We start from the raw sequence: 57,671 nt of genomic DNA, 5'->3' as shown, positions 1-57,671 counted from the left end.
CCTGTTTTGCTTTTTTCAGGAGGAAAAGATTCGATTACACTAGTGCGTTTGGCACAAAAAGCATTTTTTCCTGCAAAAATTCCGTTTCCACTATTGCATGTTGATACGGGACATAATTTTCCAGAAACCATCGAGTTTAGAGATAAATTGGTAGCAGAATTAGGATTAGAATTAATCGTTCGCAATGTACAAGATGCCATTGACGAAGGTAAAGTTGTGGAAGAAACAGGAAAGTATTCTAGTAGAAATACATTGCAAACCACCACACTTTTGGATGCTATCGAAGAATTTAAATTCGATGCTTGTATCGGTGGGGCCCGTAGAGACGAGGAAAAAGCCAGAGCTAAAGAGCGTATTTTCTCGGTTCGTGATGATTTTGGTCAATGGGATGAAAAAAACCAACGTCCTGAATTGTTTGATTTGTTGAATGGTAAAATTGAAAATGGTCAAAACGTTCGTGTTTTTCCAATTTCAAACTGGACCGAATTGGATGTTTGGAGTTATATCGAACAAGAGCAAATCGAGATTCCTTCGATTTATTTTTCACACAAAAGAAAAGTTTTTTTGAGAGACGGTTTAATTTGGTCACACTCTCCTTATGTGTACCAAGAAGAAGACGAACAAATCGAAGAACGAATTGTTCGCTTCAGAACCGTTGGTGATATGAGTTGTACCGCCGCAGTAGAGTCGTATGCAGCCACTATTGCTGAAGTAGTTGGAGAAATTCGTTCTTCTACCATTTCTGAAAGAGGCGCCAGAATCGATGACAAACGTTCGGAAGCCGCTATGGAAAAAAGAAAACAACAAGGGTACTTTTAGAATAGCAATTGAAAGATTTAAGGATTTAAAAATTAAAAGATGTAAGGAGGAAGTTAAACAACTTTAAACCTTAAGCTTTAAACAAAAAATAAATGGAAGTTTTAAAAATAGCAACAGCAGGAAGTGTAGACGACGGGAAAAGTACGTTAATCGGAAGATTATTATACGATACACAATCCTTGACTACCGATAAAATTGAAGCAATAGAAAAAAGCAGCAAGCAAAAAGGATACGATTACCTAGATTTTTCTTTGGCGACGGATGGTTTGGTGGCCGAGAGAGAGCAAGGAATTACAATAGATGTAGCACATATTTATTTTTCGACTGCCAAAAAAAGTTACATCATTGCCGATACACCAGGCCACGTAGAATATACTCGTAATATGGTAACTGGTGCTTCGACTTCGCAAGTGTCGATTATTTTGATTGATGCTCGAAAAGGAGTAATTGAGCAAACCTACCGTCACTTTTTCATCAATAATTTATTGCGTGTAAAAGATGTTATTGTTGCAATTAACAAAATGGATTTGGTGGATTATTCGGAAGAAGTTTTCAATAAAATTAAAGCCGATTTTCAAGCCTTGAACGCGAAAAGCGCTTTTAAAGAACAAAATGTAAGTTATATTCCGCTAAGTGCCATCAATGGTGGGAATGTGGCTCAAAAATCAGAAAATATGCCTTGGTATTCTGGTCAAACCGTTTTGGAACATTTGGAGTCTTTGGAACCGAATGATATTTATGAAAATGGCATTACTCGTTTTCCAGTACAAACTGTTATTCGTCCAAAAACGGAGGACTACCATGACTTTAGAGGATATGCAGGAAAATTATATGGAAATTCAATTAGAGTAGGCGATGCGGTAACCGTTTTACCTTCTTTAACAGAATCTAAAGTAACCAACATTCACTTTTTCGATAAGCAATACGATGAAGCTATTGCTGGTTCCTCTATTACAATCGAATTGGAAAATGACATCAATGTAACAAGAGGCGATATGATTGTAAAATCAAGCGAGCTTACTAGAATTGAAAAAGACATCACAACAACTGTTTGTTGGATGGATAGCAAAAAATTAGTGGCAGGAGCAAAGTATTTTGTGCAACACAACACCAATAGAGTTTTGGCTAAAATTGATAGTGTGAAAAACGTAATCGCAACCGATTATTCTGGAGTGACACCAGCAACTCAATTGGCTATAAACGAAATAGGAGAAGTAACCATTAAATTGAGCAAAGCCATTTATTTTGACGCTTACAACGATAACAAATCAAATGGAGCTTTTATTTTAATTGATGCTGCAACCAACACCACGGCAGGCGTTGGATTTATAAAATAGTTGTTAGCTATTGGCTTATAGCCTTTGGCAAAGAATAGAAACAGATATACAAATCAGCTAAAAGCTAAAAGCCAATAGCTAACAGCCTAAATAAAAATGGAAAGTTTTAGAACCGAAATAGAGAATCCGATTGTCCAAAAGGATATTATCGATTTAGAAAGAAAAATTGCTTTATTCCGCGATGGAAAAATCGATGATGAACGTTTTCGTTCTCTTCGTTTAGCAAGAGGTGTATACGGTCAGCGTCAAGAAGGCGTGCAAATGATTCGTATCAAATTACCTTTTGGTAAAGTAACGAGTGAGCAATTGCAACGTATCTGTAAAGTTTCTGAAGAATATTCCACAGGACGTTTGCACATCACTACGCGTCAGGATATTCAAATTCATTACGTGAGTTTGGATAGAACACCACAACTTTGGGCCGAGTTAGAGAAAGATGATGTTACCTTAAGAGAAGCTTGCGGGAATACCGTTAGAAATATTACTGCTAGCGAAACTGCTGGAATTGATCCAGATGAGCCTTTTGATGTGTCTCCATATGCACACGCACTATTCCAATTTTTCTTGAGAAATCCGGTGTGTCAAGAAATGGGGCGTAAATTCAAAATGTCTTTTTCTTCTTCTGATAAAGATACGGCTTTGAGTTATTTGCACGATTTAGGATTTATTCCAAAGGTGGTTAATGGGGAAAAAGGATTCAAAGTAATGCTTGGTGGTGGACTAGGATCTCAACCTCATCACGCCGAATTATTATCTGAATTTATTCCTGTCAATCAAATCATTCCAACCACGGAGGGGATTTTGAGAATTTTTGACCGTTACGGCGAAAGAGCCAAACGATTGAAAGCGAGATTGAAATTCTTGATCAAGGAAATCGGAAAAGAGGAATTTTTGCGTTTGGTTGATGAAGAGAAAAAAGCCCTTTCGCATCAAGTAGTTGAAATTGATACTACAGCTTTCGAAAATGCCATTCCAACTCCAGTATTGGATGCTCCACAAGTTGTGATTGATGATGTCGCAGCCTTCGAAGCTTGGAAAAAAGCCAATGTTATTCCGCAGAAACAAGCGGGTTATGTGGCTATCGGAATCAAAGTAGCTCTTGGTGATTTTTATATTGATAAAGCCCGACAATTGGCTGATTTAATTAAGAATTATGCAACCAACGAATTGCGTTTTACGTTGCGTCAAGATATTTTAATTCGTCATATAAAAGAAGAAGCTTTGCCTTTCTTCTATCAAGAATTAGCCAAATTAGATTTTGTTGCCTTAGGATACAATAGCACTGCAGATATTACCGCTTGTCCAGGAACAGATACTTGTAATTTAGGAATCGCAAGTAGTACGGGAATTGCAGATGAGTTGGAAAGAGTTTTAGTGACAGAATATCCAAGTTATACTAATTCTAACGAAATCACAATCAAAATTAGTGGTTGTATGAACGCTTGTGGGCAACACAATATGGCTGAGATAGGATTTCAAGGAATGTCTATCAATGCAGGTAAACTGGTTGCGCCAGCGTTACAAGTATTATTAGGTGGAGGAAATTTAGGAAATGGCGAAGGACGTTTTTCTGACAAAGTAATCAAAATTCCGAGCCGTCGTGGTCCAGAAGCCTTACGATTGATCTTGAATGATTTTGAAGCCAATGCCAACGGACAATCATTCTTGAACTATTATGATGCTCAAGGCGAGAAATATTTCTATGAATTTTTGAAACCTTTGGCTGATGTGACCAATTTAACCGAAGCTGATTTTGTAGATTGGGGCAATGCCGATAATTATGTGAAAGCAGTAGGAGTGGGTGAATGTGCTGGTGTTGTGATTGATTTAGTAGCGACTTTATTATACGAAGCCAAAGATAAATTGACGTTTGCACAAGAAGCGTTCGAGGATCAAAAATGGGCGGATGCTATTTATTTGGCCTACGCTGGATTTGTAAATGGAGCCAAAGCTTTGTTATTAGCCGAAAACCAAAAAACAAACCATCACGCAGGAATCATAGATTTGTTTGATACTGTTTTTGTGGAAACGAATAAAATACAATTAGCCACTTCCTTTAAAGAATTGGTCTATCAAATAAAAGAAAACGAACCATCTGAAACTTTTGCTAAAGATTATATTGCGACAGCAACTGCTTTTTTTGAAACAATCGAAACATACAGAGCAGCGGATTTGTCTAAAAATTAAAGAAAAACAAGATGAGTTATAAAATAACAGGAAATAGTTCCTCCTCCCTCCCTTTTGGGCAGGGCCGAGGTGGGGCTCCTAAAGTTACCTTAGTGGGTGCAGGTCCTGGTGATCCAGACTTGTTAACTATCAAAGGAGTAAAAGCTTTGGCCGAAGCCGATGTCGTTTTGTATGATGCTTTGGCTAACGAAGAGTTAATGGAGTTTGCGCCAAAATCTTCCATAAAAATATTTGTAGGTAAACGCAAAGGAAGTCACGCCTATTCGCAGGAGCAAATCAATCAATTAATTGTTGATAATGCCTTGACTTATGGTCACGTTGTTCGATTAAAAGGAGGTGACCCATTTATTTTTGGACGTGGAAGTGAAGAAATTGAGCACGCTGAAAGCTTTGGAATTCCTACCTTTGTCGTTCCAGGTATTTCATCATCAATTGCGGTTCCCGCTTATCAGGGGATTTCGTTGACAAAACGTGGTGTATCTGAAAGCTTTTGGGTAATTACTGGTACAACATCGGCAAGAAAATTATCAGATGATGTTCAGCTAGCAGCCAAATCAACGGCAACGGTGGTGATTTTAATGGGAATGAGTAAATTGGCGCAAATTGTTGCCCTGTTTCAAAAGGAAAGCAAAGGTGAAACGCCAATTGCCATCATTCAAAACGGAACGACTCCAGAAGAAAGAATTGGAGTAGGAACTATTGATACGATAGAAGCTGTTGTAGCAACGCATAATTTGAGCAATCCCGCCATCATTGTAATTGGCGAAGTGGTAAAAGAAAGCAACAAATTAAAGGGTTTTTACGAGGAATTCATCGTAGGGTCAGGTCGTGACCTGACCTAAAACAAAACCGTCAGGTCGTGGTGACCTGACCCCAAAAAAAATAAACAATGGAAAGAAACGAATTATATCCCGTATTTTTAAAACTACATCAATTAAATGTATTGATTGTTGGTGGCGGAAATGTGGGTTTAGAAAAGTTATCTTTTATGTTGAAATCAAGCCCAAATGCGAATGTCGAAGTAGTCGCACCGCGATTTCTTCCCGAGTTGGAAGCTTTGGCCCTAAAACATCCTTCAGTAAAACTGACACCAAAAAAATTCAATCGTTGGATGCTTCGCAAGCGTAATTTAGTAATAGCTTGCACGGATGATTTGAAGGTGAACAAACGCGTGTATGATTTGTCCAGAAAGCGTTATTTGATTTGTAATATTGCAGACACACCCGATTTATGCGATTATTATTTGGGTGGAATTGTGACCAAAGGCAATGTGAAAATCGCCATTTCAACGAACGGAAAATCACCGACAACCGCCAAGCGATTACGAGAATTTTTTGAAGAGGTCATTCCTGAAGATGTGAATAAAATGGTCGAAAACCTGAATGAATATCGCAAAACGTTGAAAGGTAATTTTGAAGAAAAGGTGCAACGTATGAATGAAATCACCGAGGCATTAAAAAATAGTAAATAATACGTGTACGGACAGGTCGCGACCTGTCCTCCATCACAATAAAAAAATACCTAAGTGATATTTATCACGAATCCTCAAATGAATTAATCGTTTATTTGAACACCGTAGGGACAGGTCGCGACCTGCCCGTACAAAATGAAAAAAAAGAAGTAATAAGTATAAATAAAAAAAAATGGTTAAAACAGATATATTAATAATAGGAGCAGGACCAACAGGGCTTTTCGCCGTTTTCGAAGCAGGATTATTAAAATTAAAATGTCATATTTTGGATGCCTTGCCACAGCCTGGCGGACAGTTATCAGAATTGTATCCTAAGAAACCTATTTATGATATTCCAGGATTTCCAGAAGTATTAGCTGGAGATTTGGTGGATAATTTAATGGAACAAATCAAGCAATTCGAACCAGGATTTACCCTAGGAGAACGCGCAGAAACCATCGAAAAACAAGAAGATGGTAGCTTTATTGTAACCTCTAACAAAGGGAAAAAATTCCACGCTCCAGTTATTGCTATTGCAGGAGGCTTAGGAAGTTTTGAACCTAGAAAACCTTTAATCGAAGACATTGAGTTTTACGAAGACAAGGGAATTAAATACTTTATCAAGAATCCAGAAAAATTCCGTGATAAGAGAGTTGTGATTGCTGGAGGAGGAGATTCTGCTTTAGACTGGAGTATTTTCTTGTCGAATGTAGCATCAGAGGTAACTTTGATTCACCGTCGTAACGAATTCCGTGGCGCATTAGATTCTGTAGAGAAAGTACAAGAATTAAAATCTGCTGGAAAAATCAGATTGATAACTCCAGGAGAAGTAGTAGGCTTAAATGGTGCCGAACATATCGAATCTGTAGTGGTAGAAGACGACAAAGGCGCTAAGCAAACCATCGCTACCGATTATTTTATTCCACTTTTCGGATTGACTCCAAAATTAGGACCTATCGGCGATTGGGGATTAGAAATCGAAAAAAACGCCATCAAAGTAAACAATGCTTTAGATTATCAAACCAATATTCCTGGGATTTTCGCCATTGGAGACGTAAACACTTATCCAGGCAAATTAAAATTGATTCTTTGCGGATTCCACGAAGCCACTTTAATGTGCCAAGCGGCTTACCAAATTATCAATCCAGGTAAAAAATATGTGATGAAATACACCACCGTTTCAGGTGTTGACGGATTCGACGGTACTCGTAAAGAAGCGCCAAAAGCAGTAGTGAAAGCTATTGTGTAAAAAAAAGTTACTGAGTCACAAAGGTTCTGAGTTGCTAAGTTCAATAAAAAGCTTAGTAATTCAGAACCTTTTTTAGCTTAGAAACTTAGCAACTTAGTCACTCAGAATCTTTAAAAAAAACACTTGCAATTGTTAGCGTTATGTCGTTACTTTGCACCGTTCCTATTTTTATTGAAAGTTATCACGAAAGGCGGAGGGAAAAGACCCGATGAAACCTTAGCAACCCTTTACTTTTTTAAAGAAGGTGCTACATTCTACCAAGCATAGCGCGGATAGATAACAACAAAATACAGTCTCGTATTTTTTCAAACCCCTTTCCCGATACATTTTTAAATAATTGAATGAGCGCATCATTGCCGCTTTTTTGGCATCAACGTTCCCGCTATCCACTATATCTTTTATGCTGAACCCCAGCATAAAAGGATGTCGTTGCTATCGGGGCTAAAGAGTTGGCAATAGGCTTATTTAGAAACAAAAAAGCAATGTATTCCCTCAAGCAGAGGCGTAACAGAAAATATAAATAAAAAAAGCTTTGCGCCTTAGCGCCTTAGCGGTAAATAAAAGTATGTCAACAATACAAGAAGAAATTAAAAAAAGAATTCTCGTACTCGATGGAGCGATGGGAACAATGTTGCAACGCTACAATTTCTCCGAAGAAGATTTTCGTGGCGAACGATTCAAAGATTTTCCGCATCCATTAAAAGGAAACAATGATTTATTGTCCCTCACGCAACCACAGGCCATCAAAGCCGTGCACGCTGCCTATTTTGAGGCAGGAGCCGATATCGTAGAAACCAACACTTTCTCAGGAACCACTATCGGAATGGCCGATTATCACTTAGAGGATTTGGTATACGAACTCAACTACGAATCCGCTAAATTAGCCCGAGAAGTAGCCGATGAATTCACCGCTAAAAATCCTGACCAACCGCGTTTCGTAGCGGGTTCCATTGGACCCACTAACAGAACAGCAAGTATGTCGCCCGATGTGAATGACCCAGGATACCGCGCCGTAACTTTTGATGATTTACGCATCGCTTACAAGCAACAAGTCGAAGCCTTGTTGGATGGAGGTTCTGACATTCTTTTGGTAGAAACTATTTTCGATACGCTGAATGCCAAAGCCGCACTTTTTGCCATCGAAGAAGTCAAAGAAGAACGCAACATCGATGTACCGATTATGGTTTCTGGAACCATCACCGATGCTTCAGGAAGAACCCTTTCTGGACAAACCGTTGAGGCTTTCTTGATTTCGGTTTCGCACATTCCGTTGTTGAGTGTAGGATTCAATTGCGCTTTGGGTGCCGATTTACTCAAGCCGTATTTGCAAACCTTGTCGCATAACACCTCCTTCAATATTTCGGCGCATCCTAATGCAGGTTTGCCGAATGCCTTTGGAGAATACGACGAAACACCTGAGGAAATGCAAGCGCAAATTCGTTCTTATTTAGAAGATAATTTAATTAACATCATAGGAGGCTGCTGCGGCACCACCCCAGAACACATTAAATTAATTGCCGATATCGCCAAGGAATACAAGCCTAGGGTTTCGACTGCGGTGATGTAATTTCTTCAAAATTTTTGAAAACAATGCAGTTGATTTAGATTTATTCTGAAAGATTTCAATTGTTTTATAAGTAATAAATTCAACTATTAGAAAATGAGAAAATATTTTACAATTATATTGTTAATCTTCCTAGTGGATTTTAGTTATTCTCAATTTGGCGCAACCAAATATGTAGAAGCTGAAATAATTTTTAAAAATGGAGATGTTCTAAATGGATTTGCCCGTGCTTTTAATTTTGATTTAGAATTTAAAGATTCGGATAAGAAAAATCGTAGAACAATTAATTTTATGGATATAAAATCCGTTAATTTCACTGTTTATGACAATAAAAAAAAGAATGATAAACATAATATATTTGTAGAAAGTCTTTGTTTAGAAGGTGATACAGGTGATAAAACAAATTATGTTTTGGCAGAATTGATTGTCAAAAATGATAAAGTTAAAATTTATGGAGTTTATTTTCCTTCTGGTGGTGGTTTCTCGATGGGGCCAGGTGTAGGAGGTCAAATTAGTATGGTTAATTTTAAAGGAAATTTAAATTTAAATCGATATTCTGATTATTACTGTTTTTTTAATAATGAAACAACTCCTAAATTAATTTATGAATATTCATCATTTAAAACATTCAGAATAATGGCTTCCGAATGCTTTAAAGATTGTAAAGAATTGAGTGATAAAATTAAAAGTAAAGAGTTTACTAAGGACCATATTTTTGAAATAGCTGGTTTTTATAATGATAACTGCAGATAAAGCATTTGCAATGCAACCCAACTAGTAAAATAAAAGTTCCGTAGGAACGACTCATTTTGTAGCAACGGATTTTAATCCGTTGGATGTAAGAGGAAAATTCATTCCGTTGTGAATTATAAAAACGGAACCGTTTCATTGAAACAAAAATGGTGTTGTATGCAGAATTGCGTGAGGGATAGTAGTGGAAAGCCCACAGACCGATGGAGTGATAACGGAATTGGTCGAGGACTTGGAACGGATAGCCCGGCCCTTGGGACACGCCCAAAATAAAAAAGAAAACCCAGTTTAGTTTTGAAGACGAGCTGGAGATAAAATATAGAATAGAAAATCACTTAGTAGCTAAGCAACTGAGTAACTCAAAATAAAGAAATGGCAGAAAAAAGAAGAAACCTAGTATTATCAGGATTGGAACCCTTAATCATCACGCCGGAAAGCGTATTTGTGAATGTGGGGGAACGAACCAATGTGACGGGTTCGCGAAAATTTCTTCGATTGATAAAGGAAGAGAAATACGATGAGGCGCTGGATATTGCGCGCCAACAAGTAGAAGGTGGCGCACAGATTATCGATATCAATATGGACGAAGGAATGTTGGATGGCGAATATGCTATGACCAAATTCCTGAATTTGATTGCGGCCGAACCAGATATTTCGCGTGTGCCGATTATGATTGACAGCTCGAAATGGGAAATCATTGAGGCGGGTTTGAAAGTGGTGCAAGGAAAATGTGTCGTGAATTCGATTTCTTTGAAAGAAGGCGAGGAGCGATTCATTCATCACGCGAACTTAATCAAACGCTATGGTGCGGCGGTGATTGTGATGGCTTTTGACGAAGTAGGTCAGGCCGATAATTACGAAAGACGTATCGAAATTTGCCAGCGTTCGTATGATATTTTGTTGGGAATTGGATTTCCACCACAAGATATCATCTTCGATTTGAATATTTTTCCTGTGGCTACAGGAATGGAAGAACACCGCTTGAATGCCTTGGATTTCTTTAGAGGGACTAAATGGGTTCGCGAAAATTTACCGCACGCACATATTAGTGGTGGGGTGAGTAATGTGTCGTTTTCGTTTAGAGGAAATGATGTGGTGAGAGAGGCGATGCACTCGGTTTTCTTGTACCACGCGATTCAAAACGGAATGACTATGGGAATTGTAAACCCAGAAATGTTGTCGATTTACGATGAGATTCCAAAAGATTTATTAGAATACGTTGAAGATGTGATTTTGGACCGACGCGATGATGCTACAGAGCGTTTGTTGGATTTTGCTGAAAATGTAAAAGGAGACGGTTCCAAAACAAATGAAGCGGTAATACAAGAATGGCGTAATGGAACGGTGCAAGAAAGAATCACGCACTCTTTGGTAAAAGGAGTGGATGCTTTTATAGAAATTGATGTAGAAGAAGCACGCTTGGCCGCCGAAAAACCAATCGAAGTAATCGAAATCAATTTGATGGCAGGGATGAATGTCGTGGGCGATTTGTTTGGTTCGGGTAAAATGTTTTTGCCACAAGTGGTAAAATCGGCACGTGTGATGAAAAAAGCAGTGGCTTATCTTTTACCTTTCATTGAAGCCGCCAAGCAAGTTGGAGACAAATCTGGGAACGGAAAAATCCTAATGGCTACTGTAAAAGGCGACGTTCACGATATTGGAAAAAATATTGTTTCAGTCGTATTGGCTTGTAATAATTATGAGATTGTCGATTTGGGTGTTATGGTGCCTCCAGAAAAAATTATTGCTGCAGCTATTGAGCACGAAGTGGATATTATTGGTTTGAGCGGTTTGATTACGCCGTCTTTGGACGAAATGGTGTATTTGGCGAAAGAGCTGGACAAACGCAATATGAAAATTCCTGTAATGATTGGTGGAGCCACTACTTCGCGCGCGCATACCGCGGTGAAAATCGCGCCTCAATACAGAGAAACAGTAATTCACGTAAACGATGCTTCGAGAGCGGTGACCGTGGCGGGTAATTTATTGGACCATAACCGAAAAGTTTATGCTAGCGATATTCGTGCAGAATACGATGCGTTTAGAGAAACATTCTTGAATCGTTCGCGAGATAAAAATTTCTTGTCTATCGAGGAAGCTAGAAAAAATAAATTGCAATTGGATTGGGATACTTTTACCCCTGTACAACCCAAAGTCATTGGCAAACAAATCGTAGAAGTGGATTTAGAAACTTTGGTGCCTTATATCGATTGGACGCCATTTTTCAGAACTTGGGAATTATTCGGGAAGTATCCTGCAATTTTAACCGATGAGGTAGTGGGAGAACAAGCTACTTCGGTTTTTGCGGATGCACAAGCGATGTTGAAAGTTATTTTGGAGGAGAAAAAGTTAACCGCAAAAGGTGTTTACGGGATTTTCCCTGCGAATCAAATCAACGACGACGATATCGAATTGAAAGATGAAAACGGAAATCCATTGCAAACATTCTTGACTTTGCGTCAGCAAGCTCAAAAAACCAAAGGAGCGCCCAACATCGCTTTGTCTGATTTTATTGCGCCAAAAGAAAGTGGAAAAGTGGATTATATGGGAGCCTTTTGTGTAACTACTGGTTTTGGAGTAGACGAATGGGCTGCCGAATTTGAGGCAGCATTAGACGATTATAATTCGATTATGGTGAAGGCCTTGGCCGATCGTTTCGCAGAAGCTTTTGCTGAATATTTACACGAAAAAGTACGTAAAGAAATTTGGGGCTATGCTGCTGATGAGGTGTTGAGTAAAGAAGACTTGATTGAAGAATCGTATAAAGGAATCCGTCCTGCACCAGGTTATCCAGCTTGTCCAGACCATTTAGAGAAACCGACTATTTGGAAATTATTGAACGTTGAAGAAGAAATCGGTGTGACTTTGACGGAAAGTATGGCGATGTGGCCCGCATCCTCTGTTTCTGGGTACTATTTTGGAAATCCAGAGAGCAAGTATTTCGGACTCGGCAAAATCAAAGAAGACCAAGTAATTGATTACGCCAAACGAAGAAATGTTTCGACAGATGTTGCCATGAAATGGTTGAATCCGAATATAGCTGATTAATAATAGTTTAAAGTTGAAAATTTGTTTAAAGTTTAAAGTTTAAAGTTGTTCGTGAGAACCTTAAACCTTAAACCTTAAACTTCAAACTAAAGGAAATGAAAGTAACACAACATATAGAAAACGCCAAAGGAGCAACCTTGTTCTCTTTTGAAATTATTCCGCCACAAAAAGGCAAGAGCATTCAGGAATTGTACGATAACATCGACCCGTTGATGGAGTTCAAGCCACCATTTATTGATGTGACCACTTCTCGTGAAGAGTTTATTTATGTTAATAAGGGGAATGGATTATTAGAAAAGAAGTTGACAAGAATGCGCCCAGGTACTTTGGGGATTTGCGCATCTATAAAGCATAAATACAATGTCGACACGGTACCGCACGTACTTTGTGGAGGTTTTACGAAAGAAGAAACAGAATATTTGTTGGTCGATTGTCATTACTTAGGTATTGATAATGTGATGGCTTTGCGTGGTGATGCAATGAAAGACGAGCAATCGTTTGTGCCAACCAATGGAGGCAATAAATATGCTTCCGATTTAGTAAGTCAAATTTATCAATTGAACCAAGGGAAGTATTTGCACGAGGTAATGGACATTGATAATAAAGCCGATTTTTGTATTGGTGTAGCGGGTTATCCTGAGAAGCATTTGGAATCCCCTTCTTTGCAAACCGATTTGAAACGTCTTAAAGAAAAAGTAGATGCAGGAGCGGATTATGTCGTTACTCAAATGTTTTTTGATAATGCTAAATATTTCGAATTCGTAGCCAAAGCCAGAGAAATGGGCATTACCGTTCCGATTATTCCTGGGATAAAACCTATTGCGGTAGAAAGACATTTGCAAGTGTTGCCACAAATTTTCCGTATCGATTTGCCAGAAGATTTAATTGCTGCCGTAGAAAAATGTAAAAACAACGCCGAAATCAGACAAGTTGGAATCGAATGGGCGATTCAACAATCGATAGAATTAAAAGCCGCTGGTGTTCCTGTTTTGCACTATTATTCTATGGGAAAATCAGAAAACATCAGACAAATCGCGAGTCAGATTTTTTAATAAAAGGGTTATATTATTTCAATTGGAAGTACTCGATGCGCTTTTGGCTTGTCGGGTATTTTTTTTGGTTTGTTGCGAAAGTAATTATCTAACGGTTAAATTTTTATTTTCTTCTGATAATATTACCCAAGAGTTCTACATTTGCAGTTCCAAAAAGAGGTGTTCTTTTTGGCTAAAACTTACTTTTCAATGAGTCTAAAAATAAAAATCAATAGGATAAGAAGAAGCGTTATGCAAAGCCTAACAAGTGGTTTAGGCAATTCTTCGAATGTTAATAAAGGAACAATTGATCCCTTACAAGTTAAAAGAGTCTTGATTTCGAGACCCAATCACCGTTTAGGGAATTTATTATTAATTACGCCTTTGGTTCAAGAAGTACAAATACTTTTTCCGAATGCAACTATTGATGTTTTTATAAAAGGAAATCTTGGTCCCATTGTTTTTGAAAATTTTACGGCTTTAAATCAGATTATTCGTTTGCCTAAAAAACATTTTGATGAATTGGGAAACTATATGAAGGGCTGGTTGAAACTGAAGAAAGACAAGTACGATTTAGCCATCAATGCAGATAAAAATTCTTCGTCAGGTCGTTTGTCTATTCAACTTGTAGATGCAAAATTTAAATGTTTTGGGGAACAAGCAACGGATCTTTCAAGTCAATTTTCTGACTATACTCATATTGCAAAGTATCCTGTGTATGATCTGCGTTATTTTCTTGCTTCGGTAGGGATGAAAGTGCCTAGTACTCCAATTCCTAATTTGCTTTTGCAACTAAGTCCTGAAGAAATAGCCAAAGGTAAAGCACTTTTGGACGCTATTGTTCCTTCATCCAAAAAAATAATCTGTCTTTTCACTTTTGCCACGGGTGCTAAATGTTATTCGGTGGAATGGTGGGCCGTTTTTTATGAAAGAATCTTAAAAGAATTTCCAGACTACAATATTTTGGAAGTGTTGCCTGTAGAAAATGTGTCGCAAATAAATTTTGATGCGCCAACCTATTACAGTAAAGACATTAGAGAAATCACAGCATTTTTTAAAAACACAGCTGTTTTTGTGGGCGCTGATAGCGGAATGATGCACTTGGCTAGCGCCGCTCAATTACCAGTAGTAGGTTTGTTTTCGGTTACCAAAACAGATAAATATGCACCTTATGGGACAAAAAGTGTTGCAATCAATACTAACGAAACTACTATTGACGATTGGATTCAAGCGATAAAAGATAGTTTGGAGTAACTAGTGAATAGTAATTAGTGATTAGTTCTTAGCTTTGATAATTAATCACTAAGTACAGATAACGTCAGTATGTGAAAAAACTTCCGTTTGGTTCTTAACAAATGCCAAAAACATTGTTGTCAAAACAGGATTTTTTGCATATTTGATAAGCAACACATCCAAGGAATTTACCGCCAGCAATTACAATTAAGTAGTTTAGAAGACAAAATTACTCTTGATAATCTTGTTCGTTTTATAGAAGCTTCTCTAGAGTCCTCTCGCTTGAAGCGCTTGGTTTTACGACTCGAATTCTTGAAAGCGAAGGTCGTCCTAGCTTCTAATCAAAAGTTTTATGGTTATCTCAACGGATTTAGAAGCTCGAGAAAGCTAGAAAAAGAATGCATTCGCAATATAGAATACAATGGTGGATTATTCGTTTTATTTTTCGTTTGCGAGTTTTAGTGCATTTTCAATGAAACCATCACTCAACCATATGTTTTTTGTTCTTAGTTCAAAAAGCAAAGGTTTTAGTTCATTAATATGCCCAAGTTGTTTAGCTTTTAAAAGTATTCCAATTGTTCCAGTAACTTTTAGTCCTGTATGTTTAGCATGAAATCTTCCTAAAGATTCATCAAGAATTATTAAATCAGCTTCTTTTTCTGTTGCTAAAACAATTGCTTCGGCTTCTCCCTTATCTAAATCTAAAAAATAAGACAAAGATTTTTCATTGTTTATTTTTTCTATTTTTATCCAATCGATTTTAGATAAATCAGTATAAAATTCTTTATTCTTCCCTGCTTCGATTTCATTAAATACTTCTTGAGGAATAAAAATTTCGCCATACAAATCTTTAAAGATTTTGAGTTTACCAATCTTTAAAAGTGAAATAATAGGAGTGGTGTTTGATACAACTTTAAGCATTTTGTAAATCTTCATTTAAGTCTTCAACATTCAAAAAACCAACGTTGTATTTGGATAATAATTCTAAAAACTCAATTCTAGACAATTGCAAAACTTTCGAGGCAGTTCCAGATGAAATTTTACCCAATTCGAAAAGTTTTACAAGACCAGAAATTTTAATTTCTTTTCCAAATTCGCTTTTATTCATTCGCATTGAGTTTGCTAAATAGTCTGGAAATTCTATAGATATGTTTTGTGACATTTTATCAGATTTAATATCCCAAATTTACTAAATTTTTCTGTAGATTTAGCGTTATGGTCTCGAATTCTCCATTTTCGTGAATGCTGTCGCCTAACTAATCACTACTTCGTAATCTCCCTAAATACCGCTTCTAGATTTTTGTTTTTCTGGTTAAGTTGCAAGGTTTTTAAACCGTTGTCGTGAGCGAAATCGAATACGGTTGGACGCATATCTTGACTCGATAAAAAAGTCAATTCCCATAGGTAATCACTGTTTTTGATGAATGATTTTAAATGTGGAATGGAGTTGATTTGGTCTTCGGTTACTTTTAAATCAAATTCTACTTCGATGACTTGTTCTTTGTCGGCGGCAATCAAAACTTCTAATTTTTTATCAGCTACAATTTTGCCTTTATCAATAATAATGACACGGTCACAAATCGCTTCTACTTCTTGCATAATATGAGTAGACAGAAAAACGGTTTTGTCTTTCCCCACATTTTTAATCACATTTCGAATCTCAACCAATTGATTCGGATCTAGACCAGTAGTAGGCTCATCAAGAATGAGTACTTCTGGATTATGCAATAAGGCATTGGCTAATCCCACACGTTGACGATAACCTTTAGAGAGTTGCCCTATTTTTTTATGACTTTCGGGTGTTAGTCCCGTCAATTCTATTACTTCTTGAATACGAGAGGATGGTACTTTGTACACATCGGCGTTGAAAGCCAGATATTCTCTAACATACAAATCCAAATACAACGGATTGTGCTCGGGTAAATAGCCAATGATTTTTTGTACTTCTTTGGTGTCTGAAATGACATTTTTATCATTTACTAGGGCTACGCCTTCATCAGCCGCTAGATAAGTGGTCAATATTTTCATCAAAGTAGATTTTCCAGCACCATTTGGACCCAAAAAACCAACGATTTCTCCTTTCGATATCGAAAATGAAATCGAGTCTAATGCTTTTTGGGAGCCGTAACTCTTAGATAAATTTGTAACTTTTATTGACATGATATTGGTTTTGTTGCAAAAGTAATTAGAAAAAAAATTTTTTGGGTTTGAATATTCTATTTTTTAATGATCTAAAAAAAAACAGGATAAAGATTTGAAATTGATGAGAATTTTTATATTTACACAAAAAGTATTTAAGACAATGGAAGACAATCACCCAGGAAGTTTTTTAGAGAATTATAGTAGCATATTAAAGTTGATAGCAGGTATTATAATTGGGAGTATCGCCGGATTAGTTTTTGGTAAAGATGTAGAATTCATTAAACCTTTGGGGGATATCTTCTTAAACTTGTTATTCACAGCAATTATACCTTTGGTAATTTTTACGATAGCTAGTTCAATTGCTAATTTGCAAAAATCGGATAAGTTAGGAAAATTATTTCGGGTGGTGTTTCTTATTTTTATGTTCACTGTGATTGTGTCGGCCATCATTATCGTTCTTGCTATGATGGCTTTTCCAATAGATACCTCTGCGTTTGCCTCTCAATTAAAACCAGATACTGCGTTGTATTCTAGTAGCGAATCACCTATTGCCTTGTTGTTTACTGTAAATGATTTTTTTGAAATTTTGTCCAGAAAAAATATGTTGGCTTTAATATTGTTCTCACTGTTAATTGGTTTTGCTACACTAAGAGCTGGTGAAAAAGGGAAAGAATTTGCGCGTTTTTTGGATGCTTCAAACGAGGTGATGAAAGAAGTATTGAATTTAATCATGAAAACGGCTCCTGTTGGTTTAGGTGCTTACTTTGCGTATCAAGTGGGGATTTTCGGGCCACAACTTTTTGGGGCTTATGCAAAGCCTTTAGCGGTATATTATGGAGTTTGTATCTTGTATTTTGTCATCTTTTTTTCAATTTATGCTTACATGTCAGGTGGTAAATTAGCTGTAAATACGTTTTGGAAAAACAATATTACAGCTTCGGTTACAGCTTTAGGTACATGTAGTAGTATTGCTACTATGCCAGCTAATTTAAAAGCAGCTGAGCAAATGAAAATCCCTGCCTATATTCGCAATTTGGTAATTCCTTTGGGAGCTCCAATTCATAAAGATGGGTCGAGTATGTCCTCGATTGTTAAAATTGTGGTGATGTTTGCTATTTTTGGAAAAGATTTTATGGACCCATTCACTATTCTTTCTATGATTGGTATTACCATAATAGTTTCGGTAGTGGAAGGTGGAATTCCAAATGGAGGCTATATAGGAGAGATTTTGGCTATTACCGTTTATGGTTTTCCAATGGAACAAGCTTTACCTGCCGCAATGATTATTGGAACATTGGTAGACCCTATAGCTACACTATTAAATGCTAATGGTGATATTGTAGCTTCAATGATGGTAACCAGAATTGTTGAAGGAAAAAATTGGATCTTAAGACAAAATGAAAATGTTTAACCGTAATCAAAAAATAATGAAAAAGATTAGTTTGTTTTTCGCATTAATGTTGAGTTTTTTAGCTCAGGCGCAATACCAAATTTCAGAAAATGAAGTCACTCGAATAGAAACGGAATTAGCTTCGGATGCCATGGAAGGTCGTGGCATGTTTACCCCTGGTATCGAAAGGGCATCAACGTTTATAGAAAATGAATTCAAACGAATTGGATTGACTTACTATAAAGAATTACCCACTTATCGTCAAGATTTTTTGATTAAAGGGAAAAAGGCCAATAATGTAATTGGGATTATTCCAGGGAAATCAAAACCGAATGAGTATGTTATTTTTTCAGGACATTATGATCATTTAGGGATGAAAACTTCTGGAAAGGATACAATTTTCAATGGAGCTAATGATGATGCCTCGGGAATTACAGCGGTAATTACTTTGGCAGAATATTTTAAAAAGAAAAATGACAATGAACGAACGCTTATTTTTGTTGCATTTACCGGGGAAGAAACGGGAGGTTATGGCTCTTCTTTTTTCTCAAATGCGATCAATGCGGATCAGGTAGTGGCCATGTTCAATATAGAAATGATAGGAACGGAGAGTAAATGGGGGCGCAACTCAGCCTATATCACAGGATTCGAGCGCTCTGACTTTGGAACTATTTTGCAGAAGAATTTAGTAGGTTCTGGATTTAACTTTTATCAAGATCCATATCCTCAAGAACAATTGTTTTACCGTTCAGACAATGCAAGGTTAGCGGCTTTAGGGGTGCCTGCTCACACCATTTCTACCTCAAAAATGGATGTAGAACCCAATTATCATAAAGTGAGCGATGAAGTAAATACCTTGGATATGAATAACATGACCGAGATCATTAAGTCAATTGCCATCAGTTCTCAGTCAATCATAAGTGGTGATGCTACTCCTTCGCGAGTTCCAAAAATGAAAAATTAATGTTTTGTGAGCGTTTAATGGCAAGAGAATTGTTAAAAAACCTGCGAATAATGTGACTTTTTTTTAATTATTGTTAATTGAAAGTTAATTTAACAAAGAAATTCGTTTTTGTTAGTGATTAGTGTAAAATTTATTTAAGATTTTGAATTAAGTTGCTATCTTTGCCAAGAATTTATTCAGAAAAACAAATAACATCATGTTGAACAACCGTTTTTATTTTAGCTATACTTTTTATTTCTTCTTTGAGAAGTAAGGATTGTGCTATGGTTATTTGAAAGTAAAAAAGAAACAAATAAAACTACGATACAATCCTGATGAAAATCAGGATTTTTTTTTGACTATATGGGAACTAAAATTGGAATTCAGGGAATTAAAGGGTCATTTCACCACCAAGTGGCTCAAGATTATTTTTATCAAAATGTGGAGGTAGAAGAGTGTTTGTCTTTTGAAGAATTAGTAGATAGTTTATTGAATGGTAAAAGCGATCAAGCTGTTATGGCTATCGAAAATTCAATTGCGGGACCAATTATTCCTAATTACGCCTTGATTGACAAGCATAATTTGCACATTATTGGTGAACATTATTTGGATATTTTTCAAAATTTGATGGCTTTGCCGGGACAAAAAATGGAGGATATCAAGGAGGTACATTCGCATCCGATGGCGTTGTTGCAGTGTATGGATTTTTTGAAAAAATACCCCGCTATTAAATTGGTTGAAGATAAAGATACCGCCGAAACTGCCCGAAGAATTCATCAAAATCAGCTGAAAGGAATTGCAGCAATAGCCAGTGTTGTGGCAGCAGATATGTATCATTTAGACATTATTGCTCCTTCCATTCAAACCATAAAGAATAACATGACCCGATTTGTCATTCTCAAAAAAGAGAATTCGTTTGTGTCTGAAGATAAAATAAATAGAGCGTCGATCAAGTTTGAATTAGACCATAAACGAGGAAGTTTAGCAGCAGTATTGAATGTGATGAGTGATTGTAAACTCAATTTAACCAAAATACAATCCTTGCCGAAAATAGAAACTCCTTGGAAATATTCTTTTTTTGTAGATGTGACTTTTGAAAAGTATGAAGATTACGCCAAGGCGAAAGCATTAGTTTCGATTATGGCACATTATTTTAAAGTGTTAGGAGAATATCCAAATACAAAGCCACTACTTGAATCTTCAAAAGAGAAAATAAAAAATTCCAATTTAGTATAAAGGAAAAAATGATAACAACAGCCCAACGTTTAGCGATAGTTGAAGAATATTACTTCTCCTCAAAATTAAGAGAAGTGCGCCAATTGGCTGCCGAAGGAAAACCTGTAATCAATATGGGAATTGGTAGTCCTGATTTAAAACCTGCTCCTGCTGTGATTGCCGCAATGACAGCTGCGATGCAAGACGAAAATGCACATCAGTATCAAAGCTATCAAGGTTTGCCAGAATTAAGACAAGCTATGGCTGAATTTTATGAGCGTAATTACCAAGTGACCCTAAATACCACCACTGAAATTTTGCCTTTGATGGGTTCCAAAGAAGGAATTATGCACATTTCGTTAGCGTTTTTGAATGAAGGGGATGGTGTTTTGATTCCAAATCCTGGATATCCGACCTATACTTCGGTGACTAATTTAGTAGGTGCAGTGCCACTATATTATGATTTGAAAGAAAGTACCAATTGGGAACCCGATTTTGAGGCTTTGGAAAAAATGGATTTGGCTAAAGTAAAATTGATGTGGATTGGCTATCCACATATGCCAACAGGAGCCAGAGGAAATTTGGCTTTGTTTGAAAAACTGGTGGCTTTTGCACAAAAACACAACATTTTATTGGTCAACGATAATCCGTATAGTTTTGTTTTGAATGACCAACCTATGAGTTTGTTGCAAGTGGAAGGGGCAAAAGAAGTAGTGCTGGAGTTGAATTCGTTGTCCAAAACCTTTAATATGGCGGGATGGCGTGTAGGAATGGTATCTGGAAATGCTGCTTGTATTGATGCCGTATTGAAAGTGAAAAGTAATATGGATAGCGGAATGTTTTACGGCATTCAAAAAGGGGCTATTGCAGCTTTGCAGAGTGATGCTTCTTGGTTCGACGAAATGAATGCGATTTACGCAAAACGTAGGATTTTAACCGAAGCATTGGCTGAGAAATTAGGTTGTGAAGTGTACAAAGAAGGAGTTGGGTTGTTTGTTTGGGCGAAGCTCCCAGCAGGAATCACATCGGCGGAGGATTTTATTGATAAGATATTGTATGAGAAATACCTCTTTATTACACCAGGAACTATTTTTGGTTCGAATGGCGAAGGGTACATCCGATTTGCTTTGTGTGTAAAAGAAGAAAAAATTGAAGAAGCGATTCGTCGTTTTTAGCAGATAATACCTAGCCCTGATAGTAGCGGTATCCTATTGTGGCGGGGTTCGCCACAATAGATATAGCGGATAGCAGGATTAGCTAATAATAAAAATAATAATGAATATACACGTAATAGGAATAGGTTTGATTGGAGGTTCGATGGTGTTGGATATAAAGGCCTTACACCCAGAAGCGACTATTTACGGAATGGACAAAAATGAAGCCCATTTGCAAGAGGCGATGGCGCTTGGGGTTGTGGAGAAAGTGGCTACGATGCAGGATTTGGCCGATGCTGATTATGTTATTGTTTCGGTTCCTGTGGATGTGGCGTTGCAAGTGTTGCCCGAAGTTTTGGACCATATTGGTGAAAACACCATTGTTTTTGAAGTGGGTTCTACGAAAATGCCTATTTGTGAAGCGGTAGCGAATCATCCAAGAAGAAGAAATTATATTGCCACGCATCCTATTGCTGGAACGGAATTTTCGGGACCATCAGCGGCTATAAAAGGATTGTTTCAAGGGAAAACGAATATTATTTGTGAGGTGGAGAAAACGACTTTTAAGTTGCAAGAAAAAGCCATCGAATTGTTCAAAGAGTTAGGAATGCGCATTCGCTATATGGACCCGAAGTCGCACGATAAACACATTGCTTACGTATCGCATTTGTCGCACATTAGTTCGTTTATGTTAGGGAAAACTGTCATCAATAAAGAGAAAGACGAACAAGATATTTTTGATATGGCGGGTTCGGGTTTTGAAAGTACGGTGCGTTTAGCTAAAAGTTCGCCAGCAATGTGGACTCCTATTTTTAAACAAAACAAAAAGCATGTAGTGAAAAGTTTAGAGGAATACATTGCGAATTTGACAAATTTTAAAGATTTATTGCAAAGTGAACAGTATGAAGCAATTTTTGACGAAATGCAGAGTGTGAATAAAATAAAAGAAATTTTGAATGGGATGAACCCCCAAGGTAATAGTACAAACAATAAATAGTAAACAACGAACGATAAACATAAAATAAGATGGAAAATAAAAAAGAAATGAGAAATTGGTTGGAAGCGTTCAATTTGACGCATCCATTGGTGATAGCAGGACCTTGTAGCGCCGAAACAGAAGAGCAAGTATTGAAAATTGCACACGAATTGAAAGATTCTGATGTAAGTGTGTTTAGAGCTGGAATTTGGAAACCAAGAACACGTCCAGGTGGATTTGAAGGCGTGGGAGAAATAGGATTGAAATGGTTGAAAAAAGCCAAAGCAGAAACAGGTTTGTTAATGGGAACCGAAGTAGCTACTGCTGCTCATTGTAAATTGGCTTTAGAAAATGATATTGATGTTTTATGGGTTGGGGCACGTACAACTGCCAATCCGTTTGCTGTTCAAGAAATTGCTGATACCTTGAAAGGGACAGATAAAATCGTTTTGATTAAGAATCCAGTGAACCCAGATCTAGCTTTGTGGTTGGGTGGTGTTGAGCGTTTGCATATGGCTGGCATTGAAAAATTAGGAGTGATTCACCGTGGTTTTTCTACTTACGAAAAAACAAAATACAGAAACATTCCAGAATGGCAAATTGCGATTGAATTGCAAAACAAATTTCCAGATTTGCCTTTGATTATTGACCCTTCTCATATTACAGGAAATCGTGATATGATCCTTGAAGTGACGCAAGAAGCTTTGGACTTGAATTATGACGGAATGATTATTGAAACTCACACAGACCCTGATAACGCCTGGAGTGATGCTGCGCAACAAGTAACGCCAGACGCTTTAAAACAAATTTTCAAAGATTTGAGAGTAAGAAAACAGGTTGATGTTTCGGATGAATTTATGGCTAAAATGAGTAAATTAAGAGCGAATATCGATGTGTTAGATGCTAATTTATTGGAGCTTTTGAGCAAAAGAATGAAAGTTGCCGTAGAAATTGGTCAGGTGAAGAAAGAAGCGAACGTAGCGGTTTTACAAAACAATCGTTGGAATGAAATTTTAGGGAAAATGATTTTGGAAGGAGAAAAGAAAGGACTTTCGGAAGAGTTTGTTTTAAAAATGTTCAAAGCAATTCACCAAGAAAGTATCAGCAAACAAGATAAAGTATTGAATTCATAAAGATTTCAGATTTTTGATTAACGATTTTTGATTTCAGATTTTGTAAGTCATAAAATTTAGATTTTAATAAATCCCAAGGCCTAGGTTTTGGGATTTTTTTGTTTATTTCTAGGGCTCTAAAATCATACATCTAAAATCGTTACTCTTCAATCATAAATCCTTTATCTTTGCAAAACTTTTAGGTTGTAAATCATAAATCTAAAAGCGTAAATTAAATTTAAAAATCCTATATGACAGGAACCGTTTATAAATCTACAGGCAGTTGGTACACCGTGAAATCCGAGCAAGGCGATTTTATAGAATGCAGAATGAAAGGGAAGTTCCGGATGAAAGGCATTAAAAGTACCAATCCCATTGCAGTAGGCGATATGGTGGATTATGAACAAGACGAAACATCGGATACCATAACCGGGACGATTCATCATATTCATGATCGAAAAAATTATATCGTTAGGAAATCGGTGAATTTGTCGCATCAAATGCACATTATTGCGGCCAATATTGATCGAGTTTTTCTGTTGATTACCGTCAATAATCCTCCTACGACTTTTAATTTTATTGATCGTTTTTTGGTGACAGCAGAGGCCTATGGCATTGAGACTATTTTGGTTTTTAACAAAATCGATACTTTAGATGAAGTCACTTTAGACGAACAGTTGTACATGCAACATGTATATCAAGAAATTGGGTATCAATGTTTGCGGGTATCGGCTGCGGAACGAAAAGGGGTTGAAGCATTGAAGGAATTAATGATAGGTAAAACGAGTATGTTCTCGGGGCATTCAGGTGTAGGAAAATCGACTTTGGTAAATGCTTTGGAACCGAGCTTAGATTTGAAAACGAAAACTATTTCGGTAGCAAGCAAGCAAGGGCAACATACCACCACTTTTGCAGAGATGTATGATTTGTCTTTTAATGCTAGTATTATTGATACGCCAGGGATCAAAGGATTTGGGATTGTAGATATGGAGCCTCAAGAAATTAGCGATTATTTTCCCGAATTTTTTAGATTGAAAGAGCAATGCAAGTTCAATAATTGTTTGCATAAAGAAGAACCACACTGTGCAATAAAAGCAGCCTTAGAAAAAGATGAAATTGCTTGGTCACGTTACAATAGTTACCTTAAGATTTTGGAAGGAGACGATGAGCATTACCGCACCGATGTGTACGATGAAGATAGAAAAGCTAGTGATAAAACGAGGGAGTAATGAGAGTTGTAATCCAAAGAGTAGCACATGCCTCAGTAACAGTTGACAACAAAGTAGTTGCCGATATCCAAAAAGGGCTATTGGTTTTAGTGGGAATTGAAGAGGCCGACGATCAGGAAGACATCAATTGGCTGGTGGGGAAAATTTCCAAAATCCGAATTTTTGGAGACGAAAATGAGGTGATGAATCTCTCGGTGCAGGATATTGACGGCGAAATTATTGTGGTGAGTCAGTTTACCTTACAGGCTTCTACCAAAAAAGGCAATCGGCCTTCCTACATCAAAGCGGCAAAACCCGAAATTGCGATTCCCTTGTATGAGAATTTCGTTCGAAATTTACAAAAGGAAATACATAAAAAAGTGCAAACCGGTGTCTTTGGTGCCGATATGAAGATTTTATTGTTAAATGATGGGCCAGTAACGATACAAATGGACTCAAAAAATAAAGAATAAATTATTTTTTTATTTTAAGAATTACAATATATTTGGTTGCCAAAACTGAAAGAAACAACAATATGAATTAAATGCTTCAAAAGTAGAGAGTTGAAGTTTTTTTTGCGATTTTTGGTTTTTTTTAACCCTATATGTTTTATGAAATATAAATTTCTTTTACTGTTTTTAGCCACCATCTTTCTCAATACACTGGCTGCTCAAGAGATCCAATATGTAGTAGCTTCAATTCCAGACAGTATAAAATCGAATGCAAACGCGGTTCATAGGTTAAACCAAGTCGCAATTAACATTGTTTCTCAAAGAAAAATCAATGTAAGCCGCAAAAGAGTAGTGACGGTTTTCAATGAATCGGGTATGAATGCCATAGATGCTTTCGCTCATTATGATAAATCGACTACTATTTCAGACATTCAAGCTATAGTCCTAGATGCTTTTGGAAATGAAATCAAGAAATTTAAACGAAAAGATTTTAAAGACCATAGCGCTGTTGACGGTGGTACACTTTTTTCGGATAGTCGCGTGTTGTATTTAGATTATACACCCATTAATTATCCCTTTACAATAATCTTTACTTGCGAAACCAGTTCAATTTCTACCGCATTTATTCCGCAGTGGTTTCCAATTCCGGAATATTCGGTGGGCGTGGAAAAGAGTGTGTTGCATGTGTCGTTTCCTGAAAACTTAGGATTCAAGAAAAAAGAAAACAATTTTGCCCATAAAAGCATCGTAAAAACCAATGAGTCGACCACAGAAGTAAGTTATGTGGCATCCAATTTAGTTCCTGTCAAATATGAAGATTTGAGTCCGGAATTTGAGGCAATAATGCCTAATGTAATGATGGGATTAACTGCTTTTCACTTAGAAGGTATTGATGGAAATGCGAGTACTTGGGAAGATTTTGGGAAATGGTGGGCCGAAAAAATTCTGGCAGGAACCGATCAAATTTCAGAAGCCACCCAACTAAAAATAAAAGCAGTAGTAGGCAATGAAACAGACCCAATTATAAAAGCAAAAAAAGTATATTCATTTGTTCAAGAAAAAGTAAGATACATCAGTATTCAGGAGGGAATTGGAGGATGGAAACCGATGTTGGCCTCAGATGTAGACCGTTTAGGATATGGAGATTGTAAAGCTTTGACAAATTATACCCAAGCGCTGTTGAAATCAGTAGGGGTGACTTCTTATTATACCAAAGTTTTTGGAGATAAAAGCAAAAGAAACATTGCCAAAGATTTTGTTTCTCAACAAGGCAATCACATCATTTTGGCCCTGCCTGTAGGGGATCATTACACTTGGTTAGAGTGCACAAGTCAAACGGATCCTTTTGGCTTTCAGGCTAATTTTACAGATGATCGCGATGTGTTAATAGTGAAACCTGAGGGAGGAGAAATTGTACATACCAAGATTTATACTCCAATCGAAAATGCACAAAGAAGTATTGGTAATTATTCGATAGCTTCCAATGGAGATTTTCAAGGTGAAATTCAAATTGTTTCAACGGGAACACAATATGGTAACAAAGAGTTGATTCAGCGATGGCAACCTGATGAAAAAGATAAACATTACAAAGAATATTGGGACAATATCAATAATTTGAAACTAGATAAAATTAGTTTCGAAAACAACAAAAATGAAATTCGTTTTATAGAAAATGCTAAGTTGTCGGCTACTAATTATGGCGCTTTTGTAGGCCAAAAAATGATGATAACCCTGAATGCTTTTAACAAATATGAAGGGGGCTTGAAACGAATACGCAACCGAAAAATGCCTTTTGAAATTGCCAGAGGATTTGTAGATGAGGATGAAATTACCATTCACTTGCCCCAAGGTTTTGTGGTGGAATTCATGCCTCCATCCTTTGAAAGTAAAACGAAATTCGGAACATACCGCTATTCATGCGAAAAGAAAGACGCTACTAGTTTGATTTACAAAAGGGTTTTTACTGTCAATTCAGGCAATTACTCAAATAAAGAATATGAAGAATATCGCCTCTTTTTAGAACAAGTCTCCCAAAATGATAACGCCAAAATAGTAGTAGCCCAAACCTTATAATTTATGAAATTAATCCAAACACTTTCCTTTTGTCTCTTGCTCTCTCTCAATTGGACCGCTAAAGCACAAAATTTTGACTTAGGAAAAGTAACTCTAGCTGAACTCGAAGAGAAACAACATCCTAAAGATACTGCAGCAGTTGCGGCAATACTATTTGAAAAGGGAAAAGTGAATTTTGAATACAGTCAAGATAATGGGTTTACAATGATTACCGATGTTACAACCCGTATTAAAATTTACAAAAAAGAGGGTTATGATTGGGCTGTCAAAAAGGTAGGTTATTCTATCAATAGTGGCGCTAAAGAGGGTATGTCTTTTTCGGATGCAGTGACCTATAATGTAGTCAACGGAAAAATTGAAAAAACGAAACTTAAAAGCGATGGTGTTTTTGATGAAAAAGTGAATAAATATTGGGCAATAAAAAAAATCAGTTTGCCTAATGTCAAAGAAGGGTCTGTAATTGAGTACAGTTACAGAAAAAAAAGTCCGAGATTGTCTGAATTAACGGATTGGGCTTTTCAAACAAGTATTCCAGTTAATTATTCGGAGTTTAAAACGTATGTTCCAGAATATTTTGTGTATACAACCAATATGAGAGGTTATTTGATGCCGAAGAAAACGGTTGAAACTTCTCAGAAAACATTGAGTTATTTTTATAAAGAAGCATATGAAGGAGGGAGAAGTGCTTTAAAAGGTTCTACTTCACAAGAAAAATTGGTGTTTTTAGAAACCAAAACAACTTATGTTGCCGAAAATGTTCCAGCGCTAAAAGAAGAAGCCTATGTGAATAATATTAATAATTATACTACTAGTGTGGGACATGAATTGTCTTCTATCCATTATCCCAACCAACCCTTCAAGAATTTATCCACAAACTGGGAATCTGTTGCGAGAGCGATCTATGAAAACGAAGATTTTGGTGCTGAATTAAATAAAACAGATTATTTTGAAGAAACATTGCGTCCTGTTATAGCTGGATTAACCTCAGTAGAAGAAAAGATAAATGCGATTTTTAATCATGTGAAAACTACTATGACATGGAATGACTACTATGGATATTCCTGTATCGATGGTGTGAAAATTGCATATAAGAATAAAACAGGAAATACGGCAGAAATCAATCTGATGTTAACCGCTATGTTGCGTTTTGCAGGATTAGAAGCGCATCCTGTTTTGGTGAGTACCCGAGATAATGGGATAGCATTGTTTCCATCAAGGACGGCTTTTAATCATGTAATCGCCTCGGTTGAGGTAGCAGAAAACTTGATTTTATTAGACGCCACTAGCAAAAATAGTGTGCCTAATGTTCTGCCGATTCGTGACTTGAATTGGTCCGGACGATTAATTCGGAAAGATGGAACCTCTACAGAAGTAGATTTAATGCCTAAAGTATTGTCTAATGATATCGTAACCATGAGCTATACTATTGCACCAACAGGTAAAATTTCAGGGAAAACACAACATACTTATACCAATCATAACGCTTTGGTGTATCGTAATCAAGTGAAAAACGTAACAGAGGACGTGTATTTAGAGAAATTTGAAAACGAAAACGGCAAAATTGAAGTCACCGAATATAAAAGGAATAACGAAAATGAACTGCTTTTGCCAGTGTCAGAAGTAGTGACATTTTCAGCGGATCATTTAACAGATATCATTCAGGATAAAATTTATCTCAACCCGTTGTTGTTTTTTACCTATAAAGAAAATCCATTTAAACAAGAAACTAGAGCTTTTCCAATTGATTATAGCTTTCCATTTATGGATAAATTTTCTGTTAATCTGCAAATTCCAGAAGGGTATAGTGTGGAAACTATGCCGGCTTCAATCAATTTGGTTTTGCAAGATGAATTAGGAGGTTTTAAATTTTTAACTAATGTGATAGGTTCTACGATTCAAATTTCGGCCCAACATCAGATAAAATCATCGATAATTGGAGCTGAATATTATGATGCTTTAAAAGAATACTATAAAAAAGTAATTGAAAAAATGAACGAAAAAATTGTTTTGAAGAAAGCCTAGTCATGATAAAAAAAATCATAGTGTTAGTAGTCTTGAGCCTCCCATTGTTTTGTGGTGCTCAAGACTTTCAATTAGGAAAAGTAACTCCAGAAGAACTTCTTGAAAAGCAACATCCCAAAGATACTTCGGCGGTGGCAGCGATTTTATTTAAAAAAGGACGCACTTTTTTTACTTATGCCGCAGACAAAGGCTTTATAGCTAACCACGAAATAAAATACCGCATTAAAATTTATAAAAATGAAGGACTAAAATGGGCCACATTTGAAGTCCCATACTATATTGGCTACGATGAGCTAAGTCCCGATGTTATTAAATTCTCAGACGTAATCTCCTATAATTTAGTACAAGGCAAGGTGGTGAAAACAAAACTAAATAGTGAAGGTAGTTTTGTACAACAAGTCAATAAAAACTGGAAAAAAGCCTCAATTGCTCTTCCAAATGTTGCAGTGGGTAGTGTAATAGAGTTTAAATATGTACACAAATCAGAGAACATTTTTAAATTTCCTGATATGTTGTTACAATATGATATTCCAGTGAATAATTTCGAGTATACGACTCAAATTCCAGAAGTATATATTTATAAAACTGTTTTAACGGGGTTTAATGAAGTATCTACTAAGAATGAAATCGTTTTTGGTTCAAGTACCTTTGATGATGAACATCATCAAACCTCACATTTAAATTATAAACAAATTAACACCCAATATACTGCACAAAATATACCTGCGGCAAAGGAAGAAGATTTTGTAGATAATACCGATAATTATATTTCAAAAATTCAGCAAGAATTAGAACGGATACGTTATACAGACAAGCCCGACAAGGATTATTCTATCACTTGGGAAGGTGTGGCTAAAACCATTTTTAAAGAAAAAGAATTTGGAGAAGAGTTACTTAAAGGAAAGTATTTTGTAGCTGATACGAAAAGGTGTGTAGAAGGAGCAATTTCTCAAACAGAAAAGATGCAAGCGGTTTTCAAATACGTTCAAAATAAAATGAATTGGGACAAAACTAACAGTATTTATGTTGATAAAGGCGTTGAAAAAGCATATGAAGCTTCTACAGGTAATGTAGCTGAAATTAATTTTATTCTGATAAATATGCTAAACTTAATAGGTCTTCAAGCAAATCCTGTTTTAGTAAGTACAAAAGATCATGGAATACCTGTTTTTCCTGGTAGAAGCGGGTTTAATTATGTGATAGTTTCGGTTTTAGCTGATGGTAAAAACTATCTCTTGGATGCCGCTCATAAATTCACAACCCCGAATATTTTGCCTTTGCCCTTGATTAATTGGACGGGGAGAAGGATTCAGTCAGATGGTACTTCCTCCGAGATTAATTTGATGGAATGTCCAATGTCTAGATCTATAATGGCAGTAAATGCAACTATTGAAAGCAATGGAGTTGTAAAAGGAACTTTTAAAAGTCAAAAAACGGATTATGAAGCCTTGGCCTTCAGAGAACAAAATGCTACAAAATCTTCGGATGATTTGATCGATAAAACAGCAAACCAAACGAAAGGACTGACCATAAATGAGTACAATATCACCAATTTAAAAAGTAATTTATCACAGCCCTTGTCAGCGTCATTTTCCTTTGAGCAAGAACATGCTTTCGACGTGATTAGCGATAAATTATACGTAAATCCTTTATTGTTTTTGAAATCATTGACGAATCCTTTTCAAACCCAAGAACGAAAAATGCCAATATACTTTGGTCCTACTAAACAAGAAAAATATATTATTACCCTAGGAATACCTTCAGGATATACCGTCGAAAATTTGCCTTCTCCTCTAAAAATAAATGCTGAAGATGAGGTGTTTAGTTTTTTATTCAACTCCAAATATGAAGCGGATACCATTCAAATTGGCGTTACGATTCAAGTGAATAAAGTGTTGCTCCCGGCTAGTTATTATGAAATGTTAAAAGAATTTTATCAAAAGATGATCAGTAAATTGAGTGAGAAAATCGTCCTGAAAAAAATATCTTGATTTTAGTTCTATTAGGGATTTTCTTCTGTCTTTTGCCAAGTTTAGTTACCTTTGTTATTCATTAAAATTCAAAGCATGAACCTAAAAAACGCACAACTAGACGTAGATAATTGGATTAAAAATCACGGCGTTCGTTATTTTAACGAATTGACCAATATGGCGCAACTCACTGAAGAAGTAGGTGAAGTAGCTAGAATCATTGCGCGTCGCTATGGCGAACAATCCGAGAAAGAAAGCGATAAAAACAAAGACTTAGGCGAAGAATTAGCCGATGTAGTTTTTGTAGTATTGTGTTTGGCCAATCAGACCGGAATTGATTTACAAACCGCTTTTGATAAAAAAATGGATTTGAAATCGGTAAGAGATAAAGATCGTCACAAAAACAACGAGAAATTAAAATAATTTATAGTTAAGGAGTTATGATTTGTAATCGAGTAATGGTAAATTGCGATCCAAAATTAGTAGAGTGTTAGTACAAAAAAATTGTACCTCACTCCTCACTCATAATTAGTACTATGAATTTATTATTACAGTCGAGAATAACCGACTTGAAAGCGACTATTTCAATAACAGGATCTAAAAGTGAAACCAACAGGTTGTTGCTTTTGAAAGCTTTATATCCAAGCCTTTCTTTAACAAATACTTCTAATTCTGATGATTCTGAAGTGATGCAAAAAGCACTTGATCAAAGGGTATTGCCAGTAGATCAAACCGCAACAGTAGACATACATCATGCCGGAACAGCGATGCGTTTTCTTACGGCTTATTTTGCTGTAAGTCCAGATAAAGAGGTTGTTCTTACTGGTTCGCAACGTATGACGGAACGCCCGATTAAAGTTTTAGTAGAAGCGTTAAGGCAGTTAGGAGCCCAAATCACTTATGAAAAAGAAGAGGGCTATCCACCAATTCGCATCAAAGGTCAAAAAATCTCAAATGCTAAAGTCAGTATACCAGCTAATGTAAGTAGTCAATATATTTCGGCTCTTTTATTAGTAGCACCAAAACTAGAAAACGGAATAGAATTAACCTTAGTTGGCGAAATCACCTCAATTCCTTATATCAAAATGACCTTAGCGTTACTTAATGAAATTGGTGTAAAAACTTCTTTTGAAGGAAATATTATTACAGTTCAACCATTAACTACAATTTCAAAAACACAACGCCTTGTTGTAGAATCCGATTGGAGTTCTGCTTCCTACTTTTTTAGTGTAGTGGCTTTGTCAGAAATTGGAACCGAAATTCGTTTGTCGAGTTACCAACAAAATAGTTTGCAAGGGGATGCCGCTTTAGTCGAAATTTACAAAGATTTAGGCGTAACCACTATTTTTGAAGACAACAGTATGGTCCTTCGTAAAGAAGCAAGTTATAATCTACAATCATTGATTTGCGACTTGAATTCTTCGCCCGATATAGCACAAACCATCGCTGTAACTTGTTTCGGACTAGGAATTGGTTGTCATTTAACGGGCTTACATACGTTGAAAATTAAAGAAACAGATCGTTTAGAAGCCCTAAGAGTTGAATTGACAAAATTAGGAGCAGCTATTGTAGTAACAGAGGATAGCTTGACTTTAGAACCCTCAATCAATTTAATAGAAAACGTGGCCATTGATACGTATAACGATCATCGAATGGCTATGGCCTTTGCCCCATTGGCTTTACAAGTGCCAATTGTGATTAATGATGCCGAAGTAGTTTCAAAATCATATCCCGATTTTTGGAACGATTGGAAACAATTAGGATTCTCAGTAACCGAAGTATAACACAAGGTAACTACCGTCATTGCTGTAAAAATCAAAATAAACATCAAAACACTTGACAACGCCTAGTTGGGAGTCGTATATTTGCCTTCTGATTTTTAGTAAGCCCTTTTTTGCTTGCTAGATCGTTCTAATATCTTAATACTCAAATATGAAATTATCTCATTTTAACTTCAACTTACCAAAAGAACTTTTGGCTGAATTCCCTGCAGAAAACAGAGACGAATCTCGTTTAATGGTAATCGATAGAAAAAAACAAACCATTGAACACAAAATGTTCAAAGACATAATTGACTATTTTGATGATGGAGATGTTATGATTTTGAATAATACCAAAGTTTTTCCAGCCCGTTTGTACGGAAATAAAGAAAAAACAGGTGCCCGTATCGAAGTTTTCTTGTTGAGAGAGCTAAATGCAGAGCAACGTTTATGGGATGTTTTGGTAGATCCAGCCCGTAAAATCCGCATCGGAAACAAATTGTATTTTGGTGATGACGACTCATTAGTAGCCGAAGTGATTGATAATACAACTTCTCGTGGTAGAACCCTGCGTTTTTTATACGATGGTTCTTATGAAGAATTCCGTAATAAATTAACTGAACTTGGAGAAACACCAATCCCAAAATACATCAATAGAGAAGTAACCGAAGAAGACGCCGAGCGTTACCAAACCATTTATGCCAAAGAAGAAGGTGCCGTAGCCGCTCCAACAGCCGGATTACACTTCTCTAAACACCTATTAAAAAGATTAGAAATTAAAGGCGTTAATTTTGCTGAGGTGACATTACACGTAGGTTTAGGAACCTTCAATCCTGTTGAGGTAGAGGATTTGTCTAAACACAAAATGGATTCTGAAGAACTAAAAATTACTCAAGAAGCCTGCGATATTGTTAACGAAGGAAAAGAAAAGAAAAAACGTATTTGCGCCGTAGGAACTACTTCAATGCGTGCCATAGAAAGTGCCGTTTCCTCCCAAAGTACCCTTAATCCTTATGACGGATGGACTAATAAATTTATTTTTCCACCACATGATTTTAGCATCGCAACGTGTATGATTACCAATTTTCATACCCCAAAATCAACATTGTTAATGATGATTTCAGCATTCTGTGGACACGATTTAATGCGCAAAGCCTACGACGAAGCCATCAAAGAAGAATACAAATTCTATTCGTATGGTGATGCCATGCTTATCATTTAAGTACTACTCTTACAATATATAAAATCTCGTCAGCAATGGCGAGTTTTTTTTTGGGGCGTATTACGGGCTGTCCATTACAATAAAGGGCTTTCACGCTAAGTATTGCTCCTACTGCGGGAGCTTCCGTTGGTCGCTTCCTCGTTAGGGCAATACTAAAGCGTCAAAGCCCTTTATTTCCATTACCATCCCTAACGCAACCCCTTTTCAAAACACTTTTTGTACTTTAAAAGTATATTTTTTTAAACACAGATTTTTACAGATAAAAAAAGACAAATTGATTTTCCACAACTACATACAATAGCAACAACTTATATGTCCTTTAATGTTTTATCTGGTTTCATAACTATCCAGTTAAAAAACTTCTATGGCTCATATGTTTAAATTTCCCCAATCTAAAAGCACAATCAATTTTAGCTAAAATCAGTCGTATAGATTTTTTCACAAATAAGTAATAGAACATAGGTTTTTACTACATTTACCTCTCAAAACAACTCTTATGAATTTCAAAAATACGCTCGAATTTGCCCAGCAATTAGATGCACAAGATCCGTTAAAAAGCTACCAAAACGAATTTATTTTTCCGCAAGTCAATAACCAAAAAGTAATTTATTTTGCCGGAAATTCGCTAGGCTTACAACCCAAATCAGCCAAAACATACGTTGATGAAGTAATGAACGACTGGGCCAATCTTGCCGTTGAAGGTCATTTCTATGCCGACAAACCTTGGTGGGATTATCACGAACGCTTTGCAGCACCATTAAGTAAAATTGTAGGAGCCTTACCTAGCGAAGTAACGGTGATGAATACCTTGACGGTCAATCTTCATTTGTTAATGGTTTCTTTTTATAAGCCTACTTCCAAAAGGTACAAAATCATTTGTGAAGAAAAAGCCTTTCCTTCAGACCAATATATGTTTCAGAGTCAAGTGCAATTTCACGCTCAAAACAGCGGCATCAACGCAAACGATGCCATAGTCGAAATTAAACGCCGTGACGGAGAACACAACATTCGTCTAGAAGACATTATTAGTAAAATAAACGAAGTAGGCGACGAGCTGGCATTGGTTTTAATCGGAGGAGTGAACTATTACACCGGCCAAGTTTTTGATATCAAAACCATCACTGCTGCTGGTCATCGAGTAGGAGCAAAAGTAGGATGGGACTTAGCACACGCTGCGGGAAATATCAAACTAGAACTACACGATTGGAATGTTGATTTTGCCGCTTGGTGCAGTTACAAATACATGAACTCAGGTCCGGGAAATGCTTCGGGTTGTTTTGTACATCAAAAACATCACAACGACAGTACCTTGGCTAGATTCGCTGGTTGGTGGGGACATAACAAAGAAAGACGTTTCAAAATGGAACCTCAATTTGACCCTGTTCACGGAGCTGACGGTTGGCAAATTAGTAATTTACCTATTTTATCCCTAGCACCTTATTTGGCTTCGGTTCATTTATTTGACGAAGTTGGGATGGAAGCATTGATTGCAAAACGTGACCATATTACTTCTTATTTAGAATTTATTTTACACGAAATAGATAAAGAAGTAGACAGTACTTTTGAGATTATCACTCCAAGTAATCCTGAGGAACGAGCCTCGCAATTATCTGTTTTTTTACATGGTGAAGGACGCAGTTTATTCGACTATTTGATGAAAAATGGTGTAATCACAGATTGGAGAGAACCCAACGTGATTCGTTTAGCACCCGTTCCGCTATACACTTCCTATGAAGATATGTTTCATTTTGGACAAATCCTCAAGCGTGGTATTTTAGAGAAAAAGTAATGACATACCTATAAAATCCAAAAGTCGGCTAGATGATTCTAGCTGACTTTTTTATGTAATAAAATGAACAGGAACGACAAAATATAGGGAGAAGCTTATAACTAATTCAGGTGCTTCTATACTCATAAAATCTAGTACAGGTACATACTAAATGGTGCTTTGAGTAGCATTCATTTGTCTCAAACGCTGCTAATTCTACTATTCTTTATTTTACTTCTATAAAATTTAATTCTTGTTGAAACGCGTGTAATTGCATTTCTAGTTCTTTAGTTATCGATTCAAAATAGCTTGTTTTTGGTAGCAGATTTTGATAATAACTAATTCCTTCTAACATATTTTTTTTGAATGATTGCAGTTTTTTTATTTGTGCCGCAGTTGATTCTGAAGCAACAGTTTTGCATTCATTTTTGAAATAATCCAAGTACATCTTTAGTTCTTTGATGAACACGTTTGGACGATTAGTCACTCGAAGTACAGTGTCATTTCCATAAATGTGTTGAATCATTTTTTTCAACGAAACCTCTTGGTCAAAATAAGCTAAATTCGGTCCAGGACACACTACAATTCCTTGGTCTTGCCCTTTTATTGGAATATTGTTCTCCAAGTATGAAGCATTGGCTAATCCAACACAAAGACAAGATTTTTCGGTAATGCTGTTTTTGCAACTTTCATATTGTTCTAGGCTGAGCGTTTGCTTTTTCTCTTCAATAGTAGCCAGTTGTTCGTCTTGGAATTTTTTCGAAGCGGTACAAATACCATTGCCCTCTGCATCTTTATGCAAAGCCAAGAATTTCTTTGGACACGAACTACCTGCTTTATTGGCTTGTATGCGTTTTTCTCTTACAATTTCATTACTAGTTCCTCTCAAGGTGTTAAAAGGAACGCCTAAAGGTGAAATGTGGCTCAAGTAAAAATCATTTTCTTTGGCTTCAGCCAATAATTTTCTGGTAGTGTTGTCTACAGAAGTAGCTTCGGGAACCAATAAAAATGGGGAACCCCATCCTACAGAGTCTACTTGATAATGCTCTAATAAAAAGTTGTGTTCGGAAGCTGTTCCTACACCTCCTTGAACCGTAATTTTTAATTCTAATGGTGATTCTGGAACGGGAAGTTCTTTTTGTCCCAATGCTTTTACCATTAAATCGTGTGCTGATTGGATGAGTTGCTCTTTCTTTTGTTTGAATTCTTCCAAAATGGGACCTAGTAAAAAACCATCGGTGGCAAAAGCATGACCTCCACAATTTAATCCTGATTCAATCCGATATTCTGAAACCCAAAGGCCTTTTTTAGCCAAAAAGTTACCTTGTATCATAGCCGAACGGAAATCGCTAACCTTTAGCGTTATTTTCTTCTTTAGGGTATTATTCAAATCAGGAAAGAAACAAGAAAAATTCTCGAAATAGCTGTACAATCTTGGATTCATTCCGGCACTTAAAACAACAGAAGAAGCTAAATTGCTGTTTGCAAACCCTCTTAGAGCTGCATGAGCATCATTGAATTCTACTGGTAATTGCTCTTTGCCTACAGAATTGTCCTTGTCTAGTTTGGTCATGATATTTACATCAATGGCGCCAGGTGTTAGCTGATTCTCAATATAATGTTTTAGGTTTTCTTTAAAAGCGATACCTTCATCCATCAATTGTAAAAAACCTTTTTTTAAATCAGACGTATTGGGTAGCTGCGCGATGTAATTGTCTAAAGCCTGTTTGCTCTCAACCAATTCTGTCTTGAAGTCTTCGAATTTTTTCTTTACAATACGGTCAACAAGATTGAGATAGGATGTGATTCGTTCAGCTCTATAGTCGTGAATTTTCTGAGTGATTTCTTTGTAAGGAATCTCAAATTTTTCGCTGTAAAAAGCATTCATTTTTTCGATTAATTCATCATCCGCAATTGAAATTACCGAAGAAATTCCATATTGAGCAACGCGAATAGGACTGTCTATAGTATAAGCCAATCCCATCACAGGGATGTGAAAAGTATGTGGTGATTTTTTGTTGGTCATCTATTTATAGCATTTTATTCCCTGCAAATATTGTCAATTGCATTGGTTAAAAAACTGATAAATATCATACAGGTCTAATAATCATTGATATTGGTAATGATGTTTTGTGCTTTTTGCTTGATTTGGTACAATTCCTCTGGTTTTATTTTGCCCAATAAATTGAGCATCATGGCCATTCTTTGATTGCCCTTGAAGAATTCTTTTTTATCATCAAGAAAGTTCCAATACAAAGCATTGAATGGACAAGCTTTGTCTTCTGTTTTTTGCTTTACATTGTAGTGACATTTTCCACAATAATTACTCATTTTGTTGATGTAATTTCCTGAGGAAACATAGGGTTTTGTGGCCAGTATTCCGCCATCAGCGTATTGTGACATCCCACGGGTGTTAGGTAATTCTACCCATTCAATGGCATCTATGTAAACACCCAAATACCAAGCGTCCACTTCGTCAGGATGGGTTTGGGTAAGTAGGCAAAAATTGCCAATAACCATTAGCCGTTGAATGTGGTGAGCATAGGCATCTTCTAGACTTTGTTGAATCGCATGCTGCATACAGTTCATTTTTGTCTGTCCATTCCAGAAGAAATTCGGTAAAGGATTGAAGTTTTCTAGTTTATTTAAGGATGAATAGTTTGGCATTTCTTTCCAGTAAATCCCCCGAACATATTCACGCCAACCCAATATTTGACGAACAAATCCTTCTATTTGAGACAGGCTAATGGTGTCTTCGTTTTTATGATAATAGGATACCGCCGTTTGAATTACTTCCTTTGGAGAAATCATTTTGCTATTTAATGCAAACGATAATTTTGAGTGAAATAAAAATTTTTCTTGGGTATGCATCGCATCTTCATAGTCGCCAAAATGACTGAGTAGATGATTGCAGAAATACTGCAGCATTTCGAGACATTCTGTTCTTGAGGTCGGCCACATAAATTTTTCAGAATCAATGAAGCCAAAAGTGCTTACGCCTGCTCGATTGATTTCTTCAATGACTTCGGTGATTTCTTTCGGAAATTCAATGTTTTCTGGAATAGGAACCTCACCACCATATTTTTTGCGATTATCATGGTCAAAATTCCATTGATTGCCAATTGGTGTGTCGCCATGCATTAAAACATTATGTTTTTTTCGCATTTGGCGATAAAACGATTCCATTAAAAGTGTCTTTTTACCATGAAAAAAAGCGGCTAATTCTTCTCTTGAAGTATAAAAATGTTCCGTATCGAATACTTCTGATGGTATTTTTAAACCTTCACAAATAGTTTTTAGTTGTTGGTTTAAACGGTATTCATCAGGCAGTTGGTATTCGAATTTTTCAATGCCAAATTGAGTAATGCATTGATTGATTATCTTTTCTAAGTCCTGTAAATTTTCTGGATCGTTGATAGTATAATGTCTTACGTTGTGTCCTTTGGATTGTAATCTTTCTGAAAAATTACGCATCGAAAGGAAAAAAGCCACTACTTTTTGAATGTGATGTTTAACATAATTGGTTTCCTGAAGCATTTCGGCCATCAGGTAGATACAGTCACTTTCCGGCTTGTTATACCAAGAGTGTTGTTCATTGAGTTGGTCTCCTAAAATGAGTCGTAGTTTTTTCATGATTCAAAAAAAGAGGAAGTGGGTTGTTCTTTTCTAGCATATTTGAAGCGATCAACTAACTTCGGTAGGCAATAGCCATCCAAGCCATTTAAGGTAATAACATTGGCTTTGTCTAGTTGTAACCAGCTGTCTTTGTGTTGTAATTCTTCCTCAAAAAATAAATGTTCAATGGAGGCAATTACATGAATGGTATCATTTTCTTTGATGTAATATTCATTCACATATTTGCAATACAATTGTACAGGACTCCCTTTTACAAAAGGAATAGGAAGGTCGTTTTTGTACTCTTCTATTAAATTAGTTTTATCAAATTCTGAAATGCCATTGTCATAATTGGCCGAGGTATGATGGGCATCGGCAATAATATCTACCGTAATATGATTTACCGTAAAGTAGCCAGTTTCCATAATGTTCTTGTAGGTGTCTCTGGGCACTGTTGTAGGACGCATGATAAAACCAATCAGTGCTGGGCTACTCCCTAAATGTGTAATGCTGCTAAAAATCGCCACATTGGTTTCACCCTCTATAGATTTGGTGGCAATTAAATTGGCAGATTTATACCCAGTACATGAATTGATAAGGTTTAGTTTCGAAATCTTATCCATTTGTACGATGCTTTCTTTGCTTAAATGCTTCATGGTTTTTTTTGTCAAAGATAATTTTTGTTTAGCTATTTTGAATATTTATTAAACAAAATTTACATATATTTATGATTTTTTTGACAAAATAATCCTTTGTTCCATAGTTTCTTTGATAAATGTCATCAGGATTCCTTTATATTTGTTTTCTAATGTATTAAAAATGAATTGCAAATGTCTTTCTTGATGCTTTAAGCAATGAGGAAAACACAATTAAATCATAGCCTAAAATAACAGTCACACCATGAGAGTAGTTAAAAAAATTGCCCTATTTCTTTTTTTGTTTTTACTAGTGCTAGCATTGGCTTTATTTGGCTATGCTTTTTATACCAAACCTAAATATGAAGGGGAGTTGTCCTTGCAAAACATTGACAAAACCACCACAGTTTATTTCGATGATTTTGGTGTGCCGCATATTTATGCCAATAGTCAAAAAGATGCCATGATGGCTTTGGGTTATGTGCATGCACAGGATCGTTTATGGCAAATGGAATTGATGCGACGCATTGCTCCAGGGCGATTATCTGAGATTTTCGGTTCTGTTGCTTTGAAAAATGATCTGTTTTTTGCGGGTTTAGGCATCGAAGAAGCTTCTGATGTTGCCATTGCAAAATTGGATAAAAACGGGAAAGATTATCAATTAGCTATGGCTTATTTGGACGGAATTAATCAATATTTGGAAGAGGGCAAAACACCTATTGAGTTTCATTTGGTAGGAGTGAAAAAACAAAAATTTACACTCAAAGATGTCTATAATATTTTTGGATATATGTCATTTAGTTTTGCAATGGCACAAAAAACAGACCCCTTATTGACAGACATTCGTGACCAATTAGGACAAGAATATCTAAAAGATTTTGGTTTGGACGGTTCTTTGGTAACTACTAGAATCAAAAATGCGAAAGAAAAAATAAAGGAATATTCGGAAATCTCAAAATCAGTAACTGCATTGCTTGACCAATCTCCAATTCCACCTTTTATTGGAAGTAACAGTTGGGTTATTGCGCCGCCAAAAACAGAGAACGGTAAAGTTATTTTTGCTAACGACCCACATATTGGATTTTCTCAACCAGCTACTTGGTATGAAGCGCACATCGTCACACCTGATTTTGAATTGTACGGGTATTATTTAGCAGGAACGCCATATCCGCTTTTGGGACACAATAGAAAGTATGCTTATGGGTTAACGATGTTCGAAAATGATGATTTGGATTTATATAAAGAAGAAAACAAAGCAGATGATGCCAATAGCTATTTGAGCCCAAAGGGGTATGTGAATTACCAAATCCGTAACAAAACTATCCAAGTTAAAGATTCTTCTGCTGTTAACTTGAAAGTGAAAATTAGCTGCCATGGTCCTATAGTAAATGATTTAATTAAAGGATTGAATACTAAGCAACCTATTGCGCTTTCTTGGATTTATACGCAACAACCGATTCAGATTTTAGAGGCGGTATACCAATTATCTCACGCACAAAACATATCTGATTTTCAGAAAGGCGTGGCATTAATAGCTGCACCTGGATTGAACGTTATGTATGGTGATGCCAAAGGAAATGTAGCTTGGTGGGCTACAGGTAAACTATACAAACACCAACCTGGGGTAAATCCTAATTTTATTTTGAATGGCGCATCAGGGAAGGAAGATATTGCAGAATATTTGGATTTTTCTAAAAATCCTTCTGCCGTAAACCCATCATGGAATTATGTCTATTCGGCCAATAACCAACCCGAAGCTGTTGAAGGTTTCCTATATCCAGGATATTATCTCCCAGAAGATAGAGCCAAACGAATTACTACGCTTTTAGATGCCAAACAAAAATGGAACAAACAAGCCGTAAGCCAAATGATAGTTGACAATACTTCTTCAACAGTAACTGAGACGCTTAAAGTGATGTTGGCTTCTATTGCTACCGAATCACTTTCAGAAAATCAAAAACAAGCTTTCACTATCTTAAAGGATTGGAAAGGTGATAGTAATCTCAATCAAGTGGCTCCGACAATTTACAACAAATGGCTCTATTTGTATTTGAGAAATACCTTTGAAGATGAATTAGGTAAAGACAAATTCGAGCAGTTTTTAGGAACACATATCGGGAAACAAGTGGCTACAAAGCTTCTTGCGAATCCAAATTCGATTTGGTGGGATGATAGCACTACAAAAGGAACCAAAGAAACGCAAGCTTTTATTTTGAAAAAGTCATACAAAGATGCCGTAGTGGCTCTAGAGAAGCAATTAGGGAATACTGTCGCATCTTGGACTTGGAACAAAGTGCATACGGTAGAACACCAACATCCATTGGGTAACGTCAGTGCATTGAAGCCAATTTTTAATGTGGGACCTTTTGAAATAGCGGGTACAAATGAGGTAATAAACAATTTGATGTTTGGTCTGAATGCTTCAGGGAATTATAAAGTGACTGCTGGACCATCTACCAGAAGAATTATCGATTTTTCGGATATAGAAAATAGTTGGAGTATTATCCCTACAGGTCAATCAGGGAATCCAATGAGCGCTCATTATGCCGACCAAACGCAATTGTATAATGAAGGCAAATTCAGAAAGATGAAAATGAATAAAGCTGAAATCGTTACAACTTCAACAAAATTAATCTTTAATCCCATTAAAAAATAGATTTTTATAAAGGGGTTACCCATATTAATCCCTAATTTTGCTTAACTTTTTATACCCTTTTAATGCAAACACCTCAAAAAATAGCCGTTGTAGGTTCTGGTTTAGTTGGAACTTTATTGGCAATTTACCTGAAAAAATTAGGGCACACAGTGCATGTCTACGACAGAAGTCCAGACATAAGAACTGTTGAGTTTTCTGGACGTTCTATTAATTTAGTGATGTCTAATCGCGGTTGGAAAACACTTCAGGATATTGGTCTTGAAGAAGAAATAAAAAAAATTGGTATTCAAGTAGATAAAAGAGGGATTCATCTCAAAGATGGAACTTTTACCACACAATTTTACGGAAAAGAAGGGGAGTCCATCTTTTCGCTTTCTAGAGGAGTTCTCAACAGAAAAATGATTGATTTAGCGGAAGAAGCTGGAGCTGAATTCTTTTTTAATAGAAAAATTTGGGATGTTTCTTTGGCGAATGCCTCACTTTATGAAGGAGAAACCGAGCAAGGGGAGTGGAAGGAATTAAAGTATGATATAGTTTTTGGAGCCGATGGTGCTTTTTCAAGAGTACGTCATCGTATGCAGCGTCAATCTCAATTTGATTATTCTCAAGAGTTCATGAAGATTGGCTATAAGGAATTACATATTCCAGCGAATGAAGACGGAACTCATAAAATCGATAAAAACTCACTGCACATTTGGCCTCGTGGTAATTTTATGTTGATGGGCTTGGCTAATTTAGATGGAAGTTTTACTTGTACGTTGTTCATGCCTTTTGAAGGGGAAAATTCGTTTGAAAATTTAAAAGACGAAAAGACTTTAGTTGATTTTTTTGCAGAATACTTTCCAGATACCAAAGATGTAATTCCAGATTTGGTCGAAGATTTTTTCAAAAACCCAACAAGCTATTTGGTAATGACCAAATGTTTTCCTTGGACGCACAGCGATAAAGTGGCTTTAATTGGAGATTCGGCTCATGCGATAGTTCCTTTTTACGGACATGGAATGAATGCTGGTTTTGAAGATATTACCACGCTAAATGAAATGATTTTAAAATATGGCGACAATTGGAAAACTATTTTTGCTGAATATCAAAAGTCAAGAAAACCTAATGCAGATGCAATTGCCGAACTTTCAAGACGAAATTTTGAAGAAATGAGCTCCAAAACTGCCGACCCGAAATTTTTACTGCAAAAGAAAATCGAGAAATGGTTTTCGGATAAGCATCCAGATAAATGGATGCCCTTGTACAGCCGCGTAACGTTTAGTTTACAGCCTTATGCTGAAGCTTTGGCTATTGGTGATTTTCAAAATAAAATTATGGAGGAAATCATGCAGTTTCCTGATATTACCCAAAAATGGGACAGCCCAGAAGTAGAAGAAAAAATTATTCAGTTATTGAATGTAAAATAAAAAAAATCCCAAATCTAAACTTGATGCTAGATTTGGGATTTTTGTTTTATTCGATTTGAAAATAAGTTTTAGTCCAACTTAAATGGTTGACACTATTATATTTCAATTTGATTCTTTTTCTTAAGTCTCCTTTTAGGCCTCCAATTATTTAAAATTTTCCGCTCCAAACTTATATGACCTTTAATGTCTTATATGGTTCAATAAAAATTGGTGTTATTCGCGGTGGACTTTATTAAAATCAAAAGCGGGAGTGCAAATAGCTATATACTCACAAGGCTCCTCGAATGGATTTGAATATTGAACACGCGTATTTTTTTGAATATGTATCGATTGTCCAGCTTCTAGAATTACTGTTTCTCCTTCGATTATAAATTGCTTCTTCCCTTTGATGATGTATGTGTATTCGTCAAACTCTGGGGTTTGAAAAGGTTCACTCCATTTAGGAGGCGCAATCATATGCGCAATAGAAACGTCTCTATTTTGTGTAGTTGGGATGCCATGATGTTCTTCGATTAGTTTCCCGTCTGTCGTCGGGACAATAAAAGGGGATTTTTGTAAGGTGTATTTTTTCATTTTTTATAGGTTTTCTTTTTTTTGCGTGAGGGATAAAAATAAGCTACCGAAGTAGCATGTATAGCCCGACCGCATTTACAGAAAGGGGCTAATAACACTATTGCTAGTTGCCCCTTTTTGTAAATGGGGTCACGCCCTAATCATTTTATTTTACTTTTTAAAGATGAAATAAACGGCTAGCACTAGAAATAAAAAGCCAACAGCATGATTCCATCGAAAAGTTTCGTTTTTGAAAAAAAGTAAAGAGAACAAAACAAAAATAATTAAAGTAATGACTTCTTGAATTACTTTTAATTGCATCAAACTAAATGGGCCTCCGTTTTCTTGATATCCAATTTTATTAGCAGGGACTTGAAAGAAATATTCAAAAAGTGCGAGTCCCCAACTGATGAAGACTATGGTGATTAGTCCTGCGTTTTCAAACCACTTGAGTTCCTTAAATTTTAAATGTCCGTACCAAGCTAAGGTCATAAATACATTTGACAAGATTAGTAAACCAATAGTTAGTGGGCCTTTCATAGCCTATTTCTTGAATAATTTGGACAATATTCCAAAGGCTCCTCGAATGAAGGTAGCGCTTGTTACGACTTTCAAAACAGACTTTGTGACTACCTCTGTTGTGCTTGGTCCAGAAGATGTTTTTTCTTCTTTAGTTTCAGTCGCTGCTTGTGTAGCTTGTTCTTGAGCGGCATTTATTTTTTGAGTCAATAATTCATAAGCACTTTCTCTATCGATGAGTTCGCTGTATTTTTTGACTAATTTTGATGTAGAGTTAATGGTTTGTATTTCGCTTTCGGTCAAAACATCCATGCGGCTTGTTGGAGCTCGCATCATGGTTGCTGCCAGTGGAGTGGGAATCCCTTTTTCGTTCAAAGCAGTGACCAAAGCTTCACCGATTCCCAAACTAGTTAAGAGTTCTTCTGTATTGTAAAACTCGCTTGAAGGATAATTATCTGCAGTTTGTTTGATGGATTTACGGTCGTTGGCTGTAAAAGCCCTCAAAGCATGTTGAATTTTCAAACCTAATTGAGCCAAAACGCCACTTGGAATATCCATTGGATTTTGGGTGATAAAGTATATTCCTATTCCTTTAGAACGAATTAGTTTTACAATAGTTTCTATTTGGTCCAAAAGAGCTTTACTGGCTTCATTAAAAATTAAATGTGCCTCGTCGATGAATAAAACCAATTCAGGTTGTTCCGAATCTCCTTTTTCGGGCATCTGTTGGTAAATTTCCGCCAAAAGACTGAGCATAAAAGTGGAGAATAATTTGGGTTTATCCTGAATGTCATTGAGTCGAAGAATGTTGATATACCCTTTTCCAGTTTCGTCAATTCGCATTAAATCATCAATCTCAAAAGATTTTTCTCCAAAAAATAAATCAGCGCCTTGTTGTTCTAATTCGATTATTTTTCTGAGAATAGTTCCAGTTGTTGCGGTTGATATTTTTCCGTAGGCATTAGCAATTTCATCTTTTCCTTCTTCTGTAATGTAATTGATAACTTTTTTGATGTCTTTCAAGTCCAAAAGCGGCATTTGATTGTCATCACAATATTTGAAAATTACTGAAACTACACCTGCTTGAGTGTCATTCAAATCAAGTATTCTAGAGAAAAGAACAGGGCCAAATTCTGATATTGTAGCTCTTAGCCGAACACCACTTTGGTCAGAAAGCGAAAGAAGTTCTACAGGATAACTTGAGGGGCTAAATGGAATGTTTATTTTTTGATGACGTTCTTTTATGAATGACTTTTCCTCTCCGGGCATTGCTATCCCACTAAAGTCACCTTTGATGTCCATCATCAAAACTGGAATTCCTTTAGACGATAATTGCTCCGAAAGCACTTGAATCGTCTTTGTTTTACCAGTTCCTGTGGCTCCTGCAATTAAGCCGTGACGATTCATCGTTTTTAAAGGGATTTTTACAAAAGTGTCAGCTTGTGCTTCTCCGTCTAAAATGGCTCCTCCTAGTATAATGCTTTCACCTTTACAAAGGTAACCTTCAGAAATTAAGGCTTCGAAATCCGTTCTAGTATTCATAATTCGAGATTTTAAATCCTATGCAATGTATTATTTTTTTGCCAAACATACTACATCTTTTCTAAAGGAATAATGTAAGGTTTAGTCATAAATTTGTAGGATGTGTATTTTTTTAACTCATTTTTATACTTAATATATTCTTATGTTTATGGTGTTTTATTCTTTAAATGTTAATTGAAAATTTATTATTGACATCTTTTTTTGTTAAAAATTAAATATTTTAACATATTTGAAGGCTCTTTGAATTTGATAAACGGAATTTTAGGGCTAAAAAAATTTTTTTATTTGAACGAAACATATAAATTTGCCTTTCTACAAGTTTATAATAACAAAATAAATTATTTAAAATTTTTAAAATTAAAAAAAATGGCAAACGTTAAAGCACAAAAGAAAGAAAGCACTTCAAAAGGAGGAGGAATGGTTTCAGGAATCATCATTGCATCATGTATTTTGGTTGGATGGATGGTATGGAACTTTGTAATGGGAGATGGTTCTAACTTTGAAGGAGGAGTAAATACAGGACATCCACTACCGGGTAACTATTTAGCAATGGTTTACAAAGGAGGGGTAATTGTACCAGTATTGATGGGATTGTTGTTAATGACAATTGTTTTTTCTTTCGAAAGATACATGGTGATCTCTAAAGCTGCAGGTAAAGGAAACTTAGATACTTTCATGCAAAAAGTACAATCAGAAATTAAAGAAGGTAAAATTGACGAAGCAATCGCTGCTTGTGACAAACAACAAGGTTCTGTTGCGAATGCAATCAAATCTGCTTTGATAAAATATCAAGATGTTAAAAAAGAAGGATTCAATAGTGAAGAAGCTTCTGAAACAATCCACAAAGAAATCGAAGAGGCTACTTCTTTAGAAATGCCAATGTTAGAGAAAAATATGACTGTTATTTCTGCATTAGTATCTTTAGGAACACTTGCTGGTTTGTTAGGTACAGTAACAGGGATGATTAAAGCGTTCTCAGCTTTATCTGCTGCAGGATCTCCTGATTCATCTGCCCTTGCAAATGGTATTTCTGAGGCACTTATCAATACAGCTACTGGTATCTCTACTTCTGTAGTTGCTATTATATCTTACAACTTCTTTACTGCTAAGATTGACGATTTGACTTACTCTATTGATGAGGCAGGTACAACAATCGTTAATACTTACAGAAAATTTAGAGGTAGTTTAAAACAATAATTAGTATCAAATGGAGTTTATTTTATAAGCTCCATTTGATAAAATAAATTCAAAAAAAATGGCAGAATTAAATACTAAAGGAGGGAAAAAAGCAGCACCAACTACCGATATGACTGCGATGTGTGATGTTGCGTTCCTTTTGCTAACGTTCTTTATTTTGACTGCTACCGCTAAAGCACCCGAAGTTTTACCAGTTGATACGCCTCAATCTACAGTGCAAACTAAATTGCCTACAGATAATTTGGCCACAATTACCATTGGTAAAGGAAAAGTATTTTTTGACATTAAAGGAAAAGAAGTTCGTAAAAGAACTCTAGAAATGATGGGTGAAAAATACGGTTTGGAATATTCAGATGATGATACTTCTGAGTTTGCCTTGATGGAAAGTTTTGGAGTGCCAATTCAAAATCTAAAGCAAATTATAGACATGAAATCGGCTGACAGAGCAAAAGCAGGCCAACCAGGTATTCCTAAAGATTCATTAGATAACCAATTGAAAGAATGGCTTTTAAATGCAAGACGTGCTAACATTGAAATCAATGATAAAGAATTGGAAATTGCCATCAAAGGAGATGCTAAAGAGGAATACAAGTCTATCAAACAAGTTATGGATATTTTGCAAGATCAAAAAATCAACAATTTTAGTTTGGTAACTGGTTTAAGAGCACAATAATTTTAATTAATAAAGACACACTAGAATGGCTGAATTAAATACCGGTGGTGGAGGCAAAAAAGGTGGTGGAAAAGTAAGAAGTAAAAAACAAAATTCAAGAGTGGATTTAACTGCCATGGTGGATTTGGCCTTCTTATTGATTACCTTCTTTATGTTGACTACAACGCTATCAAAACCTCAATCGATGAATTTGGGGTTGCCAGATAAAGAGGATAACCCAGATAAAAAATCGGATATAAAGGTTGATGAAAATCGAACTATGACTATCTTGATTGGTGAAAACGGGAAGTTGGTTTACTATATGGGGATGTTAAATACTCCAATTGCGGGTCCTAAAGACATTTCTTATGATAAAGAGGGTATTCGTAAAGAACTGATGAAAAGAAGAAAGTCAGTTTTAGAGTATTCTGCATCAGTAGGAAAGCCTAAAAATGGAATCATTGTAATTATTAAACCAAGTAAAAAATCTACTTATCGTAACTTGGTTGATATTTTGGATGAAATGGCTATTGTAGATGTTCCTACATATGCTATTGTAAACGAGTTTACGCCGGAAGAAACAAAATTGTTAGCGGCAAAATAGTCTAACTATTTTGTTAATAACCTAATAATTAAGAAAAATGAAATTAGATATATTAAAAAATCAATGGCTTGATATCGTTTTTGAAGGACGTAACAAACTATATGGTGCTTATGAATTAAGAAAATCTAATCGTAAAACTTCAGTTAGAGCACTTATAATGGGTGCTGTTGTTTTTAGTTTAGCGGTAAGTGCACCTATGATTGCAAGTTTGTTGCCAGATTCATCCGATGGAGATGAAAACCTTGATGTTAAAATCACAGCGGTTAAATTACCTCCAAAAAAGAAAAAAGAAGAGGTGAAACCGGATGTGCCACCACCACCACCACCACCAAAAGTGGATCAAGTGAAATTCGTTAAACCCGTCGTAGCAAAAGCTGAGGATGTGGTGGAGGAAATCGTAGAGGTGAAGGACATTAAAGAGAAAAAAATTGGTGCTGAAACTATCAAAGGTGATCCAGATGCAGTTTTAACTGTAGATGAGCCTGTTGGGACAGGTACTGCTGCTGTAGTAGAAGAAGATAATACTGTTTACAACACGGCTGGTATTGAGCAAAAACCTGAATTTCCAGGAGGTATGGAGAAATTCTACAAATTTGTTGGAAACAACTACCAAGCTCCCGAAGAAGAAGGTTTGAAAGGAAAAGTTTATGTTACTTTCGTAGTTGAAAAAGATGGTTCTCTTACTGATATTAAAGTATTACGTGATATTGGATACGGGACGGGAAAAGAAGCTATCAGAGTGTTAAACAAATGTCCTAAATGGATTCCTGGAGAACAAAATGGTAAAAAAGTAAGGGTATTGTATTCTTTACCAATTACTATACAATCTGCTGAATAATGTTTCAAAGTTTAGTTGATACTATGATGAAGAAATCGCCTAAAGAGCGATTTCTTCTCGTTATAGGGTTATTGTTTTTTTTGCTCTATTTTGTAATGGGATTGGCTGTCATTTTTTGGAAAGAATTTCCACTCGAAATGAAGTTGCAATATCGTATCGCACTTGGTTTATTGTTAATGGTCTACTCCTTTATTCGCTTTCTCCGTTTTTATAATTCAAATAAGTAAGTTACTATCATGAAAAAATATTGTTTGTTGGTTTTGCTGCTAACCATTGTTTTGGTAATGTCATGTAAAGATGATAAGAAGGAAGAAACAATTTTGAAAGGTCAAGCTTCCATTGCTGTGGATGAAACAATTTTGCCAATGTTGCAGGATCAAGTGGATGTTTTTCAAAATAAGTACGATGCTAAAATTACGTTAGTAGCCAAATCGGAAGGTGAGGCACTAAACGATCTGTTTAATTTAAAAGCAACGATTGCTATTTTAACTAGAAATCTAACGGAAAAAGAAAAAATTAACTTTTCGCAAAAAAAGATTGTACCAAAAATTACTATTTTTGCTCGTGATGCAATTGCTTTGATAGGTAATAAATCTGTTATAGATACGTTAGTGGCTATGGAGGATCTGGTTGGTTTTTTAAAGGGAGAAGATAAATCTAAGTTTAAAGGCATTGTATTTGATAATCCTAATTCAAGCACTTCTAGTTATTTAAAGAATTTAGCAAAAATCAGTGATTTTCCTGTTAATGGTGTATACTCTTTTAATTCCAATGAAGAGGTAATTAAATTTGTCTCAGAAAATAAAGGAATGATTGGTGTTATTGGGATGAATTGGATAACACAGCCCACTTCTAAAACAAGAAAATATGTTGATAATGTTAAGTTTTTTAGCGTAAAAGGTTTAAAAAGCAATGTTTACAAATCGCCTACGCAAAATAATATAGCAGAAGGGACTTATCCTTTGGTACGGGATTTGTATATTGTCAATTGTCAAGGGTTTTCTGGGCTAGGAATGGGATTTGCTTCTTTTATTGCTGGAGATGTTGGACAAAGAATTGTTCTGAAATCAGGATTGATGCCAATAAGAGTGCCGGGTAGAAAATTTAATGTTAGGAACGAAATTGTGAATGATAAAGAATAAGTAATAAAAAAATATAATAAGAAGATGAATAAATTTAAGTTTTTTAGTATTGCATTTTTAGGCTCAATAGCTTTGCTTAATGCGCAAGATGTTGAACAGGCAAAAAAGGCAATTGATGCAGAACAATTTGAAAAGGCTAAATCAATGTTGAAGAATGTTTTGCAGTCTAAGCCTTCTAATGGTACTGCCTCTTTTTTGTTAGGTAATGTGTATTTGTATCAAAAAGAGACAGATTCAGCTAAAGTTTTTTTTCAAAAAGGTATTGCTGGTAGCGAAGGAGCAAAATTGAATTATATTGGTTTAGGACAAATAGATCTGGATGCTAAAAATCCTGTTGCTGCTCAAACTAATTTCGATATTGCAATTAAAGATGCTAAGCGTAAAGATGCTACTGTTCCTGTTTTTATAGCAAAAGCTTATATGAATAGCGCTACACCTGATTATAAAAAGGCAATCGCGATTCTTGAAAAGGCAAAATTAGATAGCCCTCAAAGTGCAGAGTTATTTTTGGCATTAGGAGATGTGTATTATTTAGAAAACAAACAGAATGAAGCCTATTCGGCATACAGAAATGCTTTTCAAATAGATCCAACTATGTTGCGGGCCAAAATGCAATTGGGAGTTTTGCTTAAAGGTGCAAAATCTTTTGATTTGGCAATTAATGCCTTTAATGAGGTCATTGCAATTAATCCTAATTATGGTCCAGTATACAGAGAGTTGGCTGAAACTTATTATAAGTGGGGAAGAAATAAGCCGTCAAAATCTTCTGAATATATGAAAACAGCTTTAGGTCATTATGACAAATATATGTCGTTGACTGATTATTCTTTGACTTCTCGTATTAGAAGAGCGGATTTTTTAATCTTGATTAAAGATTATCCTGAGTTGGAAAAAGAAGCCAACAAAATGGTACAATTGGATAAAGTAAATCCTAAAATTTTTAGATATTTAGGGTATTCTGCTTTTGAAAATGGAAATATTGAGGTAGCTTCAAAATCTCTTGAAAGCTTTATGAGTAATCCTAATAGTAAAATCATTGCTAGGGATTATATCTACCTTGCCGAAATTAAATTTAAAAAGGCAATCGCTGCTGATGGTCTAACAATGGATCAAGCAATGTATAATAATGGTCTTTCTGATTTGAAAAAAGCGTTAGAAATGGAGCCATTAGCTACTGAAAATCTGAATGATATTGGTAAAAAATTATTTACTAAAAAATTCTATAAAGAGGCATCTCAAATTTTTGATTTAGGCACCAAAAATCCAGAAGATAAAAATTATGTAGATGATAATATCTACTACGCGCTTTCTGTTTTTTATGCGAATAGTAAAAAAGATGTTAAAGTTGATCTAAATGAACTGAAAAGTGCTGATGCGGCTTTGGACAAAGTTGTCGTAACAGCTCCTACTTACCAAGATGCTTTTCTGTATAAAGCCAGAATTAATAGACTTGCAGAAAGCGAAGATGCTATCATTTCTAATTATGAATCGTATTTGACTAAACTAACTGAAAAAGGGGAATTGGCTAATGCTAATCATAAAACAAAAGTGATTGAAAGTTATAATAATTTAGCAGCTAGTTATGCAAACAAAGACAAAGTGAAAGCAATTGAATATTTTAACAAGACTCTTTTAGTTGACCCAACTAATGAGTATGCTACTAAATCTTTAGCTTCCTTAAAATAGTACTTTCTCTAGTAGAAATCAAAAGCGACAAACTATTGTCGCTTTTTTTTATTGTTTTTTTTTAACTTATCTATAAGGTTTTAAAGTAGTATCTTTGCTCATTAATTTATTTAGGGATGTTATCAAAAGATATACAGTTAGAGGTTAATAAGGGTACGATGTTGCCATTGATGGAAGAATTTTATACAATACAAGGAGAAGGTTTTCATACAGGAACAGCCGCTTATTTCATACGTATTGGAGGGTGTGACGTGGGATGTCATTGGTGTGATGTTAAGGAAAGTTGGAATGCTGAATTACACCCACCAACAGCAGTTAATGTGATTGTTTCAAATGCTGTTCGCCATGCAGATACTGTTGTGGTTACAGGTGGAGAACCTTTAATGTGGGATATGAGTAGTTTAACATCTAAGTTAAAAGAATATAAGTTAAAAGTGCATATTGAAACATCTGGCGCCTATGAGATTTCCGGGGTGTGGGATTGGATTTGTTTGTCCCCCAAAAAGAATAAATTGCCTGATGCTTCAGTTTATAAGGTAGCCAATGAATTGAAAGTTATAATACATAATAAGCATGATTTTGTTTTTGCTGAAGAACAAGCAGCGAATGTCAATGAAAAAGCAATTTTGTTTCTGCAGCCAGAATGGAGTAAAAAGGATGAAATGACCCCATTAATCGTGGATTATGTGATGGCGAATCCTAAGTGGAGAATTTCACTACAAACTCATAAATATTTGAATATTCCATAGTAACTGTGCTTTTTGTAGTTCTTTATTCGTAAATAATTGTAATTGAGAAGGTTGTGTGTTTTTATTGAGTATTTAGTGTTTTTTTAGGTGTAATTTTATGATATTCTACTTAAGGCCTCTTTTTTTTTGATATATTTTAATAATTCGAAGGTTTCGTTTTAAAAATATTATATATCATGAATAAAATTATACTTCATTTGGTTGCCTTATTGTTTATTTCAACTGCTTTTGCTCAAGATTTGAGTATGGTTAGTGATGATGTAATTGAGTACAATACAGTCGATTTAAGACCGGAATTTCCTGATTATTCTGGTAATTTTATGGACTTTGTCTCCAAAAATTTTTCGCTACCAGAGTATGATGGTCCTACAGGAAGCTTGAAAGTAGGATTTATTATTGAACAAAACGGAATGGTTACGAATATAAAAGTTTTGAAAAATCTTGACACAACGTCAACAGTTGAAATAAAAAAAGTTTTAGCTAAATGTCCTAAATGGAAACCTGCTGAACATAATGGCAAACCAGTCCGAGTATATTATGAGTTTTCATTGAAGTTAAGTAGTGCTAGTTAAAAGGGATTATTGCCATTTTTTGCTTTTTTTCAATTGCTGGATGTGCGCTAAATGATGATTACAATGCCAAGCGTACATCCCGATTATCTCTTTTATTGAAAATGTTTTTCCATGCTCTGGATGAATAAAAGTTTTTTCTAATTGATCATCTGTTAAGTTTTTTAATAAATAGCCCAATCGGTAGTGTAGTCCTTCTAGTAGAGATAATGTGGGAGCAATAGACATTGTTTTATTGTCTATACCTTCACCCCATAACGCCTCTTCATAATATTTGATAACTGGGTTTTCTTCTGTTAAAGCCCATTTTATTCGTATAAAACAATTCATGTGACTGTCAGCGCAATGATGTATTACTTGTTTTATAGTCCATCCTTGTGGGCGATAGGGTGTGTTAAGTTGTTTGTCATTTAATGTGGAGACTTCACTTTTTATTTTTTCTACAAAAAGTTCAATCTCTGCTATTTTTTCTTTTAAATAAGTTTTGGTGTATTGTTCGGGTGCTTTAAATGTTCCAATGGGATATTTTAGTTTTTCAAGTTCTTGATGGGTCATGGCTTAAAATGTTAGTCTAGCTAAATAATCAAAATGCTCACCTTCTATCACTAATTCGCATTGTAATTGGTGGTCATGTGCTATATTTTGTAAGGTAGTATAATCTAAGTATAACCAAGGAAACTCATCTTCGCTTTGGTTTTTATAACTTAATCGGAAAGTTAGTTCTCCGTAATAATTTGTTCCTGGAATCCATTTTCCGCCATCATCATCTTCATCAAACATGTAGATTATATCAGAAGAATCAATTAGTATTTGGCCTTCAGTGTGAAGTAGTTTTTTTAATTTTGTTAAGTATTTAGGTATTTCGTCTAGTGTACCAAAAATTCCCGTACCATTCATAAGTAATAAGATAGTGTCGTATTTAGTAGTTTCTTCTAAGTCCAAAATATTGCAAACTTTGGCTTGTTTTATTCCTCTTGCGTTACACGTTTCTATCGCTTTTTTTGAGATATCAATTGCCGTAATGTCCAATTGCTTATTTTGTAAAGCTAAAGTATGACTTCCCGCTCCACAACCTACATCAAGTATTTTTCCTTGTGACAAGTCCAGTGCTTTTTGTTCAATTAAGGGCATATTGTCATATCTTCGAAATAAATAACTCACATCCATTTCATCCTCTTCTGATATGGAAGTCGAAGTGATGATGTTTTCTGGTGAGTTCTTAAAATAATAATCATAGATGGCTTGTCCAAAAAGGTCTTTCATTTTTTATGGGTATTTAGCGATTTAAGTTTACTTTTGTGTTTTAACCTAAAGCCATGCAGTTGAAGCCTGATTTATCGGAAATAGAAAAACTTGCCAAAGATAAGCATAACGAAAATAAAAAGTATTTCGATAAGCTTAAAAAGAAAGCTCCGAAAAACTTGGACTATCTTATGCAAGAATTACATGATGCTGAATTCAAAAAAACGAATTGCTTGAACTGTGCTAATTGTTGTAAAACAACGGGTCCTTTATTTACCACAGCGGATGTAGAGCGAATTGCAAAGTATTTGAGACTAAAACCACAACAGTTTATTGCTCAATATTTGAGAATAGATGAGGATCAGGATTATGTTTTGCAATCTTTACCTTGTAGTTTTTTAGATATAGATAATTCATGTTTTATCTATGAAGTTCGCCCAAAAGCTTGTCGTGAATTTCCGCACACAGATAGAAAGAAGTTTCAGCAAATAGCTGCGATTACTTTAAAGAATATTCCAATTTGTCCTGCGGCTTTCAATATAGTGGAAGAAATGAAAAAGAAAATTCTTTTGTAAAATTGAAATAACAACTAAATCCTTTTTTTTTGAAATTAGAATATTTTATCGCCAAACGATTAATAACTGCTAAAGATTACAAAAGTAGTATCTCGGCTCCTATAATTAATATTGCCATTGCAGCTATTGCAATCGGTATGATTATGATGATTGTTTCTGTGGCGACGGGAATTGGATTGCAACAAAAGATTAGAGAGAAAATCGCGGCTTTTAATGGACATATCGTTATTTCAAATTTTGATAGTAATCAATCCGAGGCTACTTTAGTTCCTGTTTCTAAGCAACAAGCGTTTTATCCCAGATTTAAGAATATTGGAGAAATCCAACATGTTCAAGCGGTGGCAACCAAAGCAGGGATTATTCGAACTGAAACTGCTTTTGAAGGAGTGATGTTTAAAGGAGTGGGTTCGGATTATAACTGGAAAAACATTAAAGAGTATTTAATTGCTGGACGTTTACCCGGATTAACCAAAGTTATGAATCAAGAAGTCTTGATTTCCGAGTTTGTGGCGTCAAGAATGCAATTAAAGTTAGGGGATTCTTTTCATACTTACTTTATGAAGCCTGAAGGATACAACGTAAGAAGTTTTACAGTCGTTGGAATTTTTAATTCAGGTTTTCAAGAATTTGATGCTACCTATATTATAGGTGATATAAGGCAGATACAACGATTGAATAAATGGGATGCTAATGAAGTTGGTGCATTTGAGGTCTTTGTTAAAGATTTCGATGCCATTGAGGATGTTGGGGCATTGGTGTATCAGGAAATTTCATCCACTTTGGATAGTAAAACGATAGTAGAAAAATATAGTTATATTTTCGATTGGCTGAAACTCTTTGATATTAATATAATTGTGATTCTTGTAGTTATGATACTTGTTGCTACTATTAATATGGTAGTAGCTTTATTAGTGTTGATTTTGGAACGGACTCAAATGATTGGGATTCTCAAAGCTTTAGGCGCAGATAACAGGTCGGTTCGTAAAATTTTTCTCTATAACGCCTTCTATTTAGTGATGAAAGGATTGTTTTGGGGTAATCTAATAGGGGTTTCAATGGTATTGTTGCAAGATTATTTTGGGATTGTAACACTCAATCCAGCAAATTATTATGTAAATCATGCCCCCGTCTACGTTAATGTAGGGTATATTTTGATACTTAATTTAATGACCATCAGTATTTGCTTTTTTGTGTTACTACTTCCTTCCTATATTATAACTCGTATTTCTCCTGTGAAAGCGATTCAGTATCAATAATTTCATAGAATGTATATGTTTAGGTAATATATTGTTGTTCTTTAAAAATGGATATTCTTTATAAACTTAGCTTCCTGTGCTGTTATAAAGTGATTAGTATAGGTTTGTTTACGGATGTTTATTGTTGAATAATGAATAGTTTTGTGTTTTGACAAACT

Annotated in this window: 49 protein-coding genes and 1 riboswitch (1 of these 50 running past the window's edge); of the genes, 38 read left to right on the top strand and 11 right to left on the bottom strand. The window is 35.7% G+C overall.

The window, feature by feature from the left end:
- The 11 genes from cysD to ACSVH7_RS00195 all read left to right on the top strand — a co-directional run.
- Positions 1-819 carry the 3' portion of a sulfate adenylyltransferase subunit CysD gene (cysD, locus tag ACSVH7_RS00245; RefSeq protein WP_315143264.1) on the top strand. Its footprint begins 81 nt before the window's first position, so only the last 819 of its 900 coding nucleotides appear in the window; its start codon lies off the left edge, out of view; its stop codon occupies positions 817-819.
- A 92-nt stretch (positions 820-911) separates the two neighbouring features.
- A complete protein-coding gene (locus tag ACSVH7_RS00240; protein ID WP_438064694.1) occupies positions 912-2,156 on the top strand; it encodes a sulfate adenylyltransferase subunit 1 in 1,245 nt (414 codons plus the stop codon).
- A 96-nt stretch (positions 2,157-2,252) separates the two neighbouring features.
- Positions 2,253-4,343 (top strand): nitrite reductase, encoded by a 2,091-nt coding sequence (locus tag ACSVH7_RS00235; RefSeq protein ID WP_438064693.1) that lies wholly within the window; start codon positions 2,253-2,255, stop codon positions 4,341-4,343.
- A gap of 11 nt (positions 4,344-4,354) precedes the next feature.
- A complete protein-coding gene (gene cobA, locus ACSVH7_RS00230; protein ID WP_438064692.1) occupies positions 4,355-5,185 on the top strand; it encodes a uroporphyrinogen-III C-methyltransferase in 831 nt (276 codons plus the stop codon).
- Between the two features lie 47 nt (positions 5,186-5,232).
- Positions 5,233-5,814 (top strand): precorrin-2 dehydrogenase/sirohydrochlorin ferrochelatase family protein, encoded by a 582-nt coding sequence (locus tag ACSVH7_RS00225; protein WP_438064691.1) that lies wholly within the window; start codon positions 5,233-5,235, stop codon positions 5,812-5,814.
- A gap of 172 nt (positions 5,815-5,986) precedes the next feature.
- The gene (locus tag ACSVH7_RS00220; RefSeq protein WP_024981950.1) at positions 5,987-7,042 is read left to right on the top strand and encodes an NAD(P)/FAD-dependent oxidoreductase; all 1,056 of its coding nucleotides are present in this window, start codon (positions 5,987-5,989) and stop codon (positions 7,040-7,042) included.
- Between the two features lie 175 nt (positions 7,043-7,217).
- Positions 7,218-7,325: riboswitch (SAM riboswitch) on the top strand.
- A gap of 282 nt (positions 7,326-7,607) precedes the next feature.
- A complete protein-coding gene (locus ACSVH7_RS00215; protein WP_078212673.1) occupies positions 7,608-8,609 on the top strand; it encodes a homocysteine S-methyltransferase family protein in 1,002 nt (333 codons plus the stop codon).
- Positions 8,610-8,702: 93 nt separating this feature from the next.
- The gene (locus ACSVH7_RS00210) at positions 8,703-9,359 is read left to right on the top strand and encodes a hypothetical protein (protein WP_438064690.1); all 657 of its coding nucleotides are present in this window, start codon (positions 8,703-8,705) and stop codon (positions 9,357-9,359) included.
- 369 nt (positions 9,360-9,728) lie between these two features.
- The gene (metH, locus tag ACSVH7_RS00205) at positions 9,729-12,404 is read left to right on the top strand and encodes a methionine synthase (protein WP_438064689.1); all 2,676 of its coding nucleotides are present in this window, start codon (positions 9,729-9,731) and stop codon (positions 12,402-12,404) included.
- A gap of 95 nt (positions 12,405-12,499) precedes the next feature.
- Positions 12,500-13,456 (top strand): methylenetetrahydrofolate reductase [NAD(P)H], encoded by a 957-nt coding sequence (gene metF / locus ACSVH7_RS00200; protein ID WP_438064688.1) that lies wholly within the window; start codon positions 12,500-12,502, stop codon positions 13,454-13,456.
- 189 nt (positions 13,457-13,645) lie between these two features.
- Positions 13,646-14,689, top strand: a complete 1,044-nt coding sequence (locus tag ACSVH7_RS00195) for a glycosyltransferase family 9 protein (RefSeq protein ID WP_438064687.1) — start codon at positions 13,646-13,648, stop codon at positions 14,687-14,689.
- Positions 14,690-15,106: 417 nt separating this feature from the next.
- Here the strand turns inward: ACSVH7_RS00195 and ACSVH7_RS00190 are convergent, their stop codons facing one another.
- The 3 genes from ACSVH7_RS00190 to gldA form a co-directional block, all read right to left on the bottom strand.
- Entirely contained in the window at positions 15,107-15,589 is a 483-nt protein-coding gene (locus tag ACSVH7_RS00190; RefSeq protein WP_438064686.1) for a DUF3368 domain-containing protein, read from the bottom strand.
- Positions 15,582-15,830 (bottom strand): UPF0175 family protein, encoded by a 249-nt coding sequence (locus ACSVH7_RS00185; RefSeq protein WP_438064685.1) that lies wholly within the window; start codon positions 15,828-15,830, stop codon positions 15,582-15,584. The genes ACSVH7_RS00190 and ACSVH7_RS00185 overlap by 8 nt, the downstream gene beginning before the upstream one ends.
- 101 nt (positions 15,831-15,931) lie before the next feature.
- Positions 15,932-16,828 carry a gliding motility-associated ABC transporter ATP-binding subunit GldA gene (gene gldA, locus ACSVH7_RS00180; RefSeq protein WP_438064684.1) on the bottom strand — a complete coding sequence of 299 codons (897 nt, stop codon included), beginning with the start codon at positions 16,826-16,828 and terminating at the stop codon, positions 15,932-15,934.
- Between the two features lie 142 nt (positions 16,829-16,970).
- Here gldA and ACSVH7_RS00175 point away from each other — a divergent pair, with 142 nt between their 5' ends.
- The 15 genes from ACSVH7_RS00175 to kynU all read left to right on the top strand — a co-directional run bounded on the left by ACSVH7_RS00175 (position 16,971) and on the right by kynU (position 36,096).
- Positions 16,971-18,221: a dicarboxylate/amino acid:cation symporter gene (locus ACSVH7_RS00175; RefSeq protein WP_438064683.1), complete on the top strand. Its 1,251-nt coding sequence runs from the start codon at positions 16,971-16,973 to the stop codon at positions 18,219-18,221.
- Between the two features lie 16 nt (positions 18,222-18,237).
- The gene (locus ACSVH7_RS00170; protein WP_438064682.1) at positions 18,238-19,164 is read left to right on the top strand and encodes a M28 family peptidase; all 927 of its coding nucleotides are present in this window, start codon (positions 18,238-18,240) and stop codon (positions 19,162-19,164) included.
- Between the two features lie 342 nt (positions 19,165-19,506).
- Positions 19,507-20,379, top strand: a complete 873-nt coding sequence (locus ACSVH7_RS00165) for a prephenate dehydratase (RefSeq protein ID WP_438064681.1) — start codon at positions 19,507-19,509, stop codon at positions 20,377-20,379.
- A gap of 8 nt (positions 20,380-20,387) precedes the next feature.
- Positions 20,388-21,533: a pyridoxal phosphate-dependent aminotransferase gene (locus ACSVH7_RS00160; protein WP_438064680.1), complete on the top strand. Its 1,146-nt coding sequence runs from the start codon at positions 20,388-20,390 to the stop codon at positions 21,531-21,533.
- A 100-nt stretch (positions 21,534-21,633) separates the two neighbouring features.
- The gene (locus ACSVH7_RS00155; RefSeq protein WP_438064679.1) at positions 21,634-22,509 is read left to right on the top strand and encodes a prephenate dehydrogenase; all 876 of its coding nucleotides are present in this window, start codon (positions 21,634-21,636) and stop codon (positions 22,507-22,509) included.
- A gap of 29 nt (positions 22,510-22,538) precedes the next feature.
- Complete coding sequence (locus tag ACSVH7_RS00150; protein ID WP_438064678.1) at positions 22,539-23,621, top strand: chorismate mutase; 1,083 nt, start codon at positions 22,539-22,541, stop codon at positions 23,619-23,621.
- A gap of 230 nt (positions 23,622-23,851) precedes the next feature.
- Positions 23,852-24,829, top strand: coding sequence for a ribosome small subunit-dependent GTPase A (rsgA, locus tag ACSVH7_RS00145; protein WP_438064677.1), 978 nt, complete (start codon positions 23,852-23,854; stop codon positions 24,827-24,829).
- A complete protein-coding gene (dtd, locus tag ACSVH7_RS00140) occupies positions 24,829-25,281 on the top strand; it encodes a D-aminoacyl-tRNA deacylase (RefSeq protein ID WP_438064676.1) in 453 nt (150 codons plus the stop codon). The genes rsgA and dtd overlap by 1 nt, the downstream gene beginning before the upstream one ends.
- A gap of 138 nt (positions 25,282-25,419) precedes the next feature.
- Positions 25,420-27,333 (top strand): DUF3857 domain-containing protein, encoded by a 1,914-nt coding sequence (locus tag ACSVH7_RS00135; protein WP_438064675.1) that lies wholly within the window; start codon positions 25,420-25,422, stop codon positions 27,331-27,333.
- A gap of 3 nt (positions 27,334-27,336) precedes the next feature.
- Positions 27,337-29,355: a transglutaminase domain-containing protein gene (locus tag ACSVH7_RS00130; protein WP_438064674.1), complete on the top strand. Its 2,019-nt coding sequence runs from the start codon at positions 27,337-27,339 to the stop codon at positions 29,353-29,355.
- Between the two features lie 2 nt (positions 29,356-29,357).
- Complete coding sequence (locus tag ACSVH7_RS00125) at positions 29,358-31,346, top strand: DUF3857 domain-containing protein (protein WP_438064673.1); 1,989 nt, start codon at positions 29,358-29,360, stop codon at positions 31,344-31,346.
- Between the two features lie 75 nt (positions 31,347-31,421).
- Positions 31,422-31,748, top strand: a complete 327-nt coding sequence (locus ACSVH7_RS00120; RefSeq protein ID WP_438064672.1) for a nucleotide pyrophosphohydrolase — start codon at positions 31,422-31,424, stop codon at positions 31,746-31,748.
- Positions 31,749-31,861: 113 nt separating this feature from the next.
- Entirely contained in the window at positions 31,862-33,109 is a 1,248-nt protein-coding gene (gene aroA / locus ACSVH7_RS00115; protein ID WP_438064671.1) for a 3-phosphoshikimate 1-carboxyvinyltransferase, read from the top strand.
- Positions 33,110-33,257: 148 nt separating this feature from the next.
- The gene (queA, locus tag ACSVH7_RS00110) at positions 33,258-34,307 is read left to right on the top strand and encodes a tRNA preQ1(34) S-adenosylmethionine ribosyltransferase-isomerase QueA (protein ID WP_438064670.1); all 1,050 of its coding nucleotides are present in this window, start codon (positions 33,258-33,260) and stop codon (positions 34,305-34,307) included.
- Between the two features lie 496 nt (positions 34,308-34,803).
- Complete coding sequence (gene kynU, locus ACSVH7_RS00105; RefSeq protein ID WP_438064669.1) at positions 34,804-36,096, top strand: kynureninase; 1,293 nt, start codon at positions 34,804-34,806, stop codon at positions 36,094-36,096.
- 205 nt (positions 36,097-36,301) lie between these two features.
- On the opposite strand, the gene ACSVH7_RS00100 is transcribed toward kynU, so the two are convergent.
- From ACSVH7_RS00100 to ACSVH7_RS00090, 3 genes are all read right to left on the bottom strand, one after another.
- The gene (locus ACSVH7_RS00100; protein WP_438064668.1) at positions 36,302-38,101 is read right to left on the bottom strand and encodes a hypothetical protein; all 1,800 of its coding nucleotides are present in this window, start codon (positions 38,099-38,101) and stop codon (positions 36,302-36,304) included.
- 74 nt (positions 38,102-38,175) lie between these two features.
- Positions 38,176-39,708 (bottom strand): cryptochrome/photolyase family protein, encoded by a 1,533-nt coding sequence (locus ACSVH7_RS00095; RefSeq protein ID WP_438064667.1) that lies wholly within the window; start codon positions 39,706-39,708, stop codon positions 38,176-38,178.
- The gene (locus tag ACSVH7_RS00090; protein WP_438064666.1) at positions 39,705-40,346 is read right to left on the bottom strand and encodes a flavin reductase family protein; all 642 of its coding nucleotides are present in this window, start codon (positions 40,344-40,346) and stop codon (positions 39,705-39,707) included. Before ACSVH7_RS00090 ends, ACSVH7_RS00095 begins: the two co-directional genes overlap by 4 nt.
- A 244-nt stretch (positions 40,347-40,590) precedes the next feature.
- On the opposite strand from ACSVH7_RS00090, the gene ACSVH7_RS00085 reads away from it, so the two are divergent.
- Together ACSVH7_RS00085 and ACSVH7_RS00080 are read left to right on the top strand one after the other, a co-directional pair.
- Positions 40,591-42,981, top strand: a complete 2,391-nt coding sequence (locus tag ACSVH7_RS00085) for a penicillin acylase family protein (RefSeq protein WP_438064665.1) — start codon at positions 40,591-40,593, stop codon at positions 42,979-42,981.
- Positions 42,982-43,043: 62 nt separating this feature from the next.
- Positions 43,044-44,390, top strand: coding sequence for an FAD-dependent oxidoreductase (locus ACSVH7_RS00080; RefSeq protein WP_438064664.1), 1,347 nt, complete (start codon positions 43,044-43,046; stop codon positions 44,388-44,390).
- A gap of 213 nt (positions 44,391-44,603) precedes the next feature.
- Here the strand turns inward: ACSVH7_RS00080 and ACSVH7_RS00075 are convergent, their stop codons facing one another.
- The 3 genes from ACSVH7_RS00075 to ACSVH7_RS00065 all read right to left on the bottom strand — a co-directional run bounded on the left by ACSVH7_RS00075 (position 44,604) and on the right by ACSVH7_RS00065 (position 47,003).
- Entirely contained in the window at positions 44,604-44,963 is a 360-nt protein-coding gene (locus ACSVH7_RS00075; RefSeq protein ID WP_438060373.1) for a cupin domain-containing protein, read from the bottom strand.
- Positions 44,964-45,113: 150 nt separating this feature from the next.
- Positions 45,114-45,482, bottom strand: a complete 369-nt coding sequence (locus ACSVH7_RS00070) for a DMT family protein (protein ID WP_438064663.1) — start codon at positions 45,480-45,482, stop codon at positions 45,114-45,116.
- Between the two features lie 3 nt (positions 45,483-45,485).
- Positions 45,486-47,003: a helicase HerA-like domain-containing protein gene (locus ACSVH7_RS00065; RefSeq protein ID WP_438064662.1), complete on the bottom strand. Its 1,518-nt coding sequence runs from the start codon at positions 47,001-47,003 to the stop codon at positions 45,486-45,488.
- Between the two features lie 366 nt (positions 47,004-47,369).
- Between ACSVH7_RS00065 and ACSVH7_RS00060 the strand changes: the two genes are divergently transcribed.
- From ACSVH7_RS00060 to ACSVH7_RS00025, 8 genes are all read left to right on the top strand, one after another.
- Positions 47,370-48,200 carry a MotA/TolQ/ExbB proton channel family protein gene (locus ACSVH7_RS00060; RefSeq protein WP_438064661.1) on the top strand — a complete coding sequence of 277 codons (831 nt, stop codon included), beginning with the start codon at positions 47,370-47,372 and terminating at the stop codon, positions 48,198-48,200.
- A gap of 58 nt (positions 48,201-48,258) precedes the next feature.
- Entirely contained in the window at positions 48,259-48,873 is a 615-nt protein-coding gene (locus ACSVH7_RS00055) for an ExbD/TolR family protein (RefSeq protein WP_438064660.1), read from the top strand.
- Between the two features lie 25 nt (positions 48,874-48,898).
- Positions 48,899-49,456 carry an ExbD/TolR family protein gene (locus ACSVH7_RS00050; protein ID WP_438064659.1) on the top strand — a complete coding sequence of 186 codons (558 nt, stop codon included), beginning with the start codon at positions 48,899-48,901 and terminating at the stop codon, positions 49,454-49,456.
- A 37-nt stretch (positions 49,457-49,493) separates the two neighbouring features.
- Entirely contained in the window at positions 49,494-50,294 is an 801-nt protein-coding gene (locus tag ACSVH7_RS00045; RefSeq protein ID WP_438064658.1) for an energy transducer TonB, read from the top strand.
- 236 nt (positions 50,295-50,530) lie between these two features.
- Positions 50,531-51,436: a PstS family phosphate ABC transporter substrate-binding protein gene (locus ACSVH7_RS00040; protein ID WP_438064657.1), complete on the top strand. Its 906-nt coding sequence runs from the start codon at positions 50,531-50,533 to the stop codon at positions 51,434-51,436.
- A 24-nt stretch (positions 51,437-51,460) separates the two neighbouring features.
- Positions 51,461-53,122, top strand: coding sequence for a tetratricopeptide repeat protein (locus ACSVH7_RS00035; RefSeq protein ID WP_438064656.1), 1,662 nt, complete (start codon positions 51,461-51,463; stop codon positions 53,120-53,122).
- Positions 53,123-53,238: 116 nt separating this feature from the next.
- The gene (locus tag ACSVH7_RS00030; RefSeq protein WP_438064655.1) at positions 53,239-53,871 is read left to right on the top strand and encodes a 7-carboxy-7-deazaguanine synthase QueE; all 633 of its coding nucleotides are present in this window, start codon (positions 53,239-53,241) and stop codon (positions 53,869-53,871) included.
- Between the two features lie 176 nt (positions 53,872-54,047).
- Entirely contained in the window at positions 54,048-54,443 is a 396-nt protein-coding gene (locus ACSVH7_RS00025) for an energy transducer TonB (RefSeq protein ID WP_438064654.1), read from the top strand.
- Positions 54,444-54,449: 6 nt separating this feature from the next.
- Here ACSVH7_RS00025 and ACSVH7_RS00020 read toward each other — a convergent pair whose 3' ends face one another.
- Both ACSVH7_RS00020 and ACSVH7_RS00015 read right to left on the bottom strand, forming a co-directional pair.
- Positions 54,450-54,995 carry a YfiT family bacillithiol transferase gene (locus ACSVH7_RS00020; RefSeq protein WP_438064653.1) on the bottom strand — a complete coding sequence of 182 codons (546 nt, stop codon included), beginning with the start codon at positions 54,993-54,995 and terminating at the stop codon, positions 54,450-54,452.
- 3 nt (positions 54,996-54,998) lie between these two features.
- Complete coding sequence (locus ACSVH7_RS00015; RefSeq protein ID WP_438064652.1) at positions 54,999-55,703, bottom strand: class I SAM-dependent methyltransferase; 705 nt, start codon at positions 55,701-55,703, stop codon at positions 54,999-55,001.
- A 59-nt stretch (positions 55,704-55,762) separates the two neighbouring features.
- On the opposite strand from ACSVH7_RS00015, the gene ACSVH7_RS00010 reads away from it, so the two are divergent.
- Together ACSVH7_RS00010 and ACSVH7_RS00005 are read left to right on the top strand one after the other, a co-directional pair.
- Complete coding sequence (locus ACSVH7_RS00010; protein WP_438064651.1) at positions 55,763-56,257, top strand: YkgJ family cysteine cluster protein; 495 nt, start codon at positions 55,763-55,765, stop codon at positions 56,255-56,257.
- A 29-nt stretch (positions 56,258-56,286) separates the two neighbouring features.
- Positions 56,287-57,513: an ABC transporter permease gene (locus ACSVH7_RS00005; protein ID WP_438064650.1), complete on the top strand. Its 1,227-nt coding sequence runs from the start codon at positions 56,287-56,289 to the stop codon at positions 57,511-57,513.
- The last annotated feature ends 158 nt before the right edge of the window (positions 57,514-57,671 follow it).

It is taken from the genome of Flavobacterium sp. TSSA_36, assembly GCF_051547165.1.
In the GTDB taxonomy this organism is placed as follows: Bacteria; Bacteroidota; Bacteroidia; order Flavobacteriales; family Flavobacteriaceae; genus Flavobacterium.
Note: the sequence above shows the minus strand (reverse complement) of the source record. Positions and strands in the feature narration are given on the sequence as shown.

Excerpts from the sequence above, each read along its gene's own strand:
- ACSVH7_RS00240 (WP_438064694.1), top strand. The coding sequence starts at position 912 with ATGGAAGTTTTAAAAATAGCAACAGCAGGAAGTGTAGACGACGGGAAA.
- ACSVH7_RS00235 (WP_438064693.1), top strand. The coding sequence starts at position 2,253 with ATGGAAAGTTTTAGAACCGAAATAGAGAATCCGATTGTCCAAAAGGAT.
- cobA (WP_438064692.1), top strand. The coding sequence starts at position 4,355 with ATGAGTTATAAAATAACAGGAAATAGTTCCTCCTCCCTCCCTTTTGGG.
- ACSVH7_RS00225 (WP_438064691.1), top strand. The coding sequence starts at position 5,233 with ATGGAAAGAAACGAATTATATCCCGTATTTTTAAAACTACATCAATTA.
- ACSVH7_RS00220 (WP_024981950.1), top strand. The coding sequence starts at position 5,987 with ATGGTTAAAACAGATATATTAATAATAGGAGCAGGACCAACAGGGCTT.
- ACSVH7_RS00215 (WP_078212673.1), top strand. The coding sequence starts at position 7,608 with ATGTCAACAATACAAGAAGAAATTAAAAAAAGAATTCTCGTACTCGAT.
- ACSVH7_RS00210 (WP_438064690.1), top strand. The coding sequence starts at position 8,703 with ATGAGAAAATATTTTACAATTATATTGTTAATCTTCCTAGTGGATTTT.
- metH (WP_438064689.1), top strand. The coding sequence starts at position 9,729 with ATGGCAGAAAAAAGAAGAAACCTAGTATTATCAGGATTGGAACCCTTA.
- metF (WP_438064688.1), top strand. The coding sequence starts at position 12,500 with ATGAAAGTAACACAACATATAGAAAACGCCAAAGGAGCAACCTTGTTC.
- ACSVH7_RS00195 (WP_438064687.1), top strand. The coding sequence starts at position 13,646 with ATGAGTCTAAAAATAAAAATCAATAGGATAAGAAGAAGCGTTATGCAA.
- ACSVH7_RS00190 (WP_438064686.1), bottom strand. The coding sequence starts at position 15,589 with ATGCTTAAAGTTGTATCAAACACCACTCCTATTATTTCACTTTTAAAG.
- ACSVH7_RS00185 (WP_438064685.1), bottom strand. The coding sequence starts at position 15,830 with ATGTCACAAAACATATCTATAGAATTTCCAGACTATTTAGCAAACTCA.
- gldA (WP_438064684.1), bottom strand. The coding sequence starts at position 16,828 with ATGTCAATAAAAGTTACAAATTTATCTAAGAGTTACGGCTCCCAAAAA.
- ACSVH7_RS00175 (WP_438064683.1), top strand. The coding sequence starts at position 16,971 with ATGGAAGACAATCACCCAGGAAGTTTTTTAGAGAATTATAGTAGCATA.
- ACSVH7_RS00170 (WP_438064682.1), top strand. The coding sequence starts at position 18,238 with ATGAAAAAGATTAGTTTGTTTTTCGCATTAATGTTGAGTTTTTTAGCT.
- ACSVH7_RS00165 (WP_438064681.1), top strand. The coding sequence starts at position 19,507 with ATGGGAACTAAAATTGGAATTCAGGGAATTAAAGGGTCATTTCACCAC.
- ACSVH7_RS00160 (WP_438064680.1), top strand. The coding sequence starts at position 20,388 with ATGATAACAACAGCCCAACGTTTAGCGATAGTTGAAGAATATTACTTC.
- ACSVH7_RS00155 (WP_438064679.1), top strand. The coding sequence starts at position 21,634 with ATGAATATACACGTAATAGGAATAGGTTTGATTGGAGGTTCGATGGTG.
- ACSVH7_RS00150 (WP_438064678.1), top strand. The coding sequence starts at position 22,539 with ATGGAAAATAAAAAAGAAATGAGAAATTGGTTGGAAGCGTTCAATTTG.
- rsgA (WP_438064677.1), top strand. The coding sequence starts at position 23,852 with ATGACAGGAACCGTTTATAAATCTACAGGCAGTTGGTACACCGTGAAA.
- dtd (WP_438064676.1), top strand. The coding sequence starts at position 24,829 with ATGAGAGTTGTAATCCAAAGAGTAGCACATGCCTCAGTAACAGTTGAC.
- ACSVH7_RS00135 (WP_438064675.1), top strand. The coding sequence starts at position 25,420 with ATGAAATATAAATTTCTTTTACTGTTTTTAGCCACCATCTTTCTCAAT.
- ACSVH7_RS00130 (WP_438064674.1), top strand. The coding sequence starts at position 27,337 with ATGAAATTAATCCAAACACTTTCCTTTTGTCTCTTGCTCTCTCTCAAT.
- ACSVH7_RS00125 (WP_438064673.1), top strand. The coding sequence starts at position 29,358 with ATGATAAAAAAAATCATAGTGTTAGTAGTCTTGAGCCTCCCATTGTTT.
- ACSVH7_RS00120 (WP_438064672.1), top strand. The coding sequence starts at position 31,422 with ATGAACCTAAAAAACGCACAACTAGACGTAGATAATTGGATTAAAAAT.
- aroA (WP_438064671.1), top strand. The coding sequence starts at position 31,862 with ATGAATTTATTATTACAGTCGAGAATAACCGACTTGAAAGCGACTATT.
- queA (WP_438064670.1), top strand. The coding sequence starts at position 33,258 with ATGAAATTATCTCATTTTAACTTCAACTTACCAAAAGAACTTTTGGCT.
- kynU (WP_438064669.1), top strand. The coding sequence starts at position 34,804 with ATGAATTTCAAAAATACGCTCGAATTTGCCCAGCAATTAGATGCACAA.
- ACSVH7_RS00100 (WP_438064668.1), bottom strand. The coding sequence starts at position 38,101 with ATGACCAACAAAAAATCACCACATACTTTTCACATCCCTGTGATGGGA.
- ACSVH7_RS00095 (WP_438064667.1), bottom strand. The coding sequence starts at position 39,708 with ATGAAAAAACTACGACTCATTTTAGGAGACCAACTCAATGAACAACAC.
- ACSVH7_RS00090 (WP_438064666.1), bottom strand. The coding sequence starts at position 40,346 with ATGAAGCATTTAAGCAAAGAAAGCATCGTACAAATGGATAAGATTTCG.
- ACSVH7_RS00085 (WP_438064665.1), top strand. The coding sequence starts at position 40,591 with ATGAGAGTAGTTAAAAAAATTGCCCTATTTCTTTTTTTGTTTTTACTA.
- ACSVH7_RS00080 (WP_438064664.1), top strand. The coding sequence starts at position 43,044 with ATGCAAACACCTCAAAAAATAGCCGTTGTAGGTTCTGGTTTAGTTGGA.
- ACSVH7_RS00075 (WP_438060373.1), bottom strand. The coding sequence starts at position 44,963 with ATGAAAAAATACACCTTACAAAAATCCCCTTTTATTGTCCCGACGACA.
- ACSVH7_RS00070 (WP_438064663.1), bottom strand. The coding sequence starts at position 45,482 with ATGAAAGGCCCACTAACTATTGGTTTACTAATCTTGTCAAATGTATTT.
- ACSVH7_RS00065 (WP_438064662.1), bottom strand. The coding sequence starts at position 47,003 with ATGAATACTAGAACGGATTTCGAAGCCTTAATTTCTGAAGGTTACCTT.
- ACSVH7_RS00060 (WP_438064661.1), top strand. The coding sequence starts at position 47,370 with ATGGCAAACGTTAAAGCACAAAAGAAAGAAAGCACTTCAAAAGGAGGA.
- ACSVH7_RS00055 (WP_438064660.1), top strand. The coding sequence starts at position 48,259 with ATGGCAGAATTAAATACTAAAGGAGGGAAAAAAGCAGCACCAACTACC.
- ACSVH7_RS00050 (WP_438064659.1), top strand. The coding sequence starts at position 48,899 with ATGGCTGAATTAAATACCGGTGGTGGAGGCAAAAAAGGTGGTGGAAAA.
- ACSVH7_RS00045 (WP_438064658.1), top strand. The coding sequence starts at position 49,494 with ATGAAATTAGATATATTAAAAAATCAATGGCTTGATATCGTTTTTGAA.
- ACSVH7_RS00040 (WP_438064657.1), top strand. The coding sequence starts at position 50,531 with ATGAAAAAATATTGTTTGTTGGTTTTGCTGCTAACCATTGTTTTGGTA.
- ACSVH7_RS00035 (WP_438064656.1), top strand. The coding sequence starts at position 51,461 with ATGAATAAATTTAAGTTTTTTAGTATTGCATTTTTAGGCTCAATAGCT.
- ACSVH7_RS00030 (WP_438064655.1), top strand. The coding sequence starts at position 53,239 with ATGTTATCAAAAGATATACAGTTAGAGGTTAATAAGGGTACGATGTTG.
- ACSVH7_RS00025 (WP_438064654.1), top strand. The coding sequence starts at position 54,048 with ATGAATAAAATTATACTTCATTTGGTTGCCTTATTGTTTATTTCAACT.
- ACSVH7_RS00020 (WP_438064653.1), bottom strand. The coding sequence starts at position 54,995 with ATGACCCATCAAGAACTTGAAAAACTAAAATATCCCATTGGAACATTT.
- ACSVH7_RS00015 (WP_438064652.1), bottom strand. The coding sequence starts at position 55,703 with ATGAAAGACCTTTTTGGACAAGCCATCTATGATTATTATTTTAAGAAC.